The 56401-nt window shown below is 54.3% G+C and carries 58 protein-coding genes and 2 pseudogenes (2 of these 60 cut by a window edge); 33 read left to right on the top strand and 27 right to left on the bottom strand.

Annotated features, from left to right (window positions below):
- Window positions 1-284 carry the 5' portion of a PTS N,N'-diacetylchitobiose transporter subunit IIB gene (gene chbB / locus KE671_RS05330; RefSeq protein WP_042319411.1) on the bottom strand. Its footprint begins 37 nt before the window's first position, so the window shows 284 of its 321 coding nt (coding positions 1-284); the start codon lies at window positions 282-284; its stop codon lies off the left edge, out of view.
- A gap of 294 nt (window positions 285-578) precedes the next feature.
- The gene (gene osmE, locus KE671_RS05335; RefSeq protein WP_043000893.1) at window positions 579-923 is read right to left on the bottom strand and encodes an osmotically-inducible lipoprotein OsmE; all 345 of its coding nucleotides are present in this window, start codon (window positions 921-923) and stop codon (window positions 579-581) included.
- Window positions 924-1143: 220 nt separating this feature from the next.
- Here osmE and nadE point away from each other — a divergent pair, with 220 nt between their 5' ends.
- Both nadE and cho read left to right on the top strand, forming a co-directional pair.
- Window positions 1144-1971, top strand: coding sequence for an ammonia-dependent NAD(+) synthetase (gene nadE, locus KE671_RS05340; protein WP_206162052.1), 828 nt, complete (start codon window positions 1144-1146; stop codon window positions 1969-1971).
- 120 nt (window positions 1972-2091) lie between these two features.
- The gene (cho, locus tag KE671_RS05345; RefSeq protein ID WP_206162053.1) at window positions 2092-2979 is read left to right on the top strand and encodes an excinuclease Cho; all 888 of its coding nucleotides are present in this window, start codon (window positions 2092-2094) and stop codon (window positions 2977-2979) included.
- Here the strand turns inward: cho and ves are convergent.
- The 7 genes from ves to astC form a co-directional block, all read right to left on the bottom strand.
- A complete protein-coding gene (gene ves, locus KE671_RS05350; protein WP_102601960.1) occupies window positions 2939-3514 on the bottom strand; it encodes an environmental stress-induced protein Ves in 576 nt (191 codons plus the stop codon). The two genes, cho and ves, sit on opposite strands and share 41 nt — an antisense overlap.
- A gap of 167 nt (window positions 3515-3681) precedes the next feature.
- A complete protein-coding gene (gene spy, locus KE671_RS05355) occupies window positions 3682-4167 on the bottom strand; it encodes an ATP-independent periplasmic protein-refolding chaperone Spy (protein ID WP_206162054.1) in 486 nt (161 codons plus the stop codon).
- A gap of 344 nt (window positions 4168-4511) precedes the next feature.
- Entirely contained in the window at window positions 4512-5480 is a 969-nt protein-coding gene (astE, locus tag KE671_RS05360; RefSeq protein WP_206162055.1) for a succinylglutamate desuccinylase, read from the bottom strand.
- Window positions 5473-6816, bottom strand: coding sequence for an N-succinylarginine dihydrolase (gene astB / locus KE671_RS05365; protein WP_206162056.1), 1344 nt, complete (start codon window positions 6814-6816; stop codon window positions 5473-5475). The genes astE and astB overlap by 8 nt, the downstream gene beginning before the upstream one ends.
- A complete protein-coding gene (astD, locus tag KE671_RS05370) occupies window positions 6813-8291 on the bottom strand; it encodes a succinylglutamate-semialdehyde dehydrogenase (protein WP_206162057.1) in 1479 nt (492 codons plus the stop codon). Before astD ends, astB begins: the two co-directional genes overlap by 4 nt.
- Window positions 8288-9322 carry an arginine N-succinyltransferase gene (astA, locus tag KE671_RS05375; RefSeq protein ID WP_206162058.1) on the bottom strand — a complete coding sequence of 345 codons (1035 nt, stop codon included), beginning with the start codon at window positions 9320-9322 and terminating at the stop codon, window positions 8288-8290. Before astA ends, astD begins: the two co-directional genes overlap by 4 nt.
- Window positions 9319-10539 carry a succinylornithine/acetylornithine transaminase gene (gene astC / locus KE671_RS05380; protein ID WP_206162059.1) on the bottom strand — a complete coding sequence of 407 codons (1221 nt, stop codon included), beginning with the start codon at window positions 10537-10539 and terminating at the stop codon, window positions 9319-9321. Before astC ends, astA begins: the two co-directional genes overlap by 4 nt.
- A 445-nt stretch (window positions 10540-10984) precedes the next feature.
- Between astC and xthA the strand changes: the two genes are divergently transcribed.
- From xthA to KE671_RS05410, 6 genes are all read left to right on the top strand, one after another.
- Window positions 10985-11791 carry an exodeoxyribonuclease III gene (xthA, locus tag KE671_RS05385; RefSeq protein ID WP_206162760.1) on the top strand — a complete coding sequence of 269 codons (807 nt, stop codon included), beginning with the start codon at window positions 10985-10987 and terminating at the stop codon, window positions 11789-11791.
- A gap of 9 nt (window positions 11792-11800) precedes the next feature.
- Window positions 11801-12475 carry a VTT domain-containing protein gene (locus tag KE671_RS05390; RefSeq protein WP_206162060.1) on the top strand — a complete coding sequence of 225 codons (675 nt, stop codon included), beginning with the start codon at window positions 11801-11803 and terminating at the stop codon, window positions 12473-12475.
- Window positions 12476-12477: 2 nt separating this feature from the next.
- Window positions 12478-13641 (top strand): ABC transporter substrate-binding protein, encoded by a 1164-nt coding sequence (locus KE671_RS05395; RefSeq protein ID WP_206162061.1) that lies wholly within the window; start codon window positions 12478-12480, stop codon window positions 13639-13641.
- Complete coding sequence (locus KE671_RS05400) at window positions 13614-15149, top strand: thiamine ABC transporter permease (protein WP_206162062.1); 1536 nt, start codon at window positions 13614-13616, stop codon at window positions 15147-15149. The genes KE671_RS05395 and KE671_RS05400 overlap by 28 nt, the downstream gene beginning before the upstream one ends.
- Complete coding sequence (locus tag KE671_RS05405; protein ID WP_206162063.1) at window positions 15149-15781, top strand: ATP-binding cassette domain-containing protein; 633 nt, start codon at window positions 15149-15151, stop codon at window positions 15779-15781. The genes KE671_RS05400 and KE671_RS05405 overlap by 1 nt, the downstream gene beginning before the upstream one ends.
- An 87-nt stretch (window positions 15782-15868) precedes the next feature.
- Window positions 15869-17176 (top strand): rhodanese-like domain-containing protein, encoded by a 1308-nt coding sequence (locus KE671_RS05410; protein ID WP_206162064.1) that lies wholly within the window; start codon window positions 15869-15871, stop codon window positions 17174-17176.
- A 2-nt stretch (window positions 17177-17178) separates the two neighbouring features.
- Here the strand turns inward: KE671_RS05410 and KE671_RS05415 are convergent, their stop codons facing one another.
- Entirely contained in the window at window positions 17179-17805 is a 627-nt protein-coding gene (locus KE671_RS05415; protein ID WP_206162065.1) for a CDP-alcohol phosphatidyltransferase family protein, read from the bottom strand.
- A complete protein-coding gene (locus tag KE671_RS05420) occupies window positions 17798-18367 on the bottom strand; it encodes a carboxymuconolactone decarboxylase family protein (protein ID WP_206162066.1) in 570 nt (189 codons plus the stop codon). Before KE671_RS05420 ends, KE671_RS05415 begins: the two co-directional genes overlap by 8 nt.
- Before the next feature lie 78 nt (window positions 18368-18445).
- On the opposite strand from KE671_RS05420, the gene KE671_RS05425 reads away from it, so the two are divergent.
- Window positions 18446-18859: a pyrimidine (deoxy)nucleoside triphosphate diphosphatase gene (locus KE671_RS05425; RefSeq protein WP_206162761.1), complete on the top strand. Its 414-nt coding sequence runs from the start codon at window positions 18446-18448 to the stop codon at window positions 18857-18859.
- Here the strand turns inward: KE671_RS05425 and KE671_RS05430 are convergent.
- Window positions 18819-19079 (bottom strand): YnjH family protein, encoded by a 261-nt coding sequence (locus tag KE671_RS05430; protein WP_241029789.1) that lies wholly within the window; start codon window positions 19077-19079, stop codon window positions 18819-18821. The genes KE671_RS05425 and KE671_RS05430 overlap by 41 nt on opposite strands.
- 253 nt (window positions 19080-19332) lie before the next feature.
- Between KE671_RS05430 and gdhA the strand changes: the two genes are divergently transcribed.
- Window positions 19333-20676 (top strand): NADP-specific glutamate dehydrogenase, encoded by a 1344-nt coding sequence (gene gdhA / locus KE671_RS05435; RefSeq protein ID WP_206162068.1) that lies wholly within the window; start codon window positions 19333-19335, stop codon window positions 20674-20676.
- Between the two features lie 21 nt (window positions 20677-20697).
- Here gdhA and topB read toward each other — a convergent pair whose 3' ends face one another.
- The 3 genes from topB to KE671_RS05450 all read right to left on the bottom strand — a co-directional run bounded on the left by topB (window position 20698) and on the right by KE671_RS05450 (window position 24363).
- Window positions 20698-22647: a DNA topoisomerase III gene (gene topB, locus KE671_RS05440; protein ID WP_206162762.1), complete on the bottom strand. Its 1950-nt coding sequence runs from the start codon at window positions 22645-22647 to the stop codon at window positions 20698-20700.
- A 4-nt stretch (window positions 22648-22651) separates the two neighbouring features.
- Window positions 22652-23695 (bottom strand): selenide, water dikinase SelD, encoded by a 1044-nt coding sequence (gene selD, locus KE671_RS05445; RefSeq protein WP_206162069.1) that lies wholly within the window; start codon window positions 23693-23695, stop codon window positions 22652-22654.
- Window positions 23696-23811: 116 nt separating this feature from the next.
- On the bottom strand, window positions 23812-24363 hold the full coding sequence (locus KE671_RS05450; RefSeq protein WP_206162070.1) for an NAD(P)H nitroreductase: 552 nt from the start codon (window positions 24361-24363) through the stop codon (window positions 23812-23814).
- A 165-nt stretch (window positions 24364-24528) separates the two neighbouring features.
- Between KE671_RS05450 and sppA the strand changes: the two genes are divergently transcribed.
- The 5 genes from sppA to yajD all read left to right on the top strand — a co-directional run bounded on the left by sppA (window position 24529) and on the right by yajD (window position 30054).
- On the top strand, window positions 24529-26385 hold the full coding sequence (sppA, locus tag KE671_RS05455) for a signal peptide peptidase SppA (RefSeq protein ID WP_206162071.1): 1857 nt from the start codon (window positions 24529-24531) through the stop codon (window positions 26383-26385).
- Window positions 26386-26441: 56 nt separating this feature from the next.
- Window positions 26442-27458, top strand: a complete 1017-nt coding sequence (gene ansA, locus KE671_RS05460; RefSeq protein ID WP_206162072.1) for an asparaginase — start codon at window positions 26442-26444, stop codon at window positions 27456-27458.
- 10 nt (window positions 27459-27468) lie between these two features.
- Window positions 27469-28110, top strand: coding sequence for a bifunctional nicotinamidase/pyrazinamidase (pncA, locus tag KE671_RS05465; protein WP_206162073.1), 642 nt, complete (start codon window positions 27469-27471; stop codon window positions 28108-28110).
- Between the two features lie 180 nt (window positions 28111-28290).
- The gene (locus tag KE671_RS05470; RefSeq protein ID WP_206162074.1) at window positions 28291-29544 is read left to right on the top strand and encodes a glycoside hydrolase family 18 protein; all 1254 of its coding nucleotides are present in this window, start codon (window positions 28291-28293) and stop codon (window positions 29542-29544) included.
- Between the two features lie 165 nt (window positions 29545-29709).
- Window positions 29710-30054, top strand: a complete 345-nt coding sequence (gene yajD / locus KE671_RS05475) for a YajD family HNH nuclease (protein WP_206162075.1) — start codon at window positions 29710-29712, stop codon at window positions 30052-30054.
- A 52-nt stretch (window positions 30055-30106) separates the two neighbouring features.
- Here yajD and KE671_RS05480 read toward each other — a convergent pair whose 3' ends face one another.
- Together KE671_RS05480 and msrB are read right to left on the bottom strand one after the other, a co-directional pair.
- Entirely contained in the window at window positions 30107-30382 is a 276-nt protein-coding gene (locus tag KE671_RS05480; protein ID WP_206162076.1) for a YeaC family protein, read from the bottom strand.
- A 41-nt stretch (window positions 30383-30423) separates the two neighbouring features.
- Entirely contained in the window at window positions 30424-30837 is a 414-nt protein-coding gene (gene msrB, locus KE671_RS05485) for a peptide-methionine (R)-S-oxide reductase MsrB (protein WP_061078024.1), read from the bottom strand.
- A gap of 342 nt (window positions 30838-31179) precedes the next feature.
- On the opposite strand from msrB, the gene gapA reads away from it, so the two are divergent.
- Window positions 31180-32175, top strand: coding sequence for a glyceraldehyde-3-phosphate dehydrogenase (gene gapA, locus KE671_RS05490; protein WP_206162077.1), 996 nt, complete (start codon window positions 31180-31182; stop codon window positions 32173-32175).
- Between the two features lie 74 nt (window positions 32176-32249).
- Window positions 32250-33134 carry a D-hexose-6-phosphate mutarotase gene (locus KE671_RS05495; RefSeq protein WP_206162078.1) on the top strand — a complete coding sequence of 295 codons (885 nt, stop codon included), beginning with the start codon at window positions 32250-32252 and terminating at the stop codon, window positions 33132-33134.
- 118 nt (window positions 33135-33252) lie between these two features.
- On the opposite strand, the gene KE671_RS05500 is transcribed toward KE671_RS05495, so the two are convergent.
- Together KE671_RS05500 and KE671_RS05505 are read right to left on the bottom strand one after the other, a co-directional pair.
- Window positions 33253-34107, bottom strand: a complete 855-nt coding sequence (locus KE671_RS05500; protein WP_206162079.1) for an aldo/keto reductase — start codon at window positions 34105-34107, stop codon at window positions 33253-33255.
- A gap of 90 nt (window positions 34108-34197) precedes the next feature.
- Window positions 34198-34944 (bottom strand): MipA/OmpV family protein, encoded by a 747-nt coding sequence (locus KE671_RS05505; RefSeq protein WP_206162080.1) that lies wholly within the window; start codon window positions 34942-34944, stop codon window positions 34198-34200.
- A 444-nt stretch (window positions 34945-35388) separates the two neighbouring features.
- Between KE671_RS05505 and yeaG the strand changes: the two genes are divergently transcribed.
- From yeaG to KE671_RS05525, 4 genes are all read left to right on the top strand, one after another.
- Window positions 35389-37323, top strand: coding sequence for a PrkA family serine protein kinase (gene yeaG, locus KE671_RS05510; protein WP_206162081.1), 1935 nt, complete (start codon window positions 35389-35391; stop codon window positions 37321-37323).
- A 205-nt stretch (window positions 37324-37528) separates the two neighbouring features.
- The gene (locus KE671_RS05515; RefSeq protein WP_206162082.1) at window positions 37529-38812 is read left to right on the top strand and encodes a YeaH/YhbH family protein; all 1284 of its coding nucleotides are present in this window, start codon (window positions 37529-37531) and stop codon (window positions 38810-38812) included.
- 138 nt (window positions 38813-38950) lie between these two features.
- Window positions 38951-40441 (top strand): diguanylate cyclase DgcJ, encoded by a 1491-nt coding sequence (dgcJ, locus tag KE671_RS05520; RefSeq protein WP_206162763.1) that lies wholly within the window; start codon window positions 38951-38953, stop codon window positions 40439-40441.
- A gap of 41 nt (window positions 40442-40482) precedes the next feature.
- Window positions 40483-40986 (top strand): YbaK/prolyl-tRNA synthetase associated domain-containing protein, encoded by a 504-nt coding sequence (locus KE671_RS05525; RefSeq protein ID WP_206162083.1) that lies wholly within the window; start codon window positions 40483-40485, stop codon window positions 40984-40986.
- Window positions 40987-40990: 4 nt separating this feature from the next.
- Here KE671_RS05525 and yoaI read toward each other — a convergent pair whose 3' ends face one another.
- Window positions 40991-41095 (bottom strand): small membrane protein YoaI, encoded by a 105-nt coding sequence (gene yoaI, locus KE671_RS05530; protein ID WP_206162084.1) that lies wholly within the window; start codon window positions 41093-41095, stop codon window positions 40991-40993.
- Between the two features lie 207 nt (window positions 41096-41302).
- Between yoaI and KE671_RS05535 the strand changes: the two genes are divergently transcribed.
- Entirely contained in the window at window positions 41303-41749 is a 447-nt protein-coding gene (locus KE671_RS05535; RefSeq protein WP_043000929.1) for a DUF441 domain-containing protein, read from the top strand.
- Here KE671_RS05535 and KE671_RS05540 read toward each other — a convergent pair.
- Window positions 41732-42524: pseudogene (locus tag KE671_RS05540) on the bottom strand (AraC family transcriptional regulator); the annotation flags it as partial. The gene KE671_RS05535 and the pseudogene KE671_RS05540 sit on opposite strands and share 18 nt — an antisense overlap.
- Window positions 42525-42623: 99 nt before the next feature.
- Here KE671_RS05540 and KE671_RS05545 point away from each other — a divergent pair.
- Complete coding sequence (locus KE671_RS05545) at window positions 42624-43805, top strand: CynX/NimT family MFS transporter (RefSeq protein ID WP_206162086.1); 1182 nt, start codon at window positions 42624-42626, stop codon at window positions 43803-43805.
- Between the two features lie 35 nt (window positions 43806-43840).
- Here KE671_RS05545 and KE671_RS05550 read toward each other — a convergent pair whose 3' ends face one another.
- Window positions 43841-44548 carry a CTP synthase C-terminal region-related (seleno)protein gene (locus KE671_RS05550; protein ID WP_206162087.1) on the bottom strand — a complete coding sequence of 236 codons (708 nt, stop codon included), beginning with the start codon at window positions 44546-44548 and terminating at the stop codon, window positions 43841-43843.
- Between the two features lie 155 nt (window positions 44549-44703).
- Between KE671_RS05550 and KE671_RS05555 the strand changes: the two genes are divergently transcribed.
- On the top strand, window positions 44704-45213 hold the full coding sequence (locus KE671_RS05555; RefSeq protein WP_206162088.1) for a DUF523 domain-containing protein: 510 nt from the start codon (window positions 44704-44706) through the stop codon (window positions 45211-45213).
- The gene (locus KE671_RS05560; RefSeq protein WP_206162089.1) at window positions 45197-45544 is read left to right on the top strand and encodes a DUF488 domain-containing protein; all 348 of its coding nucleotides are present in this window, start codon (window positions 45197-45199) and stop codon (window positions 45542-45544) included. The genes KE671_RS05555 and KE671_RS05560 overlap by 17 nt, the downstream gene beginning before the upstream one ends.
- Here KE671_RS05560 and KE671_RS05565 read toward each other — a convergent pair.
- Entirely contained in the window at window positions 45530-45841 is a 312-nt protein-coding gene (locus tag KE671_RS05565; protein ID WP_206162090.1) for a hypothetical protein, read from the bottom strand. The two genes, KE671_RS05560 and KE671_RS05565, sit on opposite strands and share 15 nt — an antisense overlap.
- A 188-nt stretch (window positions 45842-46029) precedes the next feature.
- Between KE671_RS05565 and KE671_RS05570 the strand changes: the two genes are divergently transcribed.
- The gene (locus KE671_RS05570) at window positions 46030-46128 is read left to right on the top strand and encodes a YoaK family small membrane protein (protein WP_042287604.1); all 99 of its coding nucleotides are present in this window, start codon (window positions 46030-46032) and stop codon (window positions 46126-46128) included.
- A gap of 140 nt (window positions 46129-46268) precedes the next feature.
- On the opposite strand, the gene KE671_RS05575 is transcribed toward KE671_RS05570, so the two are convergent.
- Entirely contained in the window at window positions 46269-46517 is a 249-nt protein-coding gene (locus KE671_RS05575) for a GlsB/YeaQ/YmgE family stress response membrane protein (RefSeq protein ID WP_061077275.1), read from the bottom strand.
- Between the two features lie 462 nt (window positions 46518-46979).
- On the opposite strand from KE671_RS05575, the gene fdhF reads away from it, so the two are divergent.
- On the top strand, window positions 46980-49127 hold the full coding sequence (gene fdhF, locus KE671_RS05580) for a formate dehydrogenase subunit alpha (RefSeq protein WP_206162091.1): 2148 nt from the start codon (window positions 46980-46982) through the stop codon (window positions 49125-49127).
- Between the two features lie 317 nt (window positions 49128-49444).
- On the opposite strand, the gene KE671_RS05585 is transcribed toward fdhF, so the two are convergent.
- Complete coding sequence (locus tag KE671_RS05585) at window positions 49445-50284, bottom strand: helix-turn-helix transcriptional regulator (RefSeq protein ID WP_206162092.1); 840 nt, start codon at window positions 50282-50284, stop codon at window positions 49445-49447.
- Window positions 50285-50383: 99 nt separating this feature from the next.
- Here KE671_RS05585 and KE671_RS05590 point away from each other — a divergent pair, with 99 nt between their 5' ends.
- From KE671_RS05590 to KE671_RS05600, 3 genes are all read left to right on the top strand, one after another.
- Complete coding sequence (locus tag KE671_RS05590; RefSeq protein ID WP_206162093.1) at window positions 50384-51280, top strand: SDR family oxidoreductase; 897 nt, start codon at window positions 50384-50386, stop codon at window positions 51278-51280.
- A 366-nt stretch (window positions 51281-51646) separates the two neighbouring features.
- Window positions 51647-52336 (top strand): helix-turn-helix transcriptional regulator, encoded by a 690-nt coding sequence (locus KE671_RS05595; protein ID WP_206162094.1) that lies wholly within the window; start codon window positions 51647-51649, stop codon window positions 52334-52336.
- A gap of 70 nt (window positions 52337-52406) precedes the next feature.
- Entirely contained in the window at window positions 52407-53153 is a 747-nt protein-coding gene (locus KE671_RS05600; protein WP_206162095.1) for an SDR family NAD(P)-dependent oxidoreductase, read from the top strand.
- A 143-nt stretch (window positions 53154-53296) separates the two neighbouring features.
- On the opposite strand, the pseudogene KE671_RS05605 reads toward KE671_RS05600, so the two are convergent.
- Together KE671_RS05605 and icd are read right to left on the bottom strand one after the other, a co-directional pair.
- A pseudogene (locus KE671_RS05605) lies at window positions 53297-53466 on the bottom strand (transposase); the annotation flags it as partial.
- Window positions 53467-53636: 170 nt separating this feature from the next.
- Complete coding sequence (icd, locus tag KE671_RS05610) at window positions 53637-54887, bottom strand: NADP-dependent isocitrate dehydrogenase (protein WP_206162096.1); 1251 nt, start codon at window positions 54885-54887, stop codon at window positions 53637-53639.
- Between the two features lie 171 nt (window positions 54888-55058).
- On the opposite strand from icd, the gene rluE reads away from it, so the two are divergent.
- The 3 genes in view from rluE to mnmA are tightly spaced (at most 54 nt apart) and all read left to right on the top strand, a layout consistent with a single transcriptional unit that may run on beyond the window.
- Window positions 55059-55724 (top strand): 23S rRNA pseudouridine(2457) synthase RluE, encoded by a 666-nt coding sequence (gene rluE, locus KE671_RS05615; RefSeq protein WP_206162097.1) that lies wholly within the window; start codon window positions 55059-55061, stop codon window positions 55722-55724.
- A 2-nt stretch (window positions 55725-55726) separates the two neighbouring features.
- Window positions 55727-56188: an NUDIX hydrolase gene (locus KE671_RS05620; protein WP_206162098.1), complete on the top strand. Its 462-nt coding sequence runs from the start codon at window positions 55727-55729 to the stop codon at window positions 56186-56188.
- A 54-nt stretch (window positions 56189-56242) separates the two neighbouring features.
- A protein-coding gene (mnmA, locus tag KE671_RS05625) for a tRNA 2-thiouridine(34) synthase MnmA (RefSeq protein WP_206162099.1) crosses the window boundary here: on the top strand, window positions 56243-56401 show its 5' portion. Its footprint extends 948 nt past the window's final position; only the first 159 of its 1107 coding nucleotides appear in the window; the start codon lies at window positions 56243-56245; the stop codon falls past the right edge of the window.

Here is a 56401-nt window from a genome sequence, read left to right on the forward strand (position 1 = left end):
GCCTTAAGCACGCCTAAACCATCGACTTTGCCATACAGCAGCGAGTCAATCACTTCTACAGGTTTGTTCGGTAACAAACGCTGAATTTCGGGCAACATATAACCAATTTGCGGACCTAATAATACAACATCGGCATTCGGTCCTTTTTCTCCGGCGAGGGTTTCCGGGAATGCTTCAATAATAACCGGGACTTCATACTTTTCCGCCTGCGCACGCATCTTTGACACTAACAAAGAGGTAGACATACCCGCAGAGCAAAACAGATAAATGTGTTTCTTTTCCATTCAGACCTTCCTCATGTGCGATTATCTGTCAACCAGACACGCCGCAAGTCTTAACCTGCATCTATGCTCTGGATAACCTGCGTAACCGAAAACTTATTTCTGTGTCTGAAATGAGTATACGGCATCGCACCCGCGGATGGTATTTCCTTGACCAACTAAATTGTCTCTCATTGACCTGGCGTTATGACCCCCTTCACACTTCGGGTAAATAATTCGCATCAATAAATAAGATCATCTTCGTTACAAAAAAACCGGCCAGCGGCCGGTTCATTGAGCTGTACAGGCAGTAGACAGTTATTGTGACTTCGCTGCCTGCGGGTCGGTATCGTACTCAGCGCAGCTCTGGTAGCCTGAGTTGATAACATGACCGGTGTCATCCAGCGCCACGAAATAGGTTTCTGCTTTACCATCACGTTGACCCAGGATGTAGGTCTGACAAGTACCGCGAGCATGGATCATGCTCACCTCAGACGACGGTTTCCCGGCAATCTGTGCAACCTGGGCGCGACTCATGCCTTTTTTCACATCTTTGACCACAGGCTGGACAAACTGGTCTTTGGTGCGATCGTACGCCGTACACCCTGCCAGCATTGTTAATACTGCTGCTGCACTAAAAATTCCTGCAATAGTCCTGTTCATTTTCCGTCCTCTTGTTTATCAGCGTGTTATATAAGCCTGGAATACATTATGACATTTTTCAAGCTAACGCTTAGCACGCGAATATTTTGTCAGATTCCGTTCAGACGGCAGGATGTCGTTTTAAGCGCCACCTAACCTGTGTTCACTTGTCGTTTGCACAGCAAAGGGTTAGCTTTATCACAGTCCGATTTTATTCTTTATACATTAAGGAGGTGGGGAAATGACTCTGCAACACGAGATCATCAAGGCGCTAGGCGCAAAACCGCACATTAATCCGGAAGAAGAAATTCGCCGCAGCGTGGATTTCCTGAAAGCGTATCTGCAACGTTATCCCTTCCTGAAAAGTCTGGTGCTGGGCATCAGCGGGGGGCAAGACTCAACGCTGGCAGGCAAACTTTGTCAGATCGCCATCAGCGAGTTGCGTGCTGAAACCGGTAACGATGCGCTGCAGTTTATTGCCGTTCGCCTGCCCTATGGCGTTCAGGCTGATGAGCAGGATTGCCAGGACGCCATCGACTTTATCCAGCCGGATCGCGTGTTAACCGTCAATATCAAAGGTGCGGTACTGGCGAGTGAGCAGGCCCTGCGTGAAGCCGGTATTGAACTGAGCGATTTCGTCCGTGGCAATGAAAAAGCCCGTGAACGCATGAAGGCACAGTACAGTATCGCAGGCATGACCAGCGGTGTGGTGGTCGGCACCGATCATGCGGCAGAAGCCATCACCGGTTTCTTCACCAAGTACGGTGACGGTGGTACGGATATTAACCCACTGTTTCGCCTCAACAAGCGTCAGGGGAAACAGCTGCTGGCGACGTTAGGTTGCCCGGAACACCTTTACAAGAAAGCCCCCACTGCCGATCTCGAAGACGATCGCCCTTCACTGCCGGATGAAGCCGCGCTGGGCGTGACCTATGAGAACATTGACGACTATCTGGAAGGGAAAGCGGTGGATGTCGCCATCGCAAAAATCATTGAAGGCTGGTATCTGAAGACAGAGCATAAGCGCCGTCCACCCATTACCGTATTTGATGATTTCTGGAAACAGTAAGATTGCACAGGCCGGATGGCAATGCCATCCGGCCTGTGCTCCGCAATCGCCCACGCCCTCTCTTTTTTAATCGTAACGGCACTGCTATACTGGATGAATAACCAGCATCCGGAGTTTACAGTGGCACGGCGTCAATCAGTTCCTCGTCTTGAGTTTGAAGCAGCAGCAGTTTACGAATATCCTGAGCATCTGCGGCCTTTTCTGGATTCGCTCCCGGCCGTACCCGGTGTTTATCTGTTTCACAGCGACAGCGATACCCTGCCACTTTACATTGGGAAAAGTGTCAATATCCGCAGTCGGGTACTGTCGCATTTACGCACGCCGGAGGAAGCCGCCATGCTGCGCCAGTCCCGGCGTATTTCCTGGATCGGTACTGCCGGTGAAATCGGCGCGCTCTTACTCGAGGCACGGCTAATCAAAGAGCAACAACCGCTCTTTAATAAACGCCTGCGCCGCAATCGCCAACTCTGCGCGTTAACGCTCAGAGAGGGGAACGTGGGCGTCGCCTGGTCGCGCGACGTTGATTTCTCCTGTGCGCCGGATCTGTTCGGTCTTTTTGCCAACCGCCGCGCCGCCCTGGCCGCCTTGCAATCACTCGCTGACGAACAACAATTGTGTTACGGGCGGCTGGGTCTTGAACCCCTGAGCCGTGGCCGTGCCTGTTTTCGCTCTGCGCTCAAACGCTGCGCTGGCGTCTGCTGTGATAAAGAGCGTCCAGAAGAGCACGACGCCCGTTTGCAGGCAGCGCTGGAAGAACTGCGGGTTATCTGCTGGCCATGGAAAAACGCCATTGCGCTCAAAGAGAGTCGGGCGCAAATGACGCAATATCACATCATTAACAACTGGCTGTGGCTGGGGGCGGTTGATACCCTGGAGGAGGCGGCAACCCTGGTACAAACGCCGGCTGGTTTTGATCATGACGGTTACAAAATTCTCTGTAAGCCGCTCGTTTCCGGTGCCTGCGAAATTATTGAACTGAATCCGGGGAATGCCCCTGCAGCCAGGTGATCTCGCTAAACAACAGTTTCCCCTCTGCTTTCAACAGCCGCAGCGTATGTTTGCCGTCGTGCCAACAGGCTCCCTGATCGGCAGTCAGAAGTTTATCGCCCAACTGCCAGGCACCGCTAATGACAAACACCACGCCGCCGCGCGAGCCAAACGTCGTGAAGGTGCGATCGGCCACCCGCACTTTCGCCTGGCAGGAGTCACGCCGGGTCATGATATTAAAATCCATCGACATCTGCCCTTCCGTCAGCCTGGCCTTCACCACGCGCTCACCGGCAAAGGTAAACGGCTGATGCTGCTTAAGGGTATGGCTGAATGCCCCCTGGCTTTCCAGCGTCACTTCGCTGCCTTCCAGCAGGGTAATCACCCGCTCGATACCAGGAAAGAGCGAAAATTCGCCATTACCGGCGATCGAAGCAATGCTGGCACGCCAGTGAAAGTCGCGGGTCGCCGGAGGAAAACAGCAAATTTCACGCGTTTCACCGGCGCCGTTGCGCCAGAGATTAACCGGCATCTTGCGGATATCGAAATATTCCATCATCGCTCCTGATAAACATCATGCGGTGTAAGAAAGCACAACGACGTTATCGGCAGCTATGAGCATTTTCCTTAGGGTCGGAACAAGAAAAAACCGCCGATCCTGCCCATCGCCTCAGTGGAGAGGATGGACAAGACCGGCGGTCTTCGAACAGGTCTGCTCAGCGATTACTCAGCAGGTACAGGCATTTTACCGTCACGCGCCGGACGTTCTGTCAGACGCTTCTCAAAATTGGCATTAAACTGTTTTTTCTGTTCCGGGGTCAGAATGTTATAGATCTTATTCTGCGTTTCCATGTGCGCCAGCATGTTGGCTTTACGCTGCTCTTCCATCTTCGCAATCTGCGCTTCTGCTTTCGCTTTATCGAAGGTATCGCTGGCGATGATGTCGTGCATTGCACGGCGTTCTTCAACCGGCGGACGCTTCATCTGGTCACGCTTGTCCTTCATGATGTCGCGGATCTGTTGTTTCTGAGCATCGGTCAGATTCAGGTCTTTAAACATCATGTCATGATGTGGGCCGAATTTGCCTTTATGCTGCATCATCGGTTTGGCGTCTGCCGGTGCCGCGGTGGTGGTGTCCGCCGCATGAGCCAGGTTCGCAGCGCCCAGCGCCAGCCCAGAAGCAACAATCAGTGCAGTTAATTTACGCATAATCTTTATCCTTCCTTTCAGTTATTTTACGGCTTTCTTGTCACCTCCGAAGAAGTACAGTGCCGTGTTGACGAGATTAACTTTAACGTCTTAATCGTCAATTAGTCAGAGCATCGGTAAAACAATGAAAGTGTAAAAAACATTTTTTCGCCAATTGTGGAGAAAAAAAGAAATTATTGCGAAGAGTTGAAAGAAAATATGACAACAGCATGATTTCACAGGGAATATGAAGAACTATACCTGAGCGGTGATGATAAATAAAGCAGTTCTCCAGGAATAGTCCGGATTTATTTGCTGGCGCACAATAAATTAAAACCCACAGGCCTTCGCCTGCGGGAAATACGTTAGCGTATTTTATCCAGCATCAGACCCGCACGTAATCCCGGCGCCACACCCGGATTAGGAAAAAGAACGTATTCGACGTCATGGGTGACGACAAAACGCTCGTCGCCCTCTTCCGCCAGCAGCGTGCCTGCGGTAAAGGGAGTGAAGTTGAGCGTCTGGCTGTCCATATGCAGCACAAACGCGTCGCTGCGCCGGGTGATCTGCGACACCACCCGATAGCGGACTGGCGGAGTGCCATCAGCCTGGTCAATCTGCCCCGACAGTAAACCGGTCAGCGCCGCAGATGTCGGAGCAAACTGGCGGAGATCGTTGTGACCGAATGGCAAGGCTTTGCCAAGCTCCAGCGTACAGGCGAGCGCGCCGAAGTGTTGAGCGCTAAAATGGGTAAACGTACCGCCCGGCGTTTGGTGAAACACCAGCGCTTCCAGTCCCGCGGCGCCCAGCCAGCCGAGAAACGTCTCATCCCAGGGGATGGGACGCTGTGGCAACACACCGAAGCGCAGATGGTAAGAACCACGGATGGCGGTATGTAGATCGAGATGCCAGCGCACCGACTCCGTGCCCGTCGCATAAAAGTCTTCCAGAGAGTGTTCCAGTTGACGTGCGCGCTGCGTCTCTTCACTTTCGGCAAACTGTTGCCAGCGCCCGCCAAACATCCGGTTCATATCGCTGTGGCAGTAGCGTTTCCCGACAGCCAGCGCCTGCGGGTTGCCGAGGATCACCAACAGCCGCCAGCGTAGCGTTATCTCCCCCTTCGACAGCGCCAGGAGCAGCGCATGGAGTATCTCCACCGGCGCGGTTTCATTGCCATGAATCCCGGCGGAGATCACCAGCGCGCGATCGGCCGCCGTGACGGGGGTGAGTTCGAGAATACCGACGTCCGCCCAGCGCCAGCGAAAGCCCGCCCCTTCACCCTCCCGGACCTGCGGTATCGTACCGGCCAGCGTGGCGGCGAGAAAATCATCCATGTCCGCCTCCCGATCGCTGGAACGGATAGACAGAGCCAAGCTGCAACAGTTGCGTCAGCGAATCCAGCGCTTCGCGCCCTTCCCGCAGCAGCTGCGGATCAGCGAGATCAGCGGCGGTCAGCCGGTCGCGATAGTAGCGATCCACCCAGTTGTTGAGCGCATTAAACAGCACGCCATTCATCATCACGGCCGGATTAACCGCCAGGCGTTCTTCATCGGTTAACACCACCCGCAGCCGCAGGCAGGCTGGCCCCCCGCCGTTTGACATACTCTCGCGCAGGTCAAACACTCGCATGTCGCGGATCGGGTTATCGGCTTCCAGCAGGTTCGTCAGATAGCGCCACACGCCCGCATGTTCGCGACACTCCTGCGGCAGAACCAGCATCATCGAGCCGTCATCGCGGCTCAACAGTTGACTGTTAAACAGATACGTCGCCACCGCATCTGGCACCGACACGTCCGCCGCCGGCACCACAATGGGGGTGAAGCCGGGCACACGGGCGCGCAGTTGATTCATGACTTCATTCTGTCTCGCGAAGGATTGCTCATGGCAGAACAACACTTCCCGATTAGAAACCGCAATCACATCGTTATGAAACACCCCAAGGTCGATAACCTCCGGGTGCTGCTGGGCAAAAAGACACTGCTGTGGATTCACCTGATTCAGGCGGGCTACCGCCTCGCTGGCCTCACGGGTTTGACGTGCGGGATAGCGGGAAGGCCGCGTATTGCCACCCTCTTCGCGTCCGTAGACAAACAGCTGCGTTCCCGGCTCGCCATACCCTCCGCCGAGGCGATTATGGTTAGCGGCGCCTTCGTCGCCGAGCATCGCCACCTGCGGCAGCGCGGAATGCACGGCAAAATAGCGTTCATCGCGGAAGATTGCCCGCAGCAGCGCCTCCGTGGTGGGCGCCTCGAGTGAACGATGAAACTTGTTATTGAGGTTAGCGACCGTCAGATGCACTTTGCCATCCAGCGTATCCGCCGACGGCGCTACCGTCGCCGCGTTTGCCACCCACATCGGCGATGCGGAGCTGACGCTGGAGAGCCAGTGCGGCCCCTGACGCGCCACTTTCTCAATCACCTGTTCATCGCTACCGCTAAACCCCAACTGGCGTAATGCAGGAATAAACGGTCGCTCGTGTGGCGGGATCACCGCCTGCGGATATCCCGCATCCGCCAGCGCCTTCATCTTAAGCAGCCCCTGCTTCGCTGCCAGCCGGGGATTGGATACCTGATGACGATGTCGGGTAGATGCCTCGTTGCCGAACGACAACCCGGCATAATGGTGCGTCAGCCCCACCAGCCCATCAAAGTTGACCTCGCGTGCTTTCATACCGACTCCTCACGCGAGAAATCAAGGCCAGGACTCAACGTAGCTGGCAGCGTCAACGCCGGCGATTCCAGACTTGCCATTGGCCAGGCACAATAATCGGCGGCATACCATGCGCTGGCACGATGGTTTCCGGAAGCCCCTACGCCGCCGAACGGTGCAGTACTGGCGGCACCCGTTAACGGTTTATTCCAGTTAACGATACCCGCACGCGCCTCCAGCAGTAGCTGGTCAAATTGCGCACGGTCAGGCGAGACCAGTCCACAGGACAGCCCAAAGCGAGTGTTGTTAGCCATCGCGATCGCCTCGTCGAAGCATTCATAGCGCCAGATGCCAAGCAGCGGACCAAAGACCTCTTCATCGGGCAGATTCGCCACGCCCGTCAGATCGATAATGCCAGGTGACAGCAGCGAGGTACCGTCCTTTAACAGGCGCGGTGCCAGCAGCGTCTGTCCACCGAGTGAGTCACGCTGTTGCCAGGCGTCAAATACATGACGCGCTGCCTGTTCGGAAATAAGCCCGCCGATAAACGGCTGCGGCTCATCGTCCCAGCGGCCTGGCTGGATACGTCGGCTGACATCCACCAGCCGTGCAAGGAACGCATCACCCTGCGCGCCTTTTTTCACCAGCAGGCGACGTGCGCAGGTACAGCGCTGCCCTGCCGTTACAAACGCGGACTGAATAGTCAGGTGCACCGCCGCATCGATATCCGCCGGATCCTCAATAATCAGCGGGTTGTTGCCGCCCATTTCGAGGGCAAGGATTTTTTCCGGCTGTCCGGCAAGCTGGCGATGCAGTTGATAGCCCGTATTCGCACTGCCGGTAAACAACAGTCCATCGAGGGCGTCCAGCGCGCTCAACGCCTGTCCCGTTTCCCGACCGCCCTGCAACAGATTCAACACCCCATGCGGTAGACCGGCCTGTTCCCAGAGTCGGATCACCGCTTCTCCGGTCCACGGCGTCAGTTCGCTGGGCTTAAAGAGTAAGGTGTTGCCCGCCAGCAGTGCCGGCACAATGTGCCCATTTGGCAGATGTCCCGGAAAGTTATAGGGGCCAAATACCGCCAGCACACCATGCGGACGGTGGCGAAGCGTTGCCGCGCCGTCGGGCAACTCACTGTACTGCTCGCCGGTGCGAGCGTGATATGCATTGATGGAAATGGCGATTTTGTTAATCATTGCCGTCACTTCCGTCGCCGCTTCCCAGCGTGGCTTACCGGTTTCGCGGGCGATAATAGCGGTCAGATCCGCTTTATTGCGCTCCAGCAGCCCGGCGAATTTTTCAACAATCGCCTGTCGTTCGCTGAAGGGGCGTCTGGCCCAGGCCGGAAACGCGGTGCGGGCAGCGCGAGCCGCCTGCATCACCTGCGCGGCATCGGCATCGTGGCCTTCCCAGAGTACATCACCCTGTACCGGATCCTTTTTCACCCGACGTTCACCCTGACCGGTCACCCAGTCACCGTTAATCCATAAAGTCATACCGTTTTCTCCTCTGCGCAGAGACGGACAAAGCGAACCTGGTCTCCTGCGTGACATTTCAGGGCATCCAGTTGTGCGGCGGTCAGCACCAGACGTTGTGTATTCGGATCGGCGCGCACCAGCATGACGCGGAAGTGGTGGTAGTTTTCATTGGCTACCAGGCAGGCCGGAAAATCGCCGGTCGCAGGCTGCCCTTCTACCACCTCTATCAGCCGACTTTTGCGGATCGCCCGCACCCGGTCGATATCACACTCCAGCGTCGGGCCGCCGTCGAAAATGTCGATGTAATTGCGATAGCGGAACCCTTCTTTCTCAAGCACCGCGCGCGCCGGTGCGGTCTGCGGGTGCACTTCGCCAATGACCGCCTGCGCCTCATCAGAGAGAAAGTGGGTATAAATCGGATGCTTCGGCATCAGTTCGGCGATAAACGCTTTCTGCCCGGTGCCGCAGAGAAAGTCAGCCCGCGTAAATTCCATCGAAAAAAAACGTTTCCCCAGGCTTTGCCAGAACGGGGAATAGCCATGCTCGTCGATCACACCGCGCATTTCCGCGACCACTTTTTCATTAAAACGGTCGCGAAACGCGGCCATAAACATGAAGCGCGATTTCGACAGCAGATAACCGTTGCCCTCTTTGCGCCAGTCAGGATCGAGGAACAGCGTGCACAGCTCACTGCTGCCAGTGTGATCGTTACTGAGAAACAGCGTTGGCAGCGCGTTATAGACGTTCAACTCTTTTGAAGCATGCACCAGCGTCCCTACGCGATAGTTGTACCAGGGATCGTTAAGCCCCACGGCGACTTCAATAGCGCAAATCCCTGCCACGGTGCCGGTTTCCAGATCCTCCAGCACAAAGACATAGCCTTGTTCGCTTTTCGGCAATTCGCCCCGCCAGGTTTTCAGGGAACGATCAATACGCGCCGCCAGCGTGGCTTCATTCGCCGGCAGCGAGGTCAGCCCACCGCCGGTTTTACTGGCAAGTTGCATTAACGCGCTGATATCGGCGTGCTCAATAGGGCGGATCACCATCATGATGAACCTCCGGCTTTAATCTGTTCGCAAGAAGCCGCAAAACGATCGAGTCCACTGGCGATCTCTTCCTGCGTGATGTTCAAGGCCGGTGCAAAACGCACCACGTTACCTCCGGCAATCAGCACCATCACGCCTGCTTTCGCCGCCTCCTGGGAAATCTGTTTGGCTTTACCGGCGAACTTATCGTTCAACACGCAGCCAATCAGCAGTCCCAGACCACGAATTTCACTGAACAGCCCGGTGTGCAGGTTAATGGCGTTCAACCGCTCCACGAACCAGTCATGACGCTGTTTCACTCCGTTCAGCATCGCAGGCGTATTGACGATTTCGAGTAATTTCCCGGCGACGGCGGTCGCCAGCGGATTACCGCCATAGGTGGTGCCGTGTGTCCCAACGGTCATCACGCTGGCGCATTTTTCATCGGCCAACAGCGCGCCAATCGGGAACCCGCCGCCCAGCGCTTTGGCGGTGGTCAACAGATCCGGCGTCACGCCATAGTGCATATAGGCATACAGTTCACCGGTACGGCCCACCCCGGTTTGTACTTCATCAAAAATCAGCAACGCATTATGTCGATCGCACAGTTCGCGCAGCCCTTGCAGGAAGGCCTGGGTTGCAGGTACTACCCCCCCTTCCCCCTGTATCGGCTCAACGATGACGGCGCAGGTAGTATCATCAATCAGCGTGCTGGCAGAGTTAATATCGTTGTAGACGGCGTGGCGGATATCCGGCGGCAGCGGTGCGAAATCCTGCGAATAGGCCGGTTGTCCTCCGGCGCTGACGGTAAACAGCGTACGACCGTGAAAGGCGTTCTTAAACGCCACAATGCCGCTCTTATTGCTGCCGTAGTGGTCGTGCGCATACTTGCGCGCCAGCTTCAGCGCCGCCTCATTGGCCTCAGCACCGGAGTTGCAAAAAAAGATGCGATCGGCAAAGGTGGCGTCGATAAGCTTTTTCGCCAGTCGCAGCGCCGGCTCGTTGGTATAGCCGTTGCCGGTGTGCCAGAACTTGCTCGCCTGCACATTCAGCGCTTCACGCAGTTCCGGATGCGCGTGTCCCAGGGCATTGACCGCAATGCCCCCCGCGAAGTCGATATACTCTTTACCCTGCTGATCCCACAAGCGTGAACCTTCACCGCGAACCGGAATAAACGGTGCCGGTGCATAAACGGGCATCATCCATTCATCAAAATTTTCACGCGTAATTGACTGAGACATAGCGACCTCATCGGTAAATAAAAAGTTATTTATATGTTAATGAATAGTAGTGTTTGCGCTGTAAATGTAGATTGCAGTCTTCGTGCCAGCCAGTGGAAAAAATGCATAAACGGCAACCTGCAACGAAAAATCAACGAGTTATAGCCCAGCGATATTCACTTTACGTGCATAGAAAGTGAATATGTTTGCGTAAAAGAGGAGTAATTGGAGGAAAAACCGCAATGTTATGCACAGACCAAATATAATTCTGGAAATGTGATCATCGACGAAATTTACAGGAAACTTCTGCGCCATTCTGACGCAATCCGCCCTAAAACAGGGCAGGCGTTGCCCCATTGTTAACACCATTCGCACCCATTGCCGGAATCTCACCATTATGGGCAGTCAGTTAGCGGAAATTCTGCTACCATCCATGCACTATTCATCCAGCAAAGTGGCAGCGACTATGAAATTTGTCTCTTTTAATATCAACGGCCTGCGCGCCAGACCTCATCAACTGGCAGCCATCGTCGAAAAACACCAACCCGATGTCATTGGCCTGCAGGAGACAAAAGTTCACGACGACATGTTCCCGCTCGAAGATGTCGCAAAACTCGGCTACAACGTTTTCTACCACGGGCAGAAAGGTCACTATGGCGTTGCGCTGCTGACCAAAGAAACCCCCATCGCCGTGCGCCGGGGTTTTCCTGATGATGGCGAAGAGGCTCAGCGCCGCATCATCATGGCGGAAATCCCCTCTCCGCTGGGCAACCTGACGGTGATCAACGGCTACTTCCCACAGGGTGAAAGCCGCGACCATCCAATTAAATTCCCGGCTAAAGCGCAGTTTTATCAGAACTTACAAAACTATCTCGACAACCAACTGAAGCACGACAATCCTGTGCTGATCATGGGCGATATGAACATCAGCCCCACGGATCTCGACATCGGTATCGGCGAAGATAACCGCAAGCGCTGGCTGCGCACCGGCAAATGTTCGTTCCTGCCGGAAGAGCGTGAATGGATGGACCGCCTGCTGGGCTGGGGCCTGGTTGACACCTTCCGCCACGCGCACCCGGAAACCACCGACAAATTCTCGTGGTTTGATTACCGCTCAAAGGGGTTTGACGATAACCGCGGTTTGCGTATCGATCTGCTGCTGGCAAGCCAGCCGCTGGCTGAGCGCTGCATGGAAACCGGTATCGACTATGACATTCGCAGTATGGAAAAACCGTCTGACCATGCGCCGGTGTGGGCAACATTCAAGGTCTGATGTTCAGCCGTGAACGCCAGAAAAATCGGGGTAACGAGCGTACTGTTCCTCTGTCTCGCCGGGATATTCTGGGCGTTGCCCCCCGGCCTGCTCACGCTGGAGACGCTTAAACGCGAACATGCCGCGCTGGTGGACTGGCAACGCCAGTCCCCTTTTGTCAGTGCGAGCCTCTATTTTCTGCTCTATACCGCCGTCGCGGCGCTGTCGATTCCTGGCGCGGCGCTGCTGACGCTGCTTGGCGGCGCGCTGTTTGGCCTCTGGCAAGGTACACTGCTGGTCTCTTTTGCCTCAACGCTGGGCGCCACGTTTGCCATGCTCACCAGTCGTTACCTGTTGCGTGACTGGGTGTCGCGGCGTTTTTCCCGGCATATGGCCACGGTCAATCACGGGATAGCGCGGGAAGGCGCCTTTTATCTCTTTGCGCTACGACTGATACCCTTGTTTCCGTTCGTTGTCGTTAACCTGTTGGCCGGTCTCACTACCGTTGGCGTGCGTCGTTACTGGTGGGTAAGCCAGTTGGGGATGTTGCCTGCCACCCTGGTTTATCTGAATGCCGGACGCCAGTTAAGCCAGTTAACATCAATGCGCGACATTATTTCTCCCGCTATGCTGACCGCTTTTGCCCTGTTGGGACTATTACCGCTGGCCTCCCGTTGGCTGGTCGCACGTTTTTTTCAGGAGTAATTATGCGCTGGGGAATACTACTCGCGGGTCTGTTGCTGACCGCTCCGGGATACGCCGAACAACGCTGGCAGCAGATTCAGGATGAGGCCAGAGGCCAGACCGTCTGGTTCAACGCCTGGGGCGGTGACACCGCCGTTAACCAGTATCTTGACTGGGTCAGTGACGAGATGAAAACCCACTACGCGGTCGATCTTAAAATCGTGCGCCTCGCCGATGCCGCTGATGCAGTGAAGCGCATCCAGACCGAAGCCGCCGCCGGACGGAAGACCGGCGGTTCTGTCGACCTGCTGTGGATCAACGGCGAAAACTTCCGCACGTTGAAAGAGGCAGGATTATTGCAAACTCAGTGGGCTGAAACGCTGCCCAACTGGCGCTATGTTGATACACAAAAACCGGTACGTGAAGATTTCTCGATTCCCACTGACGGTGCTGAATCACCGTGGGGTGGCGCGCAGTTGACGTTTATCGCGGATCGCGACGTGACGCCACAGCCGCCGCAAAGTCCGCAGGCGCTGTTGGCATTTGCCCGGGCGCATCCCGGCACCGTCAGTTACCCACGACCGCCGGACTTTACCGGTACGGCGTTTCTGGAGCAGTTACTGATCTCGCTGACTGACAACCCGCACGCGCTCACCGTCGCGCCGGACGCCGCCACCTTTGCCGGTGTGACCGCGCCGCTGTGGCGCTATCTCGATGCTCTGCATCCGAGTCTGTGGCGAGAAGGGAAGGATTTCCCGCCGTCTCCGGCGCGGATGGATGCTTTGCTCAAGAGCGGGACATTGCGCCTGTCGTTGACTTTTAACCCGGCGCACGCTCAGCAAAAGGTCACCCGCGGTGAATTGCCCAAACACAGCTACAGCTTTGGTTTTAGCGAAGGGATGATTGGCAACGTGCACTTTGTCGCCATTCCGGCCAATGCCCGCGCCAGCGCCGGCGCAAAACTGGTCGCCAACTTCCTGCTCTCTCCTGACGCACAGTTGCGTAAGGCCGATCCGACAGTCTGGGGCGATCCGTCGGTGCTCGATGCGATAAAACTGACCGCCGCACAGAAAGCAGCGCTGGAAGCTCGCATTCCGGACGGGCTGCCCGCCGTCCTGCCCGAGCCTCATGCGGCCTGGGTTAACGCACTGGAGCAAGAATGGCTGCGCCGCTACGGTTCGCGCTAATGCTTCTGGCCTGGCTGGGAATGGCGGCGATTTACGCGCCAATACTGCCTGCCAGTGTGTTGCTGACAGCACCCGCGCTGACACTGGCGAACTGGCAGGCGCTTGCTGCCGATCCGCAGCTACCGCAGGCGTTGCTGGCGACCGTGGTTTCGGTCTTCATCGCCGCCGCTGGCGCGCTGTTTATTGCGCTAACGATTGTGGTGGCGCTCTGGCCCGGCATACGCTGGCGACGGTTGAGCACCCGCCTGCCGTGGTTGCTGGCTATTCCTCATGTCGCGTTTGCCAGTGCCGCGCTGCTGCTTTTCGCCGAAGGCGGACTGCTCTGGCGCGCTCTGCCATTTCTCTCGCCTGCGATCGATCGCTACGGCATTGGACTTGGCGTGACGCTGGCGGTGAAAGAGAGCGCGTTTGTGCTGTGGATTTTATCGATTCTACTGAGTGAGAAAAGGCTGGCTCAACAGGTCATCGTGCTGGATTCGCTGGGCTACAACCGCCGTCAGACGCTCTGCTGGTTGATTTTACCCACTGTCGCCCCCGCGCTGGGAGCCGTGATGCTGGCCGTGGTGGCATGGACGATGTCGGCGGTGGATGTCGCCATTATCCTCGGCCCCGGCAATCCGCCGACGCTGGCGGTCCTCACCTGGCAGTGGCTTAGTCAGGGAGACGGCGACCAGCAGATCAAAGGCGCGCTGGCAAGCCTGCTTTTGCTGGCGCTGCTCGCTCTCTTTGCGTTTGCGGGTTATCTGCTCTGGCGTGGCTGGCGACGCACGCTTCCTGACGTCTATGGCGTACGTCAACGCCGCGTTTCGCCCGTAACGGGAAAAGCGCTGTCATTGTCGCTGCCCACAGCAGGCGTGCTCTGTACGGTATTACTGGCCTTTCTTGCGCAGCAATCTGCGCTCAATCTCGACGCGTTAACTCACAGCGTAGCGATCGGACTGGCCGCCAGCGCGCTGGGGCTGGTCATTTTGCTGCTATGGCTGGAATGGGGACCGCAGCACGGGCATCGTTGGGTCTGGCTGCCGATCCTTCTCCCGGCCCTGCCGCTGGTGATAGGCCAATATGCGCTGGCGTTACACCTTGAACTGGACGGTCAGTTTGCCACGCTCATCTGGGGACATCTGCTGTGGGTAGTGCCGTGGATGTTGTTTGTGCTGAAACCGGCCTGGCAACGCATCGACCCGCGTCTGCTGTTGATTGCCCGGACGCTGGGCTGGTCACCGGTGAAAATCTTCTGCACCGTGAAATGCCCGCAGATTTTACGCCCTGCACTGGTGGCGCTGGCGGTGGGTTTTTCCGTCAGTATCGCACAGTATATGCCAACCCTCTGGCTGGGCGCAGGTCGTTATCCGACGCTGACGACGGAAGCCGTCGCCCTCAGCAGCGGTGGCAGCACCGGTATCCTGGCCGCGCAGGCGCTCTGGCAATTGCTGTTACCGCTTTTCGTGTTCATGCTGATGGCCGGTCTCTCATCATGGGTCGGTCACCGCCGACAAGGATTGCGCTAATGCTCACCGTTCGTCATCTTTCCCTGTTTCTCAACCATAAACCGCTGTTTGGCCCGTTAACTTTCGAGGTGGCAAAAGGTGACATTGTCACATTAGCGGGCCCCTCCGGCTGCGGTAAGTCTTCATTGCTCTCCTGGATGGTGGGTGCGCTGACGCCGCCGCTGCAAGCTGGTGGTGAACTATGGCTGGACGAGCAACGTCTGGATGTGCTCCCCACCGCCCGGCGGCAGATCGGTATTTTATTTCAGGATGCCCTGCTGTTTGATCACTTTACGGTAGGACAAAACCTGCTAGTAGCGCTTCCTGCCAGTCTGAAAGGCGCGGCGCGGCAGGATGCGGTTTCGCACGCGCTTGAACGCGCGGGCATGGCGGGCTTATCTTCTCGCGATCCCGCCACGCTATCCGGCGGTCAGCGCGCACGGGTTGCGTTGCTTCGCGCCCTGCTGGCGCAGCCTGGAGCGTTGCTGCTGGATGAACCGTTCAGCCGTCTTGATGCTGACCGTCGGGCAGACTTTCGTCAGTGGGTCTTTGACGAAGTGCGTCGGCTGGATATTCCCGTTGTTCAGGTCACCCATGACGCGCAGGATGTTCCGCCGGGCGGTCACGTTTTGCAGTTATCTTCCGCGTTGTGAAACTGCGTACATACTGCGTTAACGCAAAGTTTTTCACCTTCAGCGAGCACAGAATGGCGCCTCCTTATCTCAACGTCGGACAATTCGATGAAACGTGTTTCTCAAATGACCGCGCTGGCACTGGCTTTAGGGCTCGCTTGTGCTTCCTCCTGGGCTGCTGATATGGCGCAGGCGCTCAACTTTACACAGCTGACGCAAAAACAGGGTACGGCAATCGATACCCGTCCCAGCGCGTTCTACAATGGCTGGCCGCAGTCAGTAAACGGCCCCTCCGGACATGAACCTTCCGCCCTGAACCTTTCTGCGCGCTGGCTCGACAACATGAGTGACGAACAGCTCAACGCCTGGATCCAACGGCATCAGTTGAAGACCGATGCTCCTGTCGCGCTGTACGGCAGCGACAGCGATGTGCAGGCGGTGAAAAACCGGCTGCAAAAAGCGGGGCTGCGGCAGGTTGCCACGCTCAGCGACGCGCTACAGGATCCGACCCGTCTGCAACGACTGCCGCATTTCGAGCAGCTGGTTTATCCGCAGTGGCTGCATGAGCTACAACAGGGCAAAGAGGTGACCGCAAAACCTGCCGGTGACTGGAAAATCATCGAAGCGGCCTGGGGGGCGCCGAAGTTTTATCTGCTCAGCCATATTCCAGGCGCGGATTACATCGACACCAACGAGGTGGAGAGTGAACCGCTGTGGAACAAAGTCTCTGACGCCAGCCTGCAAGCGATGCTGGCGAAGCACGGCATCCGTCACGACACCACGGTGATCCTGTACGGACGCGATGTTTATGCGGCAGCGCGGGTGGCGCAGATCATGCTGTACGCTGGGGTGAAAGACGTTCGTCTGCTCGACGGCGGCTGGCAGACCTGGTCTGACGCCGGGTTGCCGGTCGAGCGCGGCACGCCAGCAACAGTTAAACCAGAGCCCGATTTCGGCGTGACCATTCCGGCGCAGCCACAGCTGATGCTTAATATGGAGCAAGCGCGCGAACTGCTGCACCGTCAGGATGCTTCGCTGGTCAGTATTCGCTCCTGGCCGGAATTTATCGGCACCACCAGCGGCTACAGCTATATCAAGCCAAAGGGTGAGATTGCCGGGGCGCGCTGGGGACATGCCGGCAGCGACTCGACGCATATGGAAGATTTCCATAATCCGGATGGCACCATGCGCAGCGCGGATGACATCGCCGGCATGTGGAAGCAATGGCAGATTCTGCCGGATCAGCAGGTCGCCTTTTACTGTGGCACCGGCTGGCGCGCGTCAGAGACGTTTATGTACGCCCGGGCGATGGGCTGGAAAAACGTCTCAGTCTATGACGGCGGCTGGTATGAGTGGAGCAGCGATCCGAAAAACCCGGTGTCCACAGGCGAGCGCGGCCCGGACAGCAGCAAATAGTCTCACCCACTCTGACGCTGAAGCCCTTTCAGCGTCAAATAGCCACTCCAGATGCGGGTCAGCGTCGTCATCCAACACAGCGCGCCGAAGATCCATGCCAGCACGGCAAAGTACGCAGGGAACAGGCAACTGAGCACAAAGAGTACCATCGTTTCCGTGCCTTCAGTTAATCCCCCCAGATAGTAAAACGATTTATGCGCGTAGCCGGGGTTATCGATATTGTGCTTCGCGGCCAGCGCGGCAAAGGCGAGAAAGCTGCTGCCGGTGCCGATAAACGCAAATAACAGCCAACTCCCTGCCAGCGCGTTCTGCTGCGGGTCAGCCAGAATGAAGCCGAACGGCACCAGCGCGTAAAACAGAAAATCGAGCGCGATATCGAGAAAACCGCCCGCATCGGTAAGCCCCCGACGTCGCGCCAGGGCACCGTCAAGACCATCCAGTAACCGGTTCGAGACGATCGCCATCAGCGCCGCCAGATACCAACCCAGCGCCAGAAACGGCAACGCCAGTACGCCGAGGGCAAACCCAACCAGCGTCAGGCCGTCCGGGGATATCCCGGGCCTGTCGAGCGCGCCTGCACAGCGATGCAGCAGCGGTTTAAGCCGTGGATGCAAATGCCGGTCAAGCATGCGGCGCTCCTTTGACACTGTCGCACAGTCCCTGCGAAGGGATATCCAGCGCGGCATTGAAACGCGCCGAGAGATTCTGGAAAGCCAACAGCGCGGTCATCTCGCTAATGACGTCATCGCTGAAGTGCTGTTTCATTTGCGCTTTCAGGAGAAAGTCTACCTGCGGCGGCGTGGCGGTCACCGCGTCAGCATAGGCCAGCGCAACACGCTCTTCTGGTGTAAAAAGAGACGATGTCTGCCAGTTCGCCACCGCCAGCACTTTATCCATCGCGCCACAGCGCTCTGCCAGCCGCAGGCTGTTGGCATCCACGCAGAATGCGCAGTGGCAGACCTGCGACACGCGCGTCATCAGCAGCGCGCGCATCACCGGTGTCAGACATGCACGTTTACGCTCGAGAAACCCCACGAATAGCGCCACCAGCCAGAATAAAAACGGCATCCGCCCCCACCAGCGCGTCGGATGTAATATCTCTCCGTAGTGTTTTCTTTGCGTCATCACGAGAGGTTTGAGACTGGCGGGGAGACGGGCGAGTGGCGTTACCCACGATTGCGGATCGTTCAAGGGGGACTCCTGGGACTTCAGGTCAATCAAAGATGACGATAGTATGTCACTTTCTGTTGTTGAACATTGACGAATATGATGAAAACCCTCGACGTTGTTGCCGCTATCATTGAACGTGAAGGTAAAATTTTGCTCGCCCAGCGCCCGCCGCAGGCAGACCAACCCGGTCTGTGGGAATTTGCCGGCGGCAAAGTGGAAGCTGGCGAAACGCAGCCGCAGGCGCTGGTCCGCGAACTGCGCGAAGAACTGGGGATTGAGGCCACGGTGGGGCGCTATATTGCCAGCCATCAGCGTGAAGTCTCCGGGCGGATGATTCATCTGCATGCCTGGCATGTCCCGGCGTTTAGCGGAGACGTGATGGCACATGAGCATCAGCAACTGGTGTGGTGCGAACCGCACACCGCACGGGACTATCCCCTCGCCCCCGCTGATATACCTTTGCTTAACGCCTTTATGCTTTTACGCGACGCCAGACCAGCGGATTCGTGCTGAGCGTTTTCTCGTCGCGCTGGCACTGCAACAGTACCCCATCGGCTTTAATCACCGCTCCTTCTGAATAATTCTGATCCTGATAAACGCAGCACTGGTTACAGGGCTGCGCGCGTTGTCCGCCTGAACTAAAGACCTCCGGCGGCACGTTTACCTGAACATCCGGGCGAATACTTTGATTCGCCTGGGCGGATAAAGAGAGTGTTATCAACGCTGCCGCCATTGCGATAAAACGCATAGGGTTTCCTTACTATTTCGGGATTGTTCTCAGTATAACGGTAACCCGCGCGGGAAACTTTACTCTCTTCTGTCATCGTTTTTCGTTATGACAGCCGTCTGGTTATTAATTTGCCTGGCACCGGTATTTTTTTCTTGCTATCCGTCACATTCCTGGTGGTATAGTCAAAATCTGCAAACGCACTTAATACAAACAACATAAATACAACCACATTAAAATATAAGAGGTTTTTATATCTATGGATCAGACACGCTCTCTGGAATCATTCCTCAACCATGTACAAAAGCGCGACCCGAATCAAACCGAGTTCGCGCAAGCCGTTCGTGAAGTCATGACCACCCTGTGGCCGTTCATTGAGCAAAACCCGCGTTATCGTGAAATGTCGCTGCTGGAACGTTTGGTTGAGCCAGAGCGTGTGATCCAGTTCCGTGTCGTGTGGCTGGACGATCGTAACCAGGTCCAGGTTAACCGTGCATGGCGTGTACAGTTCAACTCGGCAATTGGCCCGTATAAAGGCGGGATGCGTTTCCACCCTTCCGTTAACCTGTCGATCCTGAAGTTCCTCGGCTTTGAGCAAACCTTCAAAAACGCACTGACCACCCTGCCGATGGGCGGTGGTAAAGGCGGTAGCGATTTCGACCCGAAAGGCAAAAGTGAAGGCGAAGTGATGCGTTTCTGCCAGGCGCTGATGACCGAACTGTACCGTCACCTGGGTCCGGATACGGATGTTCCTGCCGGTGATATCGGCGTGGGTGGCCGTGAAGTCGGCTTTATGGCCGGGATGATGCGTAAGCTCTCTAACAACAGCGCCTGCGTGTTTACCGGCAAAGGGCTCTCCTTCGGCGGCAGTCTCATTCGTCCGGAAGCAACCGGTTACGGCCTGGTTTACTTCACTGAAGCAATGCTCAAGCGCCATGGTCTGGGCTTTGAAGGGATGCGCGTAGCGGTTTCCGGCTCCGGCAACGTGGCGCAGTTTGCCATTGAAAAAGCGATGGAATTTGGAGCTCGCGTGGTGACGGCCTCCGACTCCAGCGGCACCGTCGTGGATGAAAGCGGCTTTACGAAAGAGAAACTGGCGCGTCTGTGCGAAATCAAATCCAGCCGTGACGGTCGCGTGGCGGACTACGCCCGTGAATTTGGCCTGACCTATCTGGAAGGCAAACAGCCGTGGTCAGTGCCGGTCGATATCGCTCTGCCGTGCGCTACACAGAACGAACTTGATGTCGACGCAGCCCGTCAGCTTATCGCCAACGGCGTAAAAGCGGTGGCGGAAGGGGCAAACATGCCAACCACCATCGAAGCGACCGATCTGTTCCTCGAAGCCGGCGTGCTGTTTGCACCAGGCAAAGCGGCAAACGCCGGTGGCGTTGCCACCTCCGGTCTGGAAATGGCGCAGAACGCGGCGCGTCTAAGCTGGAAAGCGGAGAAAGTGGATGCCCGTCTGCACCACATCATGCTGGATATTCACCATGCCTGCGTCGAGTACGGCGGCGAAAGCAAACAGACCAACTATGTTCGTGGGGCGAACATCTCAGCCTTCGTGAAGATTGCCGATGCGATGTTTGGTCAGGGCGTGATTTAATTCACCGCCCGTAAAAGCGAATTACAGGCCCGCCTCTGCTGATGGCGGGCTTTTTTTCGCCGCGCGCTTACGAGGTGCGCTCTTCTTATTCTTCTCTCCACCGCCACCACCAGGCGCCACAATGCCGCGGAAGCGACGTACCGGCGTACTGCGCGCCTGATCGATCAACTGATACAGCGTCCCCACCAGCGGTTGCATAAAATCCTGATAGCGACACTGCTTCTCGCTAATTTGCGTCAGAATCGACTCCCAGTGGGCGGTCATATCCGGACGGGTTGCCATTTCCGGCAGCGAATGGAACAGCGCTTTCCCGGCATCGGTAGAGTGGATATAGCGCCCTTTCTTGGTCAAAAAACCGCGCTTGAACAGCAGTTCGATGATCCCGGCACGGGTCGCCTCGGTGCCCAGGCCGTCCGTTGCGCGGAGGATCTTTTTCAGATCTTTATCCTGCACAAACCGCGCAATCCCGGTCATCGCCGACAGCAGCGTGGCATCGGTAAAATGGCGCGGCGGCTGGGTCTGACGTTCTACCACTTCACCCTTTTCGCACAGCAGTTCATCGTCTTTTGCGACCACCGGCAGCGGCGTGCCGTCGTTCTCTTCATCCCGCTCTTTGCTCCCGAGCAGGGTTCGCCAGCCCGCTTCGGCAAGGAACCGGGCTTTGGCAACGAATTTACCTTTCGCGATATCCAGTTCAATCACGCATTTACGGAATACCGCGTCTGGACAAAACTGCATCAGGTATTGACGGGCGATCAGGCTATACACCTTCGCTTCATTTTCCGTCAGATTGATACCATTGCTGCGGGCCGTCGGAATAATGGCGTGGTGCGCATCGACCTTTTTATCGTCCCAGCAGCGATTACGGGTATCGGGATTCACCGCCGGTTGCGGCAGCAGATCCGGCGCATGCACACCGATGGCGTTCATCACCGCATGACGTCCGGCAAAGTGCTCTTCCGGCAGATAGCGGCAATCGGAACGCGGATAGGTGATGAGTTTATGGGTTTCATACAGCTTCTGGCAGATATCGAGCACATTCTGCGCGCTCAGACCAAAGCGTTTCGCCGCTTCAATCTGTAAAGCTGACAGTGAGAACGGCAGCGGCGCGGATTCTGATTCCCGTTTATCGTTATAGCCGGTGACAATCGCTGGTTGACCGTTGATGCGGTTAACCACATGCTCTGCCAGCGGGCGGTGCAGCAAACGCCCCTCTTCGTCCTGATACGGTTCACAGGCTTCGCTCGGCTGCCAGATGGCGGTGAAGCGTTCATCCGCGGGGGTCACGATATGCGCTTTCACTTCAAAAAAATCTTTGGCAATGAAGTTTTCGATCTCTTCATCACGACGTACCACCAGCCCGAGCACTGGCGTCTGAACACGCCCGACAGAAAGCACGCCCTGATACCCGGCGTTGCGGCCAAGAATGGTATAGGCGCGGGTCATGTTAATGCCGTAAAGCCAGTCTGCTCGGGCGCGGGCCAGCGCAGACACGCACAGGGGGACAAATTCACTGTTTGAGCGCAAGCGTTCAATCGCGCGCTCAACGGCCTGCGGGTTGAGGTCGTTGATCAAACACCGCTGCACCTGATGACGCTTTTCCGGCGCCAGTTGCAGGTAATCCAGCACCTCATCGACCAGCAGTTGCCCTTCGCGATCCGGGTCTCCCGCATGAATAACCTCACTGGCCTCATGCAGAAAGCGCTTGATCACATTGAGCTGTTTGGTCACGGAAGGACGCGGCTGCAATTGCCACTTTTCCGGCACGATCGGCAGGTCGGCCAGGTTCCAGCGCGCATAACGACTGTCATAGACATCGGGCTGCGCCTGTTCAAGCAGGTGACCGATACACCAGGTCACCACCTGACCGTTGCCGCATTCAATAAAGCCATCGCCTTTGCGGTGCGGTTTAGGCAACACATCGGCAATGGCGCGGGCCAGACTCGGCTTTTCGGCAATAAACAACCGCATTGGGTTAACGGATCTCAACCATGGCGCGACCGCCACGGGCTTCAACCAGTTCACCAATCGCCGTCAGCTCGATACCAAATTCGGCGGCTGTCACTTTGACTTCCTCTTCAGCCTCTGGCGTTACCGCCAGCAGCAGGCCGCCGGACGTTTGTGGATCGCACAATAGATCGCGCACTGCCTGCGGCATTTCCCCCATCAGGTGGCCATAGCTGGCAAAGTTACGCTCGGTGCCGCCCGGGACAGCGCCCAGGCGGATATACTCTTCCACGCCCGGTAGTTTAGGGATGTCCTGATAGCGGATCTGCGCCTGCACGCCTGCGCCCTGACACATTTCGCTGAGGTGGCCCAGCAGACCGAATCCCGTCACATCGGTCATGGCCTTCACGCCGTCGATGTTAGCAAATGACGCCCCGGCAATATTCATCCGACACATCACTTCCGTTGCCAGTCCCTGATGTTCAGGTTTCAGCAGCGATTTTTTCTCGGCGGTGGTCAATACGCCAATGCCTAACGGTTTGGTCAGGAAAAGTTTACAACCGGCCGCGGCGGTACTGTTTTTCTTCACCCGTTCGGTGGGGACAATGCCGGTCACGGCCAGCCCGAAGATCGGCTCCGGCGCGTCAATCGAATGCCCGCCCGCCAGCGCAATGCCCGCCTGTCGGCAGGCAAAGCGCCCGCCCTCGGTCACCTCGCGGGCAATTTCCGGCGACAGCTTAGCGATGGGCCAGCCCAGAATCGCGATGGCCATAATCGGTTTGCCCCCCATCGCGAAGATATCGCTAATGGCGTTGGTTGCCGCAATGCGGCCAAAATCAAACGGATTATCGACAATCGGCATAAAGAAGTCGGTGGTACTGATGACGCAGGTCCCATTACCCAGGTCATACACCGCCGCGTCATCGCGGGTTTCATTTCCCACAAGCAGGTTCGGGTCGACAAACTTCGCCTGCTCGCTGTGCAGGATGGTTTCCAGCACTTTTGGGGAAATTTTACAACCGCAACCCGCTCCGTGGCTGTACTGCGTTAAACGAATAGCTTGCTCGCTCATGGACATCTCCTGTCATTGCAATCGGGCTATGGTAGCGCTCATTCCTTGAAGTGATAAGAGAGAGTGTCCGAATTCCGGCGTCTTTGCTCAGAATCCAGACAGTTTTGCAGAATTAACTAAAATTTCGTCACGAAAGGCGCGGTATCCGGCATGCTGATGGTGGTGGAGGCTTTCAGTTGCGGCGTACCAAGATAGAGGAAACCGACGATCTTATCCTGGGGCCGACAGCCAAACGCGTCGCGCACCACCGGGCTGTCAGTTAACGCGCCGCTACGCCAGATCCCACCGAAACCCTGCGCGATAGCGGCCATTTGCATCGCCATCACCGCGCAGCCAGCGGACATTTCCTGTTCCCAGACCGGGACCTTATGATTTTCCTCGCATTTCGCGACAACAGTGATGATAAGCGGCGCGCGAAACGGTGCGGTGCGCGCTTTTTCGATCCCTTTTTCATCGCTCCCGGCGGCAATCGCCCCCTTTTCCAGTACCGCGCTGAAGCGATCGCGCCCTTCGCCTTCAATAACGAAGAAATGCCACGGTTGCAGGGTTTTATGGTCCGGCGCGCGCATGCCCGCACGGAGAATATTTTGCAGTTGCTCACCGGCAGGTGCAGGTTCGGCCAGGCGAGAGGCGCTACGTCGGTTAACAAGTAATTCTAGTGCATCCATTTGGTTAACTCCTGTCAGTGTAAATATTCACAAAATTAACACGAGAGCAGATTTTGTTACAGCGCCGACGGTGATTCCTGCTGACAAGAGACGGCCGGGTCATTAGGATAGCCACATCTCATACGCCTGACTCAGGTGTAGTATTGGTAACGGTAGGGAGAATACATGCGAACCCTGTGGCGATTCATTGCCGGTTTTTTTAAATGGACGTGGCGACTGCTTAATTTTGTCCGCGAGATCGTGCTTAACCTGTTCTTTATCTTCTTGATCCTGGTTGGCGTGGGAGTCTGGATGCAGGTCAGCAGCAATAACACCAGCGATAAAGTCGGTCGCGGTGCTCTGATGTTAGATATTTCCGGGGTGATCGTCGATAAACCGTCCAGTACCAGTCGTCTTGGCGCTCTGAGCCGTCAACTGCTGGGCGCCAGTTCCGACCGCTTACAGGAAAACTCCCTGTTCGATATCGTCAATACCATTCGTCAGGCTAAAGACGATCGTAATATCACCGGTATTGTGATGGATCTGAAGAACTTCGCCGGTGCCGATCAACCGTCAATGCAGTATATCGGCAAGGCACTGCGCGAATTCCGCGACAGCGGAAAACCGGTCTATGCCGTTGGCGATAACTTCACTCAGGGCCAGTATTACCTCGCCAGCTTCGCCAATAAAATCTGGCTCTCGCCGCAGGGTTCCGTCGATATCCACGGTTTTGCCACAAACGGACTGTATTACAAATCCCTGCTGGATAAGCTGAAAGTGTCTACTCATGTGTTCCGCGTGGGCACCTATAAATCTGCCGTTGAGCCGTTTATTCGTGACGACATGTCGCCGGCGGCACGTGAAGCAGACAGCCGCTGGATTGGCGAACTGTGGCAGAACTACCTGAATACCATTGCCGCCAACCGCCAAATCCCGGCGGAGCAGGTCTTCCCTGGCGCACAAGGCGTTCTGGATGCGCTGACGAAAGCGGATGGTGATACGGCGAAGTACGCGCTCGACAGCAAACTGGTCGACGCTCTGCTTTCCAGCGCCGACGTGGAAAAAGCGCTGACCAAACAGTTTGGCTGGAGCAAAGCCGAAAATAACTATCGTGCGATCAGCTACTACGACTATACGCTCAATCCGCCTGCCGATACGGGTAGCGCTATCGGAGTGGTCTTTGCCAACGGCGCCATCATGGATGGTGAAGAGACACCGGGGAACGTCGGCGGAGATACCACCGCCTCGCAAATTCGCGATGCGCGTCTGGATCCTAAAGTCAAAGCCATCGTTCTTCGCGTCAACAGCCCTGGCGGCAGCGTGACGGCGTCGGAAGTGATTCGTTCGGAACTGGCCGCCGCGCGCGCTGCCGGTAAACCGGTGGTCGTATCGATGGGTGGAATGGCCGCATCGGGCGGCTACTGGATCTCTACGCCAGCCAGTTACATTGTGGCCAACCCAAGTACGCTGACCGGTTCGATTGGCATCTTCGGTGTGATTAACACCGTCGAAAACAGCCTCGATTCGATTGGCGTGCACACCGATGGCGTCGCCACGTCACCGCTGGCCGATATTTCGCTGACCAAAGCCCTGCCGCCGGAAGCACAGCAAATGATGCAGCTGAGCATTGAGAATGGTTATAAGCGCTTTATCACCCTGGTGGCGCAGGCGCGTAAATCGACACCTGAGCAGATTGATAAAATCGCGCAGGGCCATGTCTGGACCGGTCAGGACGCCAAAGCCAACGGTCTGGTCGACAGTCTGGGTGACTTCGACGATGCGGTGGCAAAAGCGGCTGAGCTGGCGAAACTCAAAGAATGGCATATCGACTATTATCAGGATGAGCCAACCTTCTTCGATATGATGATGGACAGCATGTCAGGCTCCGTTCGTGCGATGCTGCCGCAGGCGATTCAGGCGCTGCTTCCTGCGCCGTTGGCCTCCGCAGCCAGTACGGTCAAAGCGGAAGGCGATAAGCTCGCCGCATTCAACGATCCGCAAAACCGTTATGCGTTCTGTCTGACCTGCGCGAACGTGCGTTAATCTCCAGTCCCTCTTCCTGCGAAGAGGGATTTTCTCTTAGCGACAAGATACCAGCCATGCAGAAAAAATCGATTTACGTTGCCTATACCGGCGGGACCATTGGTATGCAGCGCTCCGAACAGGGTTACATCCCGGTCTCCGGACACCTTCAGCGCCAACTGGCGCTGATGCCTGAATTTCATCGCCCGGAAATGCCTGACTTCACCATTCATGAATATGCCCCGCTGATGGATTCGTCAGATATGACGCCGGAAGACTGGCAGCATATCGCCGATGACATAAGAACCCATTACGATGATTACGATGGTTTTGTGATTTTACACGGCACCGACACCATGGCGTTTACTGCCTCTGCGCTGTCGTTCATGCTGGAGAATCTGAGTAAGCCGGTGATTGTGACAGGGTCACAAATTCCGCTGGCGGAGCTGCGTTCTGACGGGCAAATCAATCTTCTCAACGCGCTTTACGTAGCGGCAAATTATCCGATCAACGAAGTCACGCTGTTCTTTAATAACCGTCTGTTTCGCGGCAACCGCACGACAAAGGCGCATGCCGACGGCTTTGACGCGTTCGCCTCCCCTAACCTCCAGCCGCTGCTGGAAGCGGGGATCCACATCCGCCGTCTGGGTACCCCACCGGCTCCCCGGGGCGAAGGCGAACTCATTGTTCACCCGATCACACCGCAGCCGATTGGGGTCGTTACGCTATATCCTGGGATCTCCGCCGATGTGGTACGCAACTTCCTGCGCCAGCCGGTAAGAGCGTTGATTCTGCGCTCCTACGGCGTTGGCAATGCGCCGCAGAATAAAGCGTTCCTGCAAGAACTCAGCGAAGCCAGCGAGCGCGGCATCGTGGTAGTCAACCTCACGCAGTGTATGTCAGGGAAAGTGAATATGGGTGGCTATGCCACCGGCAATGCCCTGGCGCATGCTGGAGTCATTGGCGGTGCGGATATGACCGTTGAAGCGACCCTGACCAAATTACATTATCTGCTCAGCAAAGGGCTGGATACGGATGCGATTCGCAAGGCGATGACGCAAAACCTGCGTGGCGAACTCACGCCGGACGACTAAGGAGGATCTGATGACACACCGTGCGTTGTTACTGGTCGATTTACAAAATGATTTCTGCGCCGGCGGCGCGCTGGCGGTCCCGGAAGGCGACAGCACCATTGATATCGCAAACCACCTGATTGCGTGGTGCCAGACACGCGGCGATGCGGTAATCGCAAGCCAGGACTGGCATCCGGCGAATCACGGCAGTTTCGCCAGTCAGCATCAGGCCCAACCATACAGCCAGGGGAAACTGGACGGTCTGGTACAAACTTTCTGGCCCGATCACTGCGTGCAGGATACCGACGGCGCGGCATTTCATCCGTTGCTAAGCCGCAAGGCAATAGAGGCCGTTTTTCATAAGGGCGAGAACCCGCTGGTCGACAGCTACAGCGCCTTTTTTGATAACGGACGCCGACAAAAAACCGGGCTGGAGGCATGGCTTCGCCAGCATGACGTAAACGAACTGATCGTCATGGGGCTGGCGACCGACTATTGCGTCAAATTTACGGTGCTGGATGCGCTGCAACTGGGCTATACGGTGAACGTGATTACCGACGGCTGTCGCGGCGTGAACATTCAGCCACAGGACAGTGCCCATGCCTTTATGGAGATGGCAGCGGCAGGTGCTACGTTGTATACCCTCGCTGACTGGGAAGAAACCCACCGTTAACCTCCCGCCGGATGGCTGACTGTATGGTCATCCGGCAAAAAATCTCTTTCCTTCCGTCACATAAAATGAACTGAAACCGGCAGTTAATCAGCGCAGGTGCTACGCTCTGATGGCTGTTTTTTCGCCACGCCATTTCCGTGGCGTGTTTGCTTTCTATTTTCAATGTCAAAGAGGATTGCTATGAAACGTTTGCCCCTGTTGGCAGCATTACCCTTGCTGTGCGCGTCTGTTGCGTCCGCCAGTTCCATGATGTCCGTCGGTTACTTCAACGGCGGCGGAGATGTCACTGCCGGACCAGGCGGTGATATCAACACCCTGGATGTCCGCCAGATTACCCACCTTAACTACTCATTTGGCCTGATTTACAACGCAGAGAAAGACGAAACCAACGCCGCGCTGAAGGATCCGACGAAATTGCATCAAATTTGGCTGTCGCCAAAAGTGGAGTCTGACCTTGCCCTGATCCCGGTACTGCGTAAACAGAACCCACAGTTGAAAGTCCTGCTTTCTGTGGGAGGCTGGGGCGCACGCGGATTCTCTGGCGCTGCCGCAACTCCGGAAACGCGTGCCGTGTTTATCCGGTCCGCCATGAACATCATGCAGAAATACGGCCTCGACGGTATCGATCTGGACTGGGAATACCCGGTCAACGGCGCCTGGGGACTGGTCGCCAGTCAGCCTGCCGACCGCGAGAACTTCACACTGTTACTGAAAGAACTGCGTCAGGCCGTCGGCAATCAGAAACTGGTGACCATTGCCGTCGGTGCGAATGCGGAAAGTCCGAAAAGCTGGGTGGACGTGAAGGCGATAGCGCCCTTGCTCGATTATATCAACCTGATGACCTATGACATGGCCTACGGAACGCAGTATTTCAACGCCAACCTGTATGATTCTAAAGACTGGCCAACCGTAGCGACGGCCGATAAATACAGCGTCGATTTTGTGGTCAACAACTACCTGGCCGCCGGACTGAAGCCCCGGCAGATGAATCTGGGGATCGGTTTCTATGGCCGCGTTCCCAAACGTTCTGTCGAGCCTGGAATTGACTGGACAAAACCAGACGCGCAAAAACATCCCGTCACGCAGCCCTACTTCGGCGAGCAAGTAATCACGCTGTTTAAATCACTGGGTGTCGATCTGGGCAAAGATACTTACGTGAAATACAACGACATCGTCAAAACCTTCCTTAACGATCCGCAGAAACGGTTTACCGAGCACTGGGACGATCAGGCGAAAGTGCCATGGCTGTCCGTTCAGTCGGCTGATGGTAAACCGCTTTTTGCCCTCTCTTATGAGAATCCCCGCTCGGTGGCAATCAAAGCGGATTACATCAAGAAGCGTGGGCTGGCGGGAGCGATGTTCTGGGAGTACGGCGCGGACAACAATAACCAGTTGGCAAAACAACTGGCGGAGTCCTTAGGCATTACGCATTAAGCATCGTTCATGGACGAAAATGCCCTGTGCGTGCGCATGGGGCCTTTTTTTCGGAAGCGGCCGGATGAAGTGTGTCACGCGAAAAGGGATCGGTTATGATGGCCTCACCCCGCTGCGTCAATGCGTGACGCATCGTTTCATTTTCAACTGGAGGCATGGGATTGTATGGCTTTTATCCCTAAAAACTACGCCCGTCTGGAAGTTGGCTACCGCGAAAAGGCGCTGAAACTCTTTCCGTGGGTTTGCGGCCGCTGCACCCGCGAGTTTGTTTACTCAAACCTTCGCGAACTGACGGTGCACCATATCGATCACGATCATTCTAATAACCCGGAAGATGGCAGCAACTGGGAGATGTTGTGCCTGTACTGCCACGATCATGAGCATTCCAAATACACGGAAGCTGACCAGTATGGTTCCACGGTGGTAGCGGGCGAGGATGCGCAAAAGAGCGTCGGCGAAGCCACGTACAATCCTTTCGCCGATCTGAAAGCAATGCTGAATAAAAAATAATCCGCCGCGTTAGCCCGGCCGCGCTACTGAATGCCGGGCCCATTGCGCACTATCAGGATTTGAACGTCGCAATCGGTTCTGGCGTAATGCCGAAATCCACTTTCAGCTGCTGTTTGCTCTTCATCACCATCTGCCCATTGGTGTCGATCGTCATATGTTGCGCATCCGTATTATGGCGAGCCTGCCAGAGCATCACCAGTTGCAGACTGTTCTCTTTTTGCTCCGGGGTCAGCGCGACGCCATCCGGCCATTTTCCCAGCTCAACGGCGGTGGATAAACGCTGGTATACATCCGGCGTCATGCTGTTAACTATCTCATCAAGATTCATGATAAGTCCGCTCCTATGGAATAATTTGCTGAATCGTTTTTTCAACCCTTCGTCTGGTCACCGTTTTCGTCATCGATGAAGCTCAGCGACGCTGAATTAACACAGTAACGTTCGCCGGTGGGCTGCGGACCATCAGGGAAGACGTGCCCCAGATGCGCATCGCAGTTTCCACAGCGAATTTCAATGCGTTGCATACCGTGTGAAAAGTCCTTGATATAGCGGATCGACTCTTCGCTTACCGGCTCGTAGAAGCTGGGCCAGCCGCAGCCGGAGTCATATTTAGACTGGGAGGTAAACAGCGGCGCATCGCAGATCAAACAGTGATAGACGCCGTCACGCTTGTTATGCAGTAACTGCCCGGTAAATGGCGGTTCTGTGCCGTGATTCTGCGTCACATAGAACTGCATTTCAGACAGGTTTTTTTTCAGATCTTCTGCAGAAGGTTTGTTCGCCATTTGCTCACATCTCACTTTTGATGACGCTGACATTGCGCGACAGATTCTAACAAAACATTAACACCTCAGTGCAGACTTTTGTTCTAAACTTGATCCTTGCGAAATGGCAGCGTGTGAATCGTGATGTAAATCACATTTTTATCTCAGTTGCCCTTTAAAATTCTGGGCGCCGCCCCCATGTGGTTTCAAGCCCAATGGAAGAGTGAGGCGAGTCAGCCGTGCAAAGCTTGTACAGAGGATTGATTTGTCGCAATGATTGACACGATTCCGCTTGACGCTGCGTAAGGTTTTTGTAATTTTACAGGCAACCTTTTATTCACTAACAAATAGCTGGTGGAATATATGACTATCAAAGTAGGTATCAACGGTTTTGGCCGTATCGGTCGCATTGTTTTCCGTGCTGCTCAGAAACGTTCTGACATCGAGATCGTTGCAATCAACGACCTGTTAGACGCTGAATACATGGCTTACATGCTGAAATATGACTCCACTCACGGCCGTTTCGACGGTACCGTTGAAGTGAAAGACGGTCATCTGATCGTTAACGGTAAAAAAATCCGTGTTACCGCTGAACGCGATCCGGCTAACCTGAAATGGGACGAAGTTGGTGTTGACGTAGTGGCTGAAGCGACCGGTATCTTCCTGACCGACGAAACTGCTCGTAAGCACATCACCGCTGGCGCGAAAAAAGTCGTACTGACTGGTCCGTCCAAAGATAACACCCCGATGTTTGTTAAAGGCGCTAACTTTGACAAATATGCTGGCCAGGACATCGTTTCCAACGCATCCTGCACCACCAACTGCCTGGCTCCGCTGGCTAAAGTTATCAACGACAACTTCGGCATCATCGAAGGTCTGATGACCACTGTTCACGCAACCACCGCTACTCAGAAAACCGTTGATGGCCCGTCTCACAAAGACTGGCGCGGCGGCCGTGGCGCGGCTCAGAACATCATCCCATCCTCTACCGGTGCAGCTAAAGCTGTCGGTAAAGTCCTGCCAGAACTGAATGGCAAACTGACTGGTATGGCGTTCCGCGTTCCTACCCCGAACGTATCCGTTGTTGACCTGACCGTTCGTCTGGAAAAAGCGGCTTCTTACGAAGACATTAAGAAAGCCATCAAAGCAGCTTCCGAAGGCCCGATGAAAGGCGTTCTGGGCTACACCGAAGACGACGTTGTATCTACCGACTTCAACGGCGAAGTTTGCACTTCCGTGTTCGATGCTAAAGCAGGTATCGCACTGAACGACAACTTCGTGAAACTGGTCTCCTGGTACGACAACGAAACCGGTTATTCCAACAAGGTTCTGGATCTGATTGCTCACATCTCCAAATAAGTTGAGATGAAACAGTAATCTGTAAGAGCGACTTCGGTCGCTCTTTTTTTTGCCTGAAGAGAAAGGATTGCATCATGATTAATCAAATTTTTGCACTTCCGGTAATCGAACACATTACCCCTGTCCTCTCCCGCCGTCAGCTCGACGAGCTGGATCTGATCGTCGTCGACCACCCGCAGGTAAAAGCGTCTTTCGCGTTACAGGGCGCGCACCTGCTCTCCTGGAAACCAGCCGGCGAAGAAGAGGTTCTGTGGCTGAGCAACAACACACCATTTAAAAATGGCGTCGCGCTGCGCGGTGGCGTGCCGATTTGCTGGCCGTGGTTTGGTCCGGCGGCACAGCAAGGGCTGCCCTCTCACGGCTTCGCTCGTAACCTGCCATGGACGCTGAAAGCACATAATGAAGACGACAACGGCGCCGTGCTGACGTTTGAACTGCAAAGCAGTGAAGCGACTCGCCAGTACTGGCCGCATGATTTCACTCTGCTGGCGCGCTTTAAAGTGGGCAAAACCTGCGAGATCGAACTGGAAGCGCACGGTGAATTTGAAACGACCTCCGCGCTGCACACCTATTTCAACGTTGGCGATATCGCAGCGGTGAACGTCAGTGGGCTGGGCGATCGTTTCATCGATAAAGTGAACAACGCCAAAGAAGATGTGTTGGCCGATGGCGTACAGACCTTCCCGGATCGTACCGACCGGGTTTACCTGAACCCGGAAGCCTGCAGCGTGATCCACGATGCCGCTCTGAACCGCAACATCGACGTCGTGCACCATCACCACCTCAACGTGGTCGGCTGGAACCCTGGTCCGGCGCTGTCTGTGAGCATGGGCGATATGCCGGATGATGGCTACAAAACCTTTGTGTGCGTGGAAACGGCGTATGCTACCGCCGCGCAGAAGACCACCGAAGAGAAAGCTTCCCGCCTGGCGCAAACCATTCGCGTTGCCAGCCGCTAAGAATGATTGCGGTTGAGATATCACTGGCCGGATAAGGCGTCAGTCGCCATAAGACATTGTTTGCCGGATGGCGATGCCTGCGCATTTTATCCGGCCTACGGGTCGAAACCGGAGCTTATCACACCATATCCAGCGTCGTTTTGCCCTTCGGCGCAGGATACGCCTTTTCCAGTGCGGCGAGTTCCTGAGCGGAAAGCGTAATGCTCAGCGCTGCCGCATTTTGTTGCACATGCGCCACACTTGCCGCTTTCGGAATCGCCATCACTCCCTGATGACTGATAACCCACGCCAGCAGGATCTGCGCCGCCGACGCATTATGCGCATGCGCAATCTCGTTGACCACCGGATGATTCAGTAACCCGCTGCGCAAACGCCCGGCCTGTGCCAACGGGCTGTAAGCCATTACGGGGAGATGCTGCTGCTGACACCACGGCAGCAAATCGTATTCAATGCCGCGTGAAGCCAGATGATACAGCACCTGATTGGTCGCACACTGTCTGCCGCCAGGAACCTGCCACAGCGCCTGCATATCGTCGATGTCAAGATTGGACACCCCCCAGCGCCGAATTTTGCCCTGAGCTATCAGGGTTTCCATCGCCTCGACCGTCTCGGCAAAGGAGAAATTGCCCGGCCAGTGCAATAAATAGAGATCCAGATAGTCGGTTTTCAGACGACGCAGACTGGCCTCGCAGGCGGTAGTCGCTTTTTGCCCACCCGCGTTCCACGGATAGACCTTCGACACCAGGAAAACGCGCTCGCGCAGTCCGTTCAGCGCCTCACCGACGACCTCTTCCGCTCCGCCATCGGCATACATTTCGGCGGTATCGATGAGCGTCAGCCCCAGATCCACGCCCGCACGGAGTGCAGACACTTCCGCCCGGCGGTAACCGGCGTTCTCCCCCATGTACCATGTCCCCTGCCCGATCGCAGGTTGAACAACCTCACCGGCGAAGACCACCTGTTTATCTGTCATCACATCCTCCTTTGTCGTGCACCAACGTAATGCAAAACAGGGCGCAAGCGCCCTGTTTTGATGCACAGATTGCACTGTAATAATGCACAATCAGAACTTATAGGTGATCCCGGTTGAAATCAGACCTGTCCAGGATTTGTCCACCATCGGGCTGTCGGTAATTTCATCAGACAGACGGGTATAGCGTGCGGTACCGTAAACGCTCCAGTCGCCGAGGAAGTTGTAATTAGCGCTCAGTTCCAGGTACGGGTTCCAGCTATCATCCGGATTATAGCCACGCATACCACTGCGTGCGGACTCTTTACGAGACACACCGTAGTAGTAGTCGTTCTGGTTCTCGCTGTTCCACTCCACACCGATACCCGGCGTCAGCGTCAGGCCACCGTTGGTATAACGGTACAGCCAGGCCAGATCCCAGACGATGCCGTTGCTGTTGTCCAGCGTATCCCCGGCAAGCGTAGTGCGCAGGAAACCGTATTCCGTGTTATGGACGTAAGATAAACCCGCCATCATAGTACTCTTACGCTTATCGAGACGACGCATCTGACGATCGTCGCTGTCGCCCGGTTTGAAATACATCGGAGACCAGTAGGCGGTGATCGACAATTTGTCTGCGGTGTCGTTCCACAGGTAGTACCCACCACCCAGGCCACGGAACCAGAAGTTGTCGCCTTCGTAATTAATTACCGGAACCGGATAAACATCCGCATCGTAATCTTTATATGGGTGTTCAACCACACCAACGCCAGCGCCAAGCGTCAGGTTGCTTTCAGCGTGCACCAGGGTAGCTGACGATGCGATTAACACGCCAAGTGCCAGAAGTTTGAGTTTGGTCACAATCCATCTTTCCTTATTCAAATGTTCAGCGGCAAAAGTGTAACCGCCAATACGTTACAACCCAACCATTTTACAAACTAATGAAAGAATGTAACCGTCTAATTTTGCAGGCTGAGATGACGCTCTGCTTACGATAAGGTGAAAACTGTGTGATCTCCCGCTGCATAATTTACATTTGCTATGCACTTATTGCGGATGAGTTATTGATATGCCATTGAAAATCATTTGCGGGCGCATGCAAGTTTTGCAAATGCCATCTACTCTTTAGTTTAGAAGTTGTATCACCGGGCACGTTGGTCTCACGCTGTACAAGCTGGCATGAGAGTTGCTGTTTTTTTGATACGAGACAGTAAATGACGTCGTTCAGTCTACCTCTTCCGGGAGCCTCTACTATTCATATGAACGGCTCTTAACCTGTGCTAAAAAACGAAAGGACGGCATATCATGAATATATTCGATCACTATCGCCAGCGTTATGAAGCTGCCAAGGACGAAGAGTTCACACTGCAGGAGTTTCTTACCACTTGTCGGCAAGATCGCAGTGCTTATGCCAATGCGGCAGAACGGCTATTGATGGCTATTGGTGAACCCGTCATGGTCGACACTGCCCAGGAACCCCGACTTTCTCGCCTCTTCTCGAACCGGGTGATTGCTCGCTACCCGGCGTTTGAAGAGTTTTACGGCATGGAAGACGCGATCGAACAGATTGTCTCTTATCTGAAACACGCGGCTCAGGGGCTGGAAGAGAAGAAACAGATCCTGTATCTGTTGGGGCCTGTAGGGGGCGGGAAATCGTCGCTTGCCGAACGACTGAAGTCGTTGATGCAGCGTGTCCCGATTTATGTGCTGAGCGCCAACGGTGAACGCAGTCCGGTGAACGATCATCCGTTGTGCCTGTTTAATCCGCAGGAAGATACCCAGATTCTGGAAAAAGAGTACGGCATTCCGCGCCGTTATCTCGGCACCATTATGTCGCCCTGGGCCGCCAAACGCCTGCATGAGTTCGGTGGGGATATCACCAAATTCCGCGTGGTGAAAGTCTGGCCGTCAATTCTTGCACAAATCGCAATTGCCAAAACGGAACCCGGCGATGAGAACAACCAGGATATCTCCGCACTGGTCGGGAAAGTGGATATTCGTAAACTCGAACACCACGCCCAGAACGATCCGGACGCGTATGGCTATTCTGGTGCGCTGTGCCGGGCAAACCAGGGGATCATGGAATTCGTCGAGATGTTTAAAGCACCGATTAAAGTGCTGCATCCGCTGCTTACCGCCACTCAGGAAGGTAACTACAACGGCACCGAGGGGATCTCCGCCCTGCCGTTCAACGGCATTATCCTTGCCCACTCGAACGAATCGGAATGGGTGACGTTCCGTAACAACAAAAATAACGAAGCTTTCCTCGACCGTGTTTACATCGTGAAGGTGCCGTACTGCTTACGCATTTCCGAAGAGATCAAAATCTACGAGAAACTGCTTAATCACAGCGAACTGACACATGCGCCCTGCGCACCGGGAACCCTGGAAACGCTCGCGCGTTTCTCGATTCTTTCCCGTCTGAAAGAGCCGGAAAACTCGAGTATCTACTCGAAAATGCGCGTCTATGATGGCGAGAGTCTGAAGGATACCGATCCGAAGGCGAAATCGTATCAGGAGTACCGCGATTATTCCGGTGTCGATGAAGGGATGAACGGCCTGTCGACCCGCTTCGCGTTTAAGATCCTTTCCCGCGTCTTTAACTTTGACCATGTCGAGGTCGCTGCGAACCCGGTTCATCTGTTCTATGTACTGGAACAACAGATTGAACGCGAGCAGTTCCCGCAGGAGCAAGCTGAACGCTATCTCGAGTTCCTGAAAGGGTATCTGATCCCGAAATACGCCGAGTTTATTGGCAAAGAGATCCAGACTGCCTATCTCGAATCCTATTCGGAATACGGACAGAATATTTTCGATCGTTATGTCACCTATGCCGATTTCTGGATTCAGGATCAGGAGTACCGCGATCCGGATACCGGTCAGTTGTTTGACCGTGAATCGCTGAACTCTGAGCTGGAGAAAATTGAGAAACCGGCGGGGATCAGTAACCCGAAAGATTTCCGTAATGAAATCGTCAACTTCGTGCTGCGTGCACGCGCTAACAACAGCGGACGAAATCCGAACTGGACCAGCTATGAAAAACTGCGCACGGTCATTGAGAAGAAAATGTTCTCCAATACCGAAGAGCTGCTGCCGGTCATTTCGTTCAATGCCAAAACCTCGACCGATGAGCAGAAGAAACACGACGACTTTGTCGATCGGATGATGGAGAAAGGCTATACCCGTAAACAGGTGCGTTTACTGTGCGAATGGTATCTGCGCGTACGTAAATCGTCTTAACAGCATAAATGACCCGGAAGATTTTATCCGTTTACCGGGCCAATAGTTTGTTTGTACGCGAAATCATTCAAGGTGTATCAAGGCAGCAAATGAGTGAATCCCCAGGAGCGTACATAAGTACGTGACTGGGGTGAGCGAATGCAGCCAACGCCGAGATAACTTGAAGGATGAAGCGTAAAGTTGGCAAATGCAGTACGGGGGGCATATGACCTGGTTCATTGACCGACGACTTAACGGTAAAAATAAGAGCACGGTTAACCGCCAGCGCTTTTTGCGCCGTTATAAAGCACAAATTAAACAGTCGATCTCCGAGGCCATCAACAAGCGTTCGGTGACCGATGTAGACAGCGGTGAATCTGTCTCCATTCCGACGGAAGATATTAGCGAACCGATGTTTCATCAGGGGCGCGGCGGCCTGCGCCATCGCGTTCACCCAGGTAATGATCATTTCGTACAGAATGACCGTATCGAACGCCCGCAGGGCGGAGGCGGCGGTTCAGGCAGCGGACAGGGCCAGGCCAGTCAGGACGGTGAAGGCCAGGATGAGTTTGTCTTTCAGATCTCCAAAGATGAGTATCTGGATCTGCTGTTTGAAGATTTAGCGCTACCCAATCTCAAACAAAATCAGCAACGCCAGCTTACGGAGTATAAAACACACCGAGCGGGTTATACCGCCAACGGCGTTCCGGCCAATATCAGCGTCGTGCGCTCACTGCAAAATTCTCTCGCCCGACGTACGGCCATGACCGCCGGCAAACGACGCGAGTTGCACGCGCTTGAAGAGGATCTCGACACCATCAGCAAAAGCGAACCGGCGCAACTACTGGAGGAGGAACGGCTACGCAAAGAGATTGCTGAGCTGCGGGCAAAAATCGAACGTGTACCGTTTATCGACACCTTTGACTTGCGCTACAAGAATTACGAGAAGCGTCCTGAACCGTCCAGCCAGGCGGTGATGTTCTGCCTGATGGACGTTTCCGGCTCGATGGATCAGTCGACGAAAGACATGGCCAAGCGCTTTTATATTCTGCTCTATCTGTTTTTGAGCCGAACTTATAAGAACGTGGAAGTGGTCTATATTCGTCACCACACCCAGGCAAAAGAGGTTGATGAGCATGAGTTCTTCTACTCTCAGGAAACCGGGGGAACCATTGTCTCCAGCGCACTGAAGTTGATGGATGAGGTTGTGAAAGCGCGTTACGATCCAGCACAGTGGAACATCTATGCGGCCCAGGCATCAGATGGTGATAACTGGGCCGATGACTCCCCGCTGTGTCATGAGATCCTGGCGAAAAAATTGCTGCCAGTGGTGCGTTATTACAGCTACATCGAAATTACCCGCCGCGCGCATCAGACGTTATGGCGTGAATATGAGCATTTGCAAGCGACCTTTGATAATTTTGCTATGCAACATATTCGCGATCAGGATGATATTTACCCGGTATTCCGCGAGCTATTTCAGAAACAAGGCGCAACCAGCACCAATTAAACGACAGCCAGCCAGGAAAATTGTCTCCTGGCTGGTTCATTTCATGCCTTTTGCACTCCATATCCCTGCTGACTGCCAGGTTGTACCTGTGACGTGTGATAGAATAAATTATCTTACCAGGAGGGTTTGTTGTTTATCATGAAATTGCCCCATAAAGCGCTAAGACTCTTTATTTCCGCAAGCGTTGTCGTTTTGACATCTTCCTTTTTAATCTATGAGCTTATTGCCAGCCATAAGTCAATGAATAGCTACATGCGCTATATCATCGAAAAAGCAGACTCCTCATTTCTCTATGATAAATACCAGAACCAGAGTATCGCCGCTCATTTAATGCGCACACTGGCAATGCCCGGGAAAACGGTCTCGACGGAAACCCGCAATACCCTTTGTCAGTCGTTTGAAAGCGTAAACTCGGTGTATGGTTTGAATCTGATGCAACATAATTATCCAGCGCTCAACGGCACGTTACAGACCGCTGTTGATGACTGTGAGCGTATCGCTGACGACGTGCTCCTGCTCCCTGCTTTTGATCAGGCCGTGCAGGTTAACCGCGAACAGGCCGATTATGGTAAAGGACTCGCCACCTCAGAAGAGAAATTTCATTATTATCTGGATTTACAGAATCAATATATTTATTTCTACGATCCGATCAATACGCAGCAGTTTGCTATGCACCATTGGGCCTTTTTACAGAAAGGCTCATTAGGTATTCATCAGACTGATATTGAGGAATTGTTTTCTGGGCGTACCGTGCTATCGAGCATCTATCAGGACGATCGTACTGAACTTAATGTAATGAGTTTTTTAACACCGGTTTATCTGGGTGGGAAGTTAAAAGGCATCGTGATGGTGGATATTAATAAGCATAATTTACAAAATATTGTTATTACCCACGATCGGCCTCTGGTCTGGCGTTATCTCAACGCCAGCGTCACCGATACCGACTCGGATAAGACCATTATTATTCATCAAAGCGAGAATAATCTTTTTCCCTACGTCAATTACGTCAGCGATCTGCCCGGGGGCCTTCACGTCGAGCTGTCACTTGATATTTTGTATTTCATTGTCTCGTCCTGGAAACTGTTTTTGTTTTATCTGCTGGCGACTGCCCTGCTCCTTAATATGGTCAGACTACATTTTCGCCTTTACCACAATGTCACCCGTGAAAATATCAGCGATGCGATGACAGGTCTGTATAACCGTAAAATTCTGACCCCGACGCTTGAGCAGCGACTCCAGCGGCTCGTCAGCGCCGGCACGCCGGTGACGTTTATCGCCATCGATCTCGATAAGCTAAAGATGATTAACGATACGCTGGGGCATCACGCGGGCGATCGGGCGATCACGCTGCTGGCGAAAGCGATTGAGGCGTCGGTGCGTAACAGCGATTACGCCATCCGTCTGGGCGGCGATGAGTTTTGCATCATTCTGGTGGATGCTGAGCCTGATATGGCAGCTCGTCTGCCGGAACGGATAGCCAACCACCTGCGGACCGTGGCGCCTGAGAAGGATATTCGTTTTTCATCAGGCTGCTATAGCATGCAGCCGAACGATACGCTGCAGGATGCCTACACCGCCTCTGACGAGCAGCTCTACCTCAACAAGCACCAAAATCGTCAGCGTTCGTGATAATCTTTAGCGTGTTTTTTTCGCGCAAACAGGAGTAAAAAATGAGCGAAATGGAGAAAGGCAGCGAAACCCATCAGCGTTTACTCGACTTATTATCACTGGAGGGCGCCCGTTATCGCGTCGTCAGCCATGAGGCCGTAGGGAAATGTGAGGCCGTGTCAGAAATTCGGGGCACCGCACTGGGTCAGGGCGCAAAAGCGCTGGTCTGCAAAGTCAAAGGCAATGGCGTGAATCAGCATGTACTGGCTATTTTACCTGCCGATCAACAGGCCGATCTCGGTCAACTGGCGGCTTATCTTGGCGGCCTGCGTGCGTCCCTTGCCAGCCCGGCAGAAGTGGACGAGCTCACAGGCTGTGTATTTGGCGCGATCCCGCCTTTCAGTTTTCATCCGAAGTTAAAGCTGGTCGCCGATCCGCTGCTGTTCGAACGCTATAGCGATATCGCCTTTAACGCCGGTGTGCTCACGAAATCGATCATTCTCAATACTGACGATTATTTGCGCATTGCCCAGCCTGAGCAGGTCGCATTTCACCGCGTGCCGTAAGCGTTCAACTGCCACGCTCAAGAATTAAAACAGAAATCACGATAACGGCCGCGATGGCGAAAAAGGATGAGCTAATAATGAGCGTTTCAACAAACATCTGATCGTTCATGGCTACACCTCGTCATGAGAGAAACCGGTTCATCTGTTATTGATAGCCCGCGATAATGGCAATTTGATGACAACACGCCAGAATTGGCTGTTTTTTCGCCATCAGGCAGATGCCCTAAAATAGCGGCTTGAATATAAAAATATCTGTTCTGCGTTGCGATTGGGCGTAGAGTAAACAGGCTTAACTTTTTTTGGCAAGGAAACCACGATGTTTGATGTCACTCTGCTGATCCTGCTTGGACTGGCAGCTCTGGGCTTTGTCAGCCATAACACCACTGTCGCCGTTTCAATTCTGGTGCTGATTATTGTCCGCGTTACCCCGCTCAATACCTTTTTCCCGTGGATTGAAAAACAGGGGCTGACCATCGGGATTATTATCCTGACAATCGGCGTCATGGCGCCTATCGCCAGCGGGACGCTGCCGCCTTCCACCTTGATCCACTCTTTCCTTAACTGGAAATCACTGGTGGCGATTGTGGTCGGCGTGGTGGTCTCATGGCTCGGCGGTCGCGGCGTGACGCTGATGGGCAGCCAGCCACAGCTGGTCGCTGGTTTGCTGGTCGGCACTGTGCTTGGCGTGGCCCTGTTTCGCGGGGTGCCTGTCGGGCCGCTTATCGCGGCTGGCCTTGTCTCGCTTATTGTGGGGAGGCAGTAGTTAACCCCGCCAGATAACGGCCTGGGGTCTGTCCCAGGCCTTTTTTGAACATGGTGATAAACGCCGTGGTCGAATCATACCCCAACAGTTGCGCCACCTGCTGCACGTTCTGCCCGCCGACCAGCGCCTGTAAGGCCAGGATAAGCTGGAGCTGATGCCGCCAGCGGCGAAAGCTGAGCCCCGTCTCTTTCACTACCAGTCGGGCAAGATTGCGCTCGCTCATCGCAAATACGCTGGCCCACTGACCCAGCGTTTGCCATTGCGCGGGTTCACGCGCCATCGTATCAACCATCCGACGGATCTTCGGATGGGCAGAAACCGGCAACTGCATCTGTTCCTGCGGTTGCTGCGGAAGTTCATCAAATAACACCTGCGTCAGGCGCTGCGTTTGCGGTTCCGTCCGCTGCTCGTCACTACGCGTCGCCAGCGAGAGGATCAGCTCCCGACAAAGCGGAGATATCTTTAACGTACAGCAGCGTTCCGGTAGCGTGACCGCCCCCGGTTCGATGAAGAGAAAGCAGAGCTCCGCGCCTGCCGTGACGTGGTTACTATGACAAACACCGCCGGGGATCCAGACCGCGTACTGCGGCGGCACCATCCACATAGCGCACTCAACATCACAGGTGATCGCGCCATGGAGTGCCATAATCAACTGCCCTTTACGATGCTGATGCTGCGCACTGAACAGCTCGTCAGGGCGGGCGCGGATACGAAACGCCACGGCGGCATCGTGATGCCGATCGGGGTCATATCCGTCAAGTCGCAGGCTGTACATCATTTTGTCCGAATTTAGCGATAAACTGTCATTTTAGCTTGATTCACAACACAGATAAACGCGGTAAGGTACGGCCTCGCCTGTTGATATGAGAGAACAATGACTTCTACACCACCACGCGGCAACCACGGCGCCCTGCTGATTGCCGGAATTCTGATGATTGCCACCACGCTGCGCGTGACGTTTACCGGTGCCGCTCCTTTGCTGGAGGCGATTCGCACGGACTATGGTCTTACGACCGCCCAGACGGGATTATTAACCACTCTGCCGCTGCTGGCGTTTGCGCTGGTTTCTCCGCTTGCCGCAGGCATTGCCCGCCGTATTGGTATGGAACGCAGCCTTTTCGTAGCCATGCTGCTGATTTGCGTCGGGGTTGCCGTGCGCTCGCTGCCCGATGCCTCTTTGCTGTTTCTCGGCACTGCCATCATCGGCTGCGGTATCGCCCTCGGCAACGTGCTGCTGCCAGGGCTTATCAAACGCGATTTTTCTCAGCACGTCGCCAGACTGACCGGTGCCTATTCTCTGACGATGGGCGCTGCCGCCGCGCTGGGCTCTGCGCTGGTGGTTCCACTGGCGCTGAACGGGTTTGGCTGGCGCGGTGCGCTACTGATGCTGATGGTGTTCCCGCTGCTGGCATTTCTGGTTTGGCTGCCGCAATGGCGTAATGCCGCCCACGCGAACGTAACCACCTCGCGCACTCTGCACGCACGCGGCATCTGGCGTTCTCCACTAGCCTGGCAGGTGACATTATTTCTGGGCATTAACTCGCTGATCTATTACGTAATTATCGGTTGGTTGCCCGCCATCTTAATCAGCCACGGCTACAGCGAGGCGCAGGCCGGTTCGCTGCATGGTTTGCTCCAGTTGGCGACGGCCTCCCCCGGTTTACTCATTCCCCTGGTACTGCACCGTTTTCACGATCAGCGTAGCATTGCCGCACTGGTGTCGTTCATGTGTGCGGTGGGTGCCGCCGGATTCTGGTTCATGCCGGATCAGGCGGTACTCTGGACGCTGCTGTTTGGATTCGGCTCTGGCGCAACGATGATTCTGGGATTGACCTTCATCGGCCTGCGTGCCAGTTCTGCACATCAGGCGGCGGCCCTTTCCGGCATGGCGCAATCCGTTGGCTATTTATTAGCCGCTTGCGGACCGCCGTTGATGGGCCGGATCCATGACGCTCAGGGAAACTGGCAGATCCCGCTGCTGGCCGTTGCTCTTCTGGCCATAGTGATGGCGGTATTCGGCCTCTATGCCGGACGTAATAAAGAGATTGCTGCCTGATAAGTTCCGGGCAGGCATTAAGCCCGCCCGGCTGATTAGCCTCTCGCAGCGCGCAGTATTGCCTGCGCCAGGGGAACCGGTTTTCCCGCAAGCGCGCCGCGTTCGGGCTGGAAAAGCGTGGCGACAAAAAACGGATGCGTGACCAATTCCACCGCCCGAATCTCTCCGTTCTCATCCCAGCCGGTCACCCGCAGATCGCCGCTGTCCAGTTCTGCCGCAAACGACTCAGCAATGCCATAGTTACACTGATATCCCTCCAAAATCACCGGCTGACCATAGGCTTTCGCTATCAGCGTGTTGGGACGCAGTTCAACCTCGTCGGTTTTTTCCACCAGTGAACAGGTGAGTGGCGCAATGACCATCCGGCCTGTCGTGTCTGTTTCCGCATGCGCGGCATCTGACCAGCCCAGTACATGACGCGCGTACTCAAGGATGGCATGCTGAAAGCCGCCGCAGGTTCCCAGAAAAGGAATACTGTTCTCACGGGCATAGCGGATGGCCGTCAGCGCACCTTCCGTGTTTTTATAGGGGCTGCCAGGCACCACCCAGATGGCGTCGTAGCCCACCAGATCTTCTGCGCTGGTGATTTCAGTACTGGACAGCCAGTCGTAATCCGCCAGCAGTTCCAGAACCGCAGCAGCGTCGTCGATGGCCAGGGGAATCGCCTGATGCGCCGTGATGCCAGCGTTGTAATCACCCACCAGCGCAATCCGCAGCGTATCTTTAACAGGGGATATTTCCATGGAGAATTCCTTACGTCAGAACAATTGGGGACAACATAAGGAACCTCAGCCTACCGATCTTTTACTGCCATCACAATCCCCTTAATTTAGGGATGAACGTGTGCAAAGTGATATAGTAAACGCGAGCTTTTTTTCTGCCGGACGAGGCAAATACGATGAAAAGTAAGGTTTTAGTGAGCGCTTGCCTGATGGGACTGAAGGTTCGTTATAACGGCAGCGAGAAAGCCCAGCCCGCCGCGATGCTGGCACGTTTGCAGACAGAACAGCGTCTGGTGGTTCACTGCCCGGAGCTTGCCGCAGGATTACCGACCCCACGCCCACCGGCTGAGATTGTGCGGGCCGATGGCAGCGACGTCATGCAAGGGCGAGCGCGTATTGTAGAAAAGAACGGTCATGATGCCACCGGACACTATCAGCTTGCCGCCTGGCTGGCTCTACAAACGGCGCAGGAGACCGGCTGTGACGTCGCTCTGCTTACTGACGGCAGCCCAACCTGCGGCAGTCAGTTTATCTACGACGGCAGCTTCAGCGAACAGCATCATCCCGGAATGGGGGTTGCCGCAGCGCTGTTACGCCAGCACGGAATTACGGTTTTTTCCGACCAACAGTTCGATGAGTTTTGCGACTGGATTGAGGAGAGAGACAAGCATGAATATTCAGTGTAAACGCGTCTACGACCCGGAAGAGGACAGCGACGGCTACCGGGTACTGGTTGACCGACTGTGGCCGCGCGGGATCAAAAAAGCGGATCTTGCGCTGGATGAGTGGGTCAAAGACCTCAGCCCTTCGACAGAACTGCGCAAAGCCTTTCACGCGGAAACGATCGATTTCAATTATTTTACTGAGCGGTACCTCGCAGAACTTGCCACGCAGAAGAAGGAAGGCGAGCGACTGGTAGAGATTGCCCGCCAGCAGACACTGACGCTGCTGTACGCTGCCAAAAACAGCGGACAGAATCACGCCCTTGTGCTGGCAGACTGGCTACGCAAGTTGTGATTCGCGGGTATCCGTCATTTCAGGCTGAGTATCCGGCATCAGGGGCATCAGGTGTTCCGCTCTGACCCAGGTAAAACCCTGTTGTCCATCTGCTGACACCACTTCACCCGTCACCAGCCAGAGCGAGCGCGGCGTCTCTGTTGGCAGCGTTGTTGTAAATCCATTAACGGGATTAATGAACACCTCTCCCGGTTGGCAGAGGTGAAATAATTCAACCGACTTACCTATGTTACTGCGCCCGGCAGTGGTTTTCGCACCAATGATTAGCGCCAGGGTACCCGGCTTAAGCTGGAACATACTTCTCTCGCTGCGCTCTCGCGACTTTGGTTAAGATAATTCCGAGAGATGATAGCCTGTCGAAAGCTCACTTGTCACGTCCAGGCGACTCGCAGAATTAGCAAAAAGCGTGGGGATAAAACCCCTTTTGTCACCCATTAACCCCTGTTATCCTTGCACCTCTTTGCATAATTCAGACAGGTGATCGCATGAGACTGGGCATACTGTTTCCCGTCGTCATTTTCATTACGGCCGTGGTTTTTCTGGCCTGGTTTTTTATCGGTGGCTATGCCGCACCGGGGGCGTAAAGCATGAAAAAAACGACGCTGATTATGATTGTCGTCGCGATAGTCGTGGTGGTGGGTACCGAGCTGGGCTGGTGGTAACGTCAGGCCTGAAATGACAAAGGCCACCCTCAGGTCGCCTTTTGTCAGTCAATGAGTACGGTTTAGCTTTTGATTTTGCGGTAGATAAACAGTACGACGATAGCACCAATAACCGCCACCACAAAGCTGCCAAAATTAAAGCCATCGACTTTCCCAAAACCAAGCAGGGTACTGATCCACCCCCCCACTACGGCACCGACGATCCCCAGAATGATCGTCATAAAGAATCCACCACCATCCTTACCAGGCATAATCCACTTCGCCAGAATACCTGCAATCAGACCAAAAATAATCCATGAAATAATGCCCATTTTTTCCTCGCTTATCGATTTTACGTTAGCGGTTTAGTCGCCGTTAAAAAGGATAGCACAATGTCAGGAAATTGAAATTTGTGATAAACATCACTTAATTTAGCTTTCTGATTTCTCCCACAAAAGATGGGGTTGCAAGTTTAGATGATAAAGATTATCTTTCTCATTACTGAATAGTTGAGTAATTAACTCAGGTATTCAGTACGACATTGCTCACATTGCTTCCAGTATTATTTGCCCGCCTCTGTGCGGGCTTTTTTTTGACGTCCGCTCGTCATTTATGTCGAATCCGCTGTCATTTTTCCTGCCGCTTCTGCCTCGTTCCGCGTCAGCGCTGGCCTGGCCATTCTGGCACGGATTATGCTTGTCTCCCGCGTCATGATGACAACCCGAAGCTTCAGCCATTCCGCTCAGGCTTCGACACAATTCGCGCTATTTCAGCTTTTAACAGGTCTGTTATTGATGAAAAAAATCACCAGTGTCTGTCCCTACTGTGGGGCCGGGTGCAAGCTCAAGCTTGTTGTTGAAAATAACAAAGTCATCCGCGCCGAAGCGGCTGAAGGTGTTACTAACCAGAACCAGCTCTGTCTGAAAGGGTACTATGGCTGGGACTTCCTTAACGATACCCGTCTTCTGACTCCCCGCCTCACCCGCCCGCTGATTCGCTACCAGAAAGGCGGAAAATTTACCCCGGTCAGTTGGGATGAAGCGATTCGTTATACCGCCCGACGTTTACGGGAAATTCGCGACTGCGAGGGTCCCCGCGCCATTATGACAACCGGTTCTTCACGCGGTACCGGCAACGAAACGAACTATGTGATGCAGAAATTCGCCCGCGCGGTTCTCAACACCAACAACGTCGACTGCTGCGCCCGTGTATGTCATGGGCCTTCGGTTGCTGGCCTCCAGGAAACACTGGGCAATGGCGCAATGAGTAATTCCATTAGCGACATCGAAAACTCAAAATGCCTGCTGATCTTCGGCTACAACTGCGCCGATTCTCACCCCATTGTGGCGCGCCGGGTGATCAAAGCGCGGCAGAATGGCGCGAAGATAATCGTCTGCGATCCCCGCCGTATTGAAACCGCCCGCATTGCTGACCAGCATCTGCAACTGAATAATGGTTGCAACATGGCGCTGGTGAACGCCTTTGGTTACGTCCTCATCGACGAACAGCTTTACGACAAGGAGTACGTGAACAAGCACACGCAGGGGCTGGATGCCTACTGGCAGACGGTTAAGGACTATGCGCCTGAAGCGGTCGAGCATCTGACCGGCGTTTCGGCGCAACAGGTTCGTCAGGCGATGCGGACCTTTGCCGCCGCCCCTTCTGCGACGGTAATGTGGGGGATGGGCGTGACGCAGTTCGGTCAGGCCGTGGACGTGGTACGCGGATTATCGAGCCTTGCCCTGCTGACCGGTAATCTTGGTCGTCCACACGTTGGCGTCGGCCCGGTTCGCGGGCAGAATAACGTTCAGGGTGCCTGTGATATGGGCGTATTGCCGAATCTCTTTCCGGGATATCAGGACGTGACCGATGCGGCCGTCAGAGAGAAGTTCGCCAGAGCCTGGGGCATTGACGTCAGCCGGATGGATGACAAAGTCGGCACGCGCATCACCGAAGTCCCGCATCTGGCGCGGGAAGGTAAAATCAAAGCCTACTACATCATGGGGGAAGATCCGCTGCAAACGGAAGCCGATCTGGGGCTGGTGCGTGAAGGTTTTGCAGCGCTGGATTTTGTCGTGGTGCAGGATATCTTTATGACCAAAACCGCCGCGATGGCGGACGTCATTTTACCCGCCACCTCCTGGGGTGAGCACGGCGGCGTATTCACCTGCGCCGATCGCGGCTTCCAGCGTTTCGAAAAAGCGATAGAACCCACTGGCGACGTGAAGCGAGACTGGGAGATCATCAGCCTGCTCGCCCGCGAAATGGGTTATCCCATGCACTATGAAAACAATCAACAAATCTGGGACGAGATGCGTGAACTGTGCCCGCTGTTCTATGGCGTAACTTACGAAAAGATGGGCGATATGGGACATATCCAGTGGCCCTGCCCCGAGCTTGACCATCCCGGCACGCCTTATCTGTATGAAAACAGCCGCTTCGACACGCCAGACGGTAAAGGCAAGCTGTTTGCCGCGCCGTGGCGCGCACCTGCGGAAGTGCCTGACGAGGTTTATCCGCTGGTCCTGTGTACGGTGCGCGAAGTCGGTCACTATTCCTGTCGTTCCATGACCGGCAATTGTGCCGCCCTGCAGGCGCTTGCCGATGAACCTGGCTATGTGCAAATCAGCACGCAGGATGCGCAAAAGGCAGGTATTCGCCATCGCGACCTTGTGTGGGTCAGTTCACGTCGGGGAAAAGTGATCAGTCGGGCGGATGTCTCCGAACGCGTCAACCACGGGACCGTGTACATGACCTATCAATGGTGGATTGGCGCGTGCAATGAGCTAACGCAGGATAATCTCGATCCTATCTCAAAGACGCCAGAAACCAAGTATTGCGCGGTTAAACTCGAGAAGATCGACGATCAGTCGTGGGCTGAACGCTATGCCGCACAAACCTACAGTGATATGAAGGTGCGCCTCTGCGAGGCGATTGCTTAGCGCTGTGGACGAACTAAACGGGAGTTATCTGGCTCCCGTTTTAATTTAAACCCAGAGTATGGATTACCAGTTTTTGATGATCGCGTCACCACACTCTGAACATTTCAGCAGATTAGCTGCTTCCATAATTCATCAGTGATATCTCAAATTTTCAGCGGGTTAATCAAATTTTTCACCAATAATTTATTATTTATCACTAATAAATTCAAAGAGTTACCACTAATCTAAAGCCTCAATGATGAAATTGTACAGTTGAGGACGTGCGCTGTGAGCGAAAAGCTGACGTTTTAATCATGGCGAACAGAAGAAAGCCTGACTCAGCCTTCGCGGTGGGTCCGGTTTTGGGTGATCCAACGCTCAATTTTCATCCTGCTTTCATCGGTTGCTGGATTGAAGACCATCATCGTCAGGTCCGGCCGCCCTTCAACCGAGAAGGTGGAGAACTCCAGGTCAATGGTCCCGATTTGCGGGTGATTCAGCCGTTTTAATCCTTCCCCGTGCCCGGCGACATCGTTACTACGCCACAGCCGGGCAAAATCGGCGCTTTGAGCGCAAAGCTCAGCAACCAGACGATCGATTTCGGCTGAAGCGCCCAGGCGCGCGGCATCCGCCCGAAAAGCATTGACGATAAGCCGCGCCACGCCCTCCCAGTCTTCCTGCATCTCCTTCGCTTCCGGGTCAGTAAACAGCAGGCGCAGAATATTGCGCCGCCCGGGCTCAAGCTGACCATAATCCTTCAGCACAATCGATGCCGGGTAATTCCAGGCCACCACGTCCCATGTCGCGGTTTTGATAAACGCCGGAATCGTCATACCGTCCAGCACGCGCTGTAACCGTGGCGTGATGCTGTCGGAAGGGCTAACCCGGTTTTCAGGTGGATGCCCAAAGGCCAGAATAAACAGATGATCGCGTTCGGGCGACGTCAGCCGCAGCCCGGCGGCGATACGGTTCAGCACCTCCCGGGAAGGTGCACCTCCTCGGCCTTGTTCAAGCCAGGTGTACCAGGTCGGGCTGATATTGGCGAGCTGGGCTACCTCTTCGCGGCGCAGGCCCGGCGTTCGGCGACGTCCGGGTAAAAAGCCAAACGAAGCCGGGTCAATGCCCTGGCGACGGGCCCGCAAAAACTCGCCCAATGGATTCTCAGAAAGCAGCGTCATAAATTAGCCTGTTAAGATTTATACCCTGATAAGGTCACTACTTTAATAGTAAGATATCCGGGCATACACTGTCCCGGTAAATTACTCAGGAGACAGGCTATGCGTATTTTTGTAACCGGTGCGACGGGCTTTATCGGCTCGCGTGTGGTATCGGCTCTGCTGGCACGTGGCCATCAGGTAACCGGGCTTGTCCGTTCGGAGGAAGCCGCCCGACAGTTGACCGACAAGGGCGCAACCGCTCAGCGCGGCACGCTGGAAGATCCACAGGCGTGGGTAGCGGGCATTGAACAGAGTGATGCGGTGATCCACACCGCTTTCGATCATGACTTCAGCCGTTTTGTAGAAAATTGCGAGAAAGAACAACGCGTTATTCGCGCTATCGGCTCTGTGTTGCAGGGCAGCCAGCGCCCCTTGCTTATCACTTCCGGCACGGGAATGGGCGATAATGACGACGGCCAGCCTGCTCTTGAAAAGTATTTTAACCCGGCCCATCCGAACCCGCGCGTTGCCTCAGAGCTGGAAGGGAATCAGCTGCTGGACTCAGGCATCGATGTGCGCGTAGTGCGTTTGCCCCAGGTACATAACACGGAGCGTCAGGGCTTAATCAGCTATTACATTTCGCTGGCGCGGGAAAAAGGCGTCGCAGCGTACATTGGCGAAGGTGAAAATGCCTGGTGTGCCGCACACGTGGATGACGTGGCCGAACTCTATGTGAAAGTGCTTGAGCAAGGCAAACGCGGTGAACGCTATCATGCGGTGGCAGAGGAAAGCATTACCTCACGGCTGATTGCGGAAACCGTGGCGACAGGACTGGATATCACTACCGCTTCGCTAAAACCTGAACTGGCCGCAGAGCATTTCGGTTGGTTCGCCGCCTTTGCAACAATTGATTTGCGTGCCAGCGGTGAGTGGACGCGCCAACAGCTCAACTGGCAGCCCAAAGGACCGGGGCTTATTGATGATTTGAGCAGAATGAATTTCTCAGGCCAGCCTTAGACCAAGCGCCGGGTAGCGGCTTTCGCCTTACGCGCCCCTGATGATTCCGCACCGCTACATGGACAGGCTCATGAGTGAATGACGGCCGGTAAAAACCTACATCTATAGACCAGGCCTTTTATTACGGCGGCGTCGATACGTTCGCTTTTGGCACTAAGCAGACGCCTATTGACTGCTGAAGGTCAGCTGTGAACGAGGAGGGACGTTTACACGGCTCATCACCGCTTATGAGCGCATTACGAATATGACACTGTATTAAACAACGAGAGCAGGTCAACTTAAGCAAGTAAGCATGCTTTGTACTAAGATGCTTATCCAACAGATACGTTAAGTTATTCTCTCAGTATCAAGATATGGATTATCAACATGACCAGAACAGAAAGGCTTCTCGAATTACTACAGATATTAAGGGCGCAAAGGTATCCGATCACTGCATACTCTCTCTCAGAAAGATTAGGAATAAGTGTGCGCTCCCTTTACAGAGACATAAAAACGCTACAAAACCAAGGGGTTTGCATTGAAGGTAGTGCTGGAATTGGTTATATCGTTAAGTCTGATTTTCATTTGCCACCTTTAAACCTTTCTCATGAAGAAATCAATGCTATTACCCTTGGGTTAAATTGGGTATCTCATAATACGGATTATGATTTCAAAAACACCGCCAGAAATGCGCTTGCCAAAATACACGCTGTCATTCCCGGTGAATTAAGAAATCTTATTGAGAGTCAATCCTATCTGATCGGTCCTGCAGAAAACAATGAGATCTTTTTTGAAGACATTCGCAATGCTATTAAAAAGCGGAAAAGAATTAAAATAAAGTATTGTGATAAGAACAATACTTATTCCTCTCGAGTTATATGGCCCATCGGATTGGTATACATGGAGTCATGCTGGCTTTTGGTTGCGTGGTGTGAGTTGAGAACTGATTTTCGTCATTTTAGAACTGACAAAATTGAAGAGATTGTGCTGCTGGATTCCATATATAGTGAAAGCAGGACGGTTTTATTGAAAAAATGGAGAATAAAAGAAGGGATCTGCGAGGGGAAAGAGTACTGACAAAAACTGTCACAGCTAATTTGTATACTAACCCAGATGAAAGACTAAATTCTACTTCATAGGGGGAGTTATGAATTTTCAGAATAAAGTGGCCGTCATAACAGGAAGTACTACAGGTATAGGTGAGGCAGTCGCAGAGCAATTACACAAACATGGCGCTAAGGTCGTTATTGTATCCCGCTCGTCAGAGCAGGCCACCCAAAAAGCGAAACGATTATCTTCACAGGGGCAAGACGCGATGGGTATCGGATGTGATGTATCACAGCCCGAACAAGTGCGGCAAATGATAGATAGGGTTATCAAACAGTTCGGTAGACTTGATTATGCAGTTAATAATGCGGGCTTAACAGGTGAACATGGTAAAAACATAACAGAACAGACAATTGAAAACTGGGATAAGGTTATTGCCACCTCATTGAGCGGTGTTTTTTACTGCCTGAAATATGAAATACCAGAGATGATAAAGTCGGGTGGCTCTATAGTTAATTTATCTGCAGTAAATGGTCTGGTCGGCATTCCTGGAATAGCACCTTACACCGTGGCTAAACATGGTATAATAGGTTTAACCCAAACCGCAGCGCTAGAGTTTGCATTTCAAGGCATTCGAATCAATGCTGTCGCTCCGGGCTATGTCCAAACCCAACGAATGAATGAATTCCCTGAAAACATCATACGAAGCTTCGCAAATAGCCACCCTATGAAAAGGATGGCAAAAATGCATGAAATAGCAGACTTCATCTTGTTTTTGCTGTCAGACAACTCTGCGTTCTGTACCGGGGGAGTTTATCCAATTGATGGTGGTTATTTAGCTGAGTAAAACTCCCCTGGATTCCTTCTAAACCGCAAGAATTACCTTAACAAAGTGCCAGACTCAATGGGAGCGTTAGAATATATATAGTTAGCGCTTCTATTGTGTAAATAGACTCGTTTTGATTCCATGTTTTGAGAACCCGACCAGTTAATGTTTAGTTCTACTACCGTGCATTTCTTCATGCTGCAGTAGATGCAGATACTACGGTAAACGCTTTACCAGGGTTGCCCTTAAGGATTTTGTCTCTGTACTTCGGAGTTCATACGAGGTGATACTGACAGCGATAGAATACGTGGGAAGCGGATACATATCTGCTCATGCTATTTATTCCTTGATTTGCGGGTAACAAACCGGGGCAGTATTTAGCATGAACATGCTACGGGCAAAGCCCCACATAAACGATCATCACCTCCCCAGGAGGCGGTTTAAAATCGAGAATAAAAAACGGGAACCCTTCGGCTCCCGTTCTTGCTTAACCCAGAGTCTGGATTACATGTTTTCGATGATCGCGTCACCAAACTCTGAACATTTCAGCAGCTTAGCGCCTTCCATCAGACGCTCGAAGTCATAGGTCACGGTCTTCGCGGCAATCGCGCCTTCCATCCCTTTAACAATCAGGTCTGCGGCTTCGAACCACTGCATGTGGCGCAGCATCATTTCAGCGGACAGGATGATAGAACCCGGGTTCACTTTGTCCTGACCGGCGTATTTCGGCGCCGTACCGTGCGTTGCTTCGAACAGCGCGCACTCGTCACCAATGTTTGCGCCTGGGGCGATACCAATACCGCCTACCTGCGCCGCCAGCGCGTCTGAAATATAGTCGCCGTTCAGGTTCATACAGGCAATCACGTCGTATTCCGCCGGACGCAGCAGGATCTGTTGCAGGAACGCATCGGCGATCACGTCTTTCACCACGATCTCTTTGCCAGTGTTCGGGTTCTTGATTTTCATCCACGGGCCGCCATCGATCAGTTCAGCACCGAATTCTTCACGCGCTAACTGGTAACCCCAGTCTTTGAACGCGCCTTCGGTGAACTTCATGATGTTGCCTTTGTGAACCAGGGTCAGAGAGTCACGGTCGTTAGTGATCGCATATTCGATCGCCGCGCGAACCAGACGCTTAGTCCCTTCTTCGGAGCACGGCTTGATACCGATACCGCAGTGCTCAGGGAAGCGAATTTTCTTCACGCCCATCTCTTCACGCAGGAATTTGATCACTTTTTCTGCGTCTGCAGAGTCCGCTTTCCACTCGATACCGGCGTAGATGTCTTCAGAATTCTCACGGAAGATAACCATGTCGGTCAGTTCCGGATGTTTAACCGGGCTTGGAGTGCCCTGATAGTAACGAACAGGACGCAGGCAAACGTACAGGTCAAGTTCCTGACGCAACGCCACGTTCAGAGAACGAATACCGCCACCAACGGGGGTAGTCAGTGGGCCTTTAATCGCCACGCGGTAATCACGAATCAGATCCAGAGTTTCTGTCGGCAACCAGACGTCCTGACCGTAAACCTGGGTGGATTTCTCACCAGTGTATATTTCCATCCAGGAGATTTTACGCTCGCCTTTATAGGCTTTCTCAACGGCAGCGTTAACAACTTTGATCATCGGAGGGGTAACATCAACACCGATGCCGTCGCCTTCAATGAATGGGATAATCGGATTGTGCGGCACATTCAGCTTGCCGTCTTTCAGGGTGATTTTTTGACCTTCTGCCGGAACAACTACTTTGCTTTCCATTCACCTCTCCTTCGAGCGCTTCTGGTTTGCTCGTCTGTCATCGCGCTGCATGTGCTTTTGCGTCCTGCTGCACGACTGCGTTAGAGCAATTTTTTGTTAATGTTTTGTAATGAGCATGTCAATACTACCCTAATGTTCGCTGCCATGAAAGACACTCGTTATTAGGCTATAATGCGGCAATTGATAAGATGTGAAAATAGCATGCAAAAAACTTCTTTTAGAAATCACCGGGTTGAGCGATTCAGCCCGAGACAAGTCACTAAGCGCCGGAAAGAAAACCAGCCAAAACGCGTGGTTTTGTTCAATAAACCTTACGATGTTTTGCCACAATTTACCGACGAAGCCGGACGCCGCACGTTAAAAGATTTTATTCCTGTACAGGGCATATACGCAGCAGGTCGTCTGGACAGAGACAGTGAAGGGCTGCTGGTACTCACCAATGACGGCGCATTGCAGGCGCGTCTGACACAACCCGGGAAACGCACCGGGAAAATTTACTACGTGCAGGTGGAAGGTGTACCGACGGCGGAGGCGCTGGAATCGCTGCGCAATGGCGTGACATTAAACGATGGCCCCACCCTACCTGCCGGTATTGAAGTGGTCGCAGAGCCCGAGTGGCTGTGGCCGCGCAATCCGCCCATTCGCGAACGTAAGAATATCCCGACCAACTGGCTAAAAGTGACCTTATATGAAGGCCGTAACCGCCAGGTGCGACGAATGACCGCGCACGTTGGTTTTCCCACCCTGCGCCTTATCCGCTACGCGATGGGCGATTACACCCTGGAAAACCTGGCCAACGGTGAATGGCGGGATGTCACTGATGATAAAAAAGGATAATCATGTTCAAACCGCACGTCACGGTCGCCTGCATCGTTCATGCAGAGGATAAGTTTTTAATCGTTGAAGAGACCATCAACGGTAAAGCGCTGTGGAATCAGCCCGCCGGGCATCTGGAAGCCGATGAGACGCTGGTGCAGGCCGCCGCGCGCGAGCTGTGGGAAGAGACCGGCATCAAAGCCCAGCCTCAGCACTTCCTTCGCATGCACCAGTGGATTGCGCCGGACCGCACGCCGTTTTTACGTTTTCTGTTTTCCATCGAACTTGCCAGAATGTGCGACACCGCCCCCCATGACAGCGATATCGACTGCTGCCTTTGGGTGAGCGCCGACACCATCCTTACTGCCCCAAACCTGCGTTCTCCGCTGGTTGCCGAGAGCATCCGCTGTTATCAAAGCGGTAAGCGTTATCCGCTGGAGATGGTTGGCGGATTTAACTGGCCGTTTACAGAGGGTGTCAACTAAAAGGGCTGCGTGATAGAATACGCCGCCTTGAAGTTCAATGTCGTGAGTATTCCAATGTCAGAAAGCCCAAAAAAAGTGATCGTCGGCATGTCCGGCGGTGTCGATTCCTCCGTTTCCGCCTGGCTGTTGCAACAACAGGGTTATCAGGTAGAAGGCCTGTTCATGAAGAACTGGGAAGAGGACGACGGTGAGGAATATTGCACAGCGGCAGCC

Origin of the sequence: Citrobacter amalonaticus (assembly GCF_018252635.1) — a bacterium.
In the GTDB taxonomy this organism is placed as follows: Bacteria; Pseudomonadota; Gammaproteobacteria; order Enterobacterales; family Enterobacteriaceae; genus Citrobacter_A; species Citrobacter_A amalonaticus_E.

Excerpts from the sequence above, each read along its gene's own strand:
- KE671_RS05590 (WP_206162093.1), top strand. The coding sequence starts at position 50,384 with ATGCGTATTTTTGTAACCGGTGCGACGGGCTTTATCGGCTCGCGTGTG.
- KE671_RS05545 (WP_206162086.1), top strand. The coding sequence starts at position 42,624 with ATGACTTCTACACCACCACGCGGCAACCACGGCGCCCTGCTGATTGCC.
- nadE (WP_206162052.1), top strand. The coding sequence starts at position 1,144 with ATGACTCTGCAACACGAGATCATCAAGGCGCTAGGCGCAAAACCGCAC.
- KE671_RS05500 (WP_206162079.1), bottom strand. The coding sequence starts at position 34,107 with ATGACAGATAAACAGGTGGTCTTCGCCGGTGAGGTTGTTCAACCTGCG.
- KE671_RS05560 (WP_206162089.1), top strand. The coding sequence starts at position 45,197 with ATGAATATTCAGTGTAAACGCGTCTACGACCCGGAAGAGGACAGCGAC.
- astE (WP_206162055.1), bottom strand. The coding sequence starts at position 5,480 with ATGGATGATTTTCTCGCCGCCACGCTGGCCGGTACGATACCGCAGGTC.
- gapA (WP_206162077.1), top strand. The coding sequence starts at position 31,180 with ATGACTATCAAAGTAGGTATCAACGGTTTTGGCCGTATCGGTCGCATT.
- KE671_RS05565 (WP_206162090.1), bottom strand. The coding sequence starts at position 45,841 with ATGTTCCAGCTTAAGCCGGGTACCCTGGCGCTAATCATTGGTGCGAAA.
- KE671_RS05550 (WP_206162087.1), bottom strand. The coding sequence starts at position 44,548 with ATGGAAATATCCCCTGTTAAAGATACGCTGCGGATTGCGCTGGTGGGT.
- KE671_RS05595 (WP_206162094.1), top strand. The coding sequence starts at position 51,647 with ATGACCAGAACAGAAAGGCTTCTCGAATTACTACAGATATTAAGGGCG.
- xthA (WP_206162760.1), top strand. The coding sequence starts at position 10,985 with ATGAAATTTGTCTCTTTTAATATCAACGGCCTGCGCGCCAGACCTCAT.
- gdhA (WP_206162068.1), top strand. The coding sequence starts at position 19,333 with ATGGATCAGACACGCTCTCTGGAATCATTCCTCAACCATGTACAAAAG.
- KE671_RS05450 (WP_206162070.1), bottom strand. The coding sequence starts at position 24,363 with ATGGATGCACTAGAATTACTTGTTAACCGACGTAGCGCCTCTCGCCTG.
- yeaG (WP_206162081.1), top strand. The coding sequence starts at position 35,389 with ATGAATATATTCGATCACTATCGCCAGCGTTATGAAGCTGCCAAGGAC.
- dgcJ (WP_206162763.1), top strand. The coding sequence starts at position 38,951 with ATGAAATTGCCCCATAAAGCGCTAAGACTCTTTATTTCCGCAAGCGTT.
- topB (WP_206162762.1), bottom strand. The coding sequence starts at position 22,647 with ATGCGGTTGTTTATTGCCGAAAAGCCGAGTCTGGCCCGCGCCATTGCC.
- astA (WP_206162058.1), bottom strand. The coding sequence starts at position 9,322 with ATGATGGTGATCCGCCCTATTGAGCACGCCGATATCAGCGCGTTAATG.
- pncA (WP_206162073.1), top strand. The coding sequence starts at position 27,469 with ATGACACACCGTGCGTTGTTACTGGTCGATTTACAAAATGATTTCTGC.
- rluE (WP_206162097.1), top strand. The coding sequence starts at position 55,059 with ATGCGGCAATTGATAAGATGTGAAAATAGCATGCAAAAAACTTCTTTT.
- KE671_RS05570 (WP_042287604.1), top strand. The coding sequence starts at position 46,030 with ATGAGACTGGGCATACTGTTTCCCGTCGTCATTTTCATTACGGCCGTG.
- KE671_RS05480 (WP_206162076.1), bottom strand. The coding sequence starts at position 30,382 with ATGAATCTTGATGAGATAGTTAACAGCATGACGCCGGATGTATACCAG.
- KE671_RS05415 (WP_206162065.1), bottom strand. The coding sequence starts at position 17,805 with ATGCTTGACCGGCATTTGCATCCACGGCTTAAACCGCTGCTGCATCGC.
- fdhF (WP_206162091.1), top strand. The coding sequence starts at position 46,980 with ATGAAAAAAATCACCAGTGTCTGTCCCTACTGTGGGGCCGGGTGCAAG.
- KE671_RS05495 (WP_206162078.1), top strand. The coding sequence starts at position 32,250 with ATGATTAATCAAATTTTTGCACTTCCGGTAATCGAACACATTACCCCT.
- KE671_RS05515 (WP_206162082.1), top strand. The coding sequence starts at position 37,529 with ATGACCTGGTTCATTGACCGACGACTTAACGGTAAAAATAAGAGCACG.
- yajD (WP_206162075.1), top strand. The coding sequence starts at position 29,710 with ATGGCTTTTATCCCTAAAAACTACGCCCGTCTGGAAGTTGGCTACCGC.
- icd (WP_206162096.1), bottom strand. The coding sequence starts at position 54,887 with ATGGAAAGCAAAGTAGTTGTTCCGGCAGAAGGTCAAAAAATCACCCTG.
- KE671_RS05585 (WP_206162092.1), bottom strand. The coding sequence starts at position 50,284 with ATGACGCTGCTTTCTGAGAATCCATTGGGCGAGTTTTTGCGGGCCCGT.
- KE671_RS05430 (WP_241029789.1), bottom strand. The coding sequence starts at position 19,079 with ATGGCGGCAGCGTTGATAACACTCTCTTTATCCGCCCAGGCGAATCAA.
- KE671_RS05525 (WP_206162083.1), top strand. The coding sequence starts at position 40,483 with ATGAGCGAAATGGAGAAAGGCAGCGAAACCCATCAGCGTTTACTCGAC.
- KE671_RS05575 (WP_061077275.1), bottom strand. The coding sequence starts at position 46,517 with ATGGGCATTATTTCATGGATTATTTTTGGTCTGATTGCAGGTATTCTG.
- KE671_RS05395 (WP_206162061.1), top strand. The coding sequence starts at position 12,478 with ATGCGCTGGGGAATACTACTCGCGGGTCTGTTGCTGACCGCTCCGGGA.
- KE671_RS05535 (WP_043000929.1), top strand. The coding sequence starts at position 41,303 with ATGTTTGATGTCACTCTGCTGATCCTGCTTGGACTGGCAGCTCTGGGC.
- selD (WP_206162069.1), bottom strand. The coding sequence starts at position 23,695 with ATGAGCGAGCAAGCTATTCGTTTAACGCAGTACAGCCACGGAGCGGGT.
- KE671_RS05470 (WP_206162074.1), top strand. The coding sequence starts at position 28,291 with ATGAAACGTTTGCCCCTGTTGGCAGCATTACCCTTGCTGTGCGCGTCT.
- KE671_RS05400 (WP_206162062.1), top strand. The coding sequence starts at position 13,614 with ATGGCTGCGCCGCTACGGTTCGCGCTAATGCTTCTGGCCTGGCTGGGA.
- KE671_RS05555 (WP_206162088.1), top strand. The coding sequence starts at position 44,704 with ATGAAAAGTAAGGTTTTAGTGAGCGCTTGCCTGATGGGACTGAAGGTT.
- ansA (WP_206162072.1), top strand. The coding sequence starts at position 26,442 with ATGCAGAAAAAATCGATTTACGTTGCCTATACCGGCGGGACCATTGGT.
- msrB (WP_061078024.1), bottom strand. The coding sequence starts at position 30,837 with ATGGCGAACAAACCTTCTGCAGAAGATCTGAAAAAAAACCTGTCTGAA.
- KE671_RS05425 (WP_206162761.1), top strand. The coding sequence starts at position 18,446 with ATGAAAACCCTCGACGTTGTTGCCGCTATCATTGAACGTGAAGGTAAA.
- KE671_RS05600 (WP_206162095.1), top strand. The coding sequence starts at position 52,407 with ATGAATTTTCAGAATAAAGTGGCCGTCATAACAGGAAGTACTACAGGT.
- astC (WP_206162059.1), bottom strand. The coding sequence starts at position 10,539 with ATGTCTCAGTCAATTACGCGTGAAAATTTTGATGAATGGATGATGCCC.
- astD (WP_206162057.1), bottom strand. The coding sequence starts at position 8,291 with ATGACTTTATGGATTAACGGTGACTGGGTGACCGGTCAGGGTGAACGT.
- spy (WP_206162054.1), bottom strand. The coding sequence starts at position 4,167 with ATGCGTAAATTAACTGCACTGATTGTTGCTTCTGGGCTGGCGCTGGGC.
- KE671_RS05405 (WP_206162063.1), top strand. The coding sequence starts at position 15,149 with ATGCTCACCGTTCGTCATCTTTCCCTGTTTCTCAACCATAAACCGCTG.
- ves (WP_102601960.1), bottom strand. The coding sequence starts at position 3,514 with ATGGAATATTTCGATATCCGCAAGATGCCGGTTAATCTCTGGCGCAAC.
- astB (WP_206162056.1), bottom strand. The coding sequence starts at position 6,816 with ATGAAAGCACGCGAGGTCAACTTTGATGGGCTGGTGGGGCTGACGCAC.
- KE671_RS05410 (WP_206162064.1), top strand. The coding sequence starts at position 15,869 with ATGAAACGTGTTTCTCAAATGACCGCGCTGGCACTGGCTTTAGGGCTC.
- sppA (WP_206162071.1), top strand. The coding sequence starts at position 24,529 with ATGCGAACCCTGTGGCGATTCATTGCCGGTTTTTTTAAATGGACGTGG.
- osmE (WP_043000893.1), bottom strand. The coding sequence starts at position 923 with ATGAACAGGACTATTGCAGGAATTTTTAGTGCAGCAGCAGTATTAACA.
- yoaI (WP_206162084.1), bottom strand. The coding sequence starts at position 41,095 with ATGAACGATCAGATGTTTGTTGAAACGCTCATTATTAGCTCATCCTTT.
- KE671_RS05620 (WP_206162098.1), top strand. The coding sequence starts at position 55,727 with ATGTTCAAACCGCACGTCACGGTCGCCTGCATCGTTCATGCAGAGGAT.